Genomic DNA, 56,672 nt, shown 5'->3' with positions numbered 1-56,672 from the left:
CACCGATGGCGCCGCCGTCGAGCGCTGCATCCAGAGCGAACGGCGCCGAGTACGACTTGACGTCGTTCATGCGGCCGCGCATGTAGGGGTCCACGGAGACGTAGAGGTTGCGGACCAGGATCTGGCCATCCTGAAGCTCCGGCAGCGATGACTCTGCCAGCCGGAAGTTTTCGGGAACGGGACGCCCTACCGGACGTGAGGCCAGGCGGATTTCCCGGGTGGATGTTGGAAGTGCCGTTGTCTGGCTCATGCTGCGAACTCCAGGATCTTGATGTCCACCGTCATGTTTCCGCGGGTGGCGTTGGAATACGGGCAGATCTGATGCGCTTTGGCCACCAGTGACTCGGCCGTGGCGAGATCCAGGGCCGGAACCGCGATCTCCAGTTCAGCAGCGAGGCCGTAGCCCACGCCATCATTCAGCGCGCCAAAGTGGATCTTGGCCGCCACGGCTGAATCGGTCAGGTCTGCACGCTCCTTGCGCCCCACGAGGCGGAGCGCCGAGTGGAAGCAGGCCGCGTAACCGGCGGCAAAAAGCTGCTCCGGGTTGGTGCCCTGGCCGTCACCGCCCAGCTCCACGGGGCTGGCAAGGCTGACATCCAGCTTGCCGTCATTGGTGCGCGCGTTGCCATCGCGGCCTTCGCCGGAAGCCAGGGCCTCGGCAGTGTAGAGAGTCTTCATATGTGGTCCGTCCTGTTGGATGTGGATAACGGAAAATCTTGGGCGCTCAGTGCGCGCTGTGAAGGGCTGCGGTGAGCCGTTCCAGGGTGGTGCGAAGCTGTTCCAGCTCGTCGGCTGACAACCCGGCGGCGTCCGCAAGGTGCCGTGGAATCCCGCTGGCCTTGCTGCTGAGCGAGCGCCCGACCGGCGTCAGATGGACTGCAACACGGCGCTCATCCTCCCCCGACCGGCGGCGCTCCACGAGCCCCATGGCCTCCAGGCGCTTGAGCAGCGGCGACAGCGTGCCGGAATCAAGGCCCAGCTCCTCGCCGAGCTCCTTGACTCCCTTCGGCTCCGATTCCCAGAGGACCAGCATCACCAGGTACTGCGGGTACGTCAGGCCGAGGTCTTCCAACACGGGGCGGTAGACCGCTGTGGCTGCGCGGGAGGCGGAGTACAGGGCAAAACACACCTGGCGGTCGAGGCGGGGAGCTTCAGTCATACCTAAGACGGTAGCCCACAATTCAATTGTGCACAACTTACTCGCCAAAGAGATGCGCGAACGCGGGAAGGCGGAGGCTTAAGTGTCTGTGAGGCGCCGGCGAGGTCAGGGGCGCGTGGGCACGGGGCGGGGCTAGAGGTCGCGGATGGTCCGGAGGGCTGCTGCCGTGAGGACCTGGATGCCCAGGCCCAGGGCGCGTTCGTCCAGGATGTAGTCACCGCGGTGCAGGTCGTATTCTTCGCCACCCGGGGTCTTGGTTCCCAGGCGCATCATCGCGCCGGGACGCTCGGCCAGGAACCAGGCGAAGTCCTCGCCGCCCATGGACTGCGGCGTCAGCACAACGGCGCCCTCACCGATTTCGGCGCGGGCTGCGGCTTCGATGAGCGCAGTCTCGTGCTCCGAGTTGACCACCGGCGGCACTCCCCTGGTGTGTTCGAGATGGACGTCCACACCATAAGGCGCGGCCACCTGCTGCACCACTTCGTCCAGGAGCTCGCCGGCGTCATGCCAGGCATCGCGGTCCAGGCAGCGCATGGTGCCGGCCATGTAGCCCGTGCCGGGAATGGCGTTGGGCGCCGATCCGGCATTGATCTGTCCCCACACCACGGACACTCCGCTGCGGACATCCACCCGGCGGGACAGTACGGCAGGGACGTTGACGGCGATCTGCGCCAAGGCGAACACCAGGTCCTCGGTGAGGTGCGGCCGGGAGGTGTGGCCGCCGCGGCCGCTCAGTTCGATCTTGATGGTGTCCGAAGCGGACGTAATTGCGCCGATTCGCGTACCAATGCGTCCGACGTCGATCCTCGGGTCGCAGTGCAGCGCAAAGATGCGCGGCACACCTTCCAGGACGCCCTGCTCGATGCAGGAAAGCGCGCCGCCCGGCATGGTTTCCTCGGCCGGCTGGAAGATGATCCGGACGGACCCGCCCAGCGGTGACTCCTGGTGCATGCTCTGCAGGACCAGGGCGACGCCGAGCATGGTGGCGGTGTGGACGTCGTGTCCGCACGCATGCGTGACGCCATGGTTCTTCGAGGCAAACGGCAAGCCGGTTTCTTCGATGATGGGCAAGGCGTCAATATCGCCGCGGAGCGCAGCGGCGATCGGACCCTCGCCGATGTCGACGGTGAGGCCGGTGCCTTCAAGCCGCCGCGGTGCCAGTCCGGCGGCTTCGAGCCGCTCCACCAGCTTGTCCGTGGTGCGGTATTCCTTGAAGGAAAGCTCGGGGTGCGCGTGCAAATCCCGGCGGAAGTCGATCAGCTCCGGCAGGAGGGGTTCCAACCATGGCCGCACTAATGCGGTGGGCTCGGCTTCAGTAGTGTAATTACGCACTCATTTACTCTAGCGAGCGTCCACGGAATAGCGTCATCACGGCGGGCGCGTTACAGATTGTGCCGCGCCTGGACACTCCCGACCGGGTTACAGAACGTCGGTGTCGCCGCTGGCCTTGAGCGCGTCAACGGCTCCCTTGACCCGCTGCGCATGCTCCTTGGTGGTCACCAGGAGGGCATCGCCCGTGTCAACGATGACTACGTCCTTGATGCCGATCAGGGCGATAACGCGCTTTGTGTCGGAAACCACCACACCGCTGGCGTTTTCGGTGAAAACCCGGGCGCCTTCACCGATAACGGTGACGTCATCGACTTCCCGCGCGCTGTTGAGCCGGCCCACCGAAGCGAAGTCCCCGACGTCGTCCCATCCGAAGGTGCCTGGCACAACGGCCACATCGCCGGCGGCGGCGGCAGGCTCGGCTACCGCATAGTCAATGGCGATCTTGGGCAGTGTGGGCCAGACGCGGGCCGTGACGGCATCACGTTCGGGAGTGTCCCAGGCCTGGGCGATCTCCTGCAGGCCCTTGAACAGCTCCGGCTGGTTGGCCTCAAGGTGCCTCAGCATCAGGGCAACGGGAGCCACGAACATTCCTGCATTCCAGACGTACTCGCCGCTGTCCACATACTGCTGGGCAACTTCCTCGTCCGGCTTCTCCACGAACTCCACCACGGCCTGGGCGCTGGGTGCACCGTCGATGTGGAGTTGCTCGCCGGCGCGGATGTAACCGAAGCCGGTGGACGGGTGGGTCGGCTTGATGCCGATGGTCACGATCTTGCCGGCGGCGGCCGTGTGGATGGCCTCGCGGACGGCCTGCTGGAACAGGTGGTCGGGACTGATGACCTGGTCAGCGGCGAAGGAACCCATGATGGTGTCCGGGTCGCGCTCGTAGAGGATGGCGGCAGCCAGGCCGATGGCGGCGCCGGAATCCTTGGGCTCGCTCTCCAGGACCAGGTCAGACTCCTGGACCTCGGGCAGCTGCCGGCAGACGGCGGCCCGGTGTGCAGTGCCGGTCACCACGAGCACGCGCCGGCCGGCCAGCGGCTGGAGGCGGTCGTAGGTGGCGCGCAACAAAGTGCTGCCGGACCCGGTGAGGTCATGAAGAAATTTGGGAGCTGCTGCGCGTGACAGGGGCCAGAGGCGGGTCCCTACTCCGCCTGCCGGAATCACCGCAATAAAGCGGTTCAGGGGTGAATCCGGGCTTGTCGCTTTGTCTGTACTCATCACGGCTACTTTAGCTGACGAGCCTTGAACTGCCCTTTCAGAACCCTCCACCAGCTCGCGCGGGCGCGCCGTGGTGTGGTGTTCGTCTCATCTGCAGGCAAAACGCAGGCATTGCGGGGTCACCAAGGAGTTCCTAAATTGAATAAGCTATGAGCGAAGCCTAGATTTAGGGCTGAGCTACGAGTTGCTCTCGCAGCAGGCGTTCCCCCCGCGTGGATCTCATGCCAGCGCCGCTGTGTTGCAGGGAGGTTTATCAGTGCCGACAAAACCAGCTGGCACCTTGTACCGCGGCCGTGAAGGCATGTGGTCCTGGGTAGGACACCGGATTACCGGTGTAGTGATCTTTTTCTTCTTGTTGGTCCATGTGCTGGACACCTCATTGGTGCGTGTGTCCCCCGAGGCCTACACGGCTGTCATCGGAACCTACAAGAACCCCCTCATGGCCCTGGGTGAAACGGGCCTGGTTGCCGCGATCGTATTCCACGCCTTTAACGGCCTGCGGATCATCGCCGTCGACTTCTGGAAGAAGGGCGCCAAATACCAGCGCCAGATGCTGTGGACCGTCCTGGCCCTGTGGGTAGTTGTTATGGTCGGCTTCTCCATCCGCCACCTTTCCCTCGCCCTCGGAGGTCACTAAGCCATGACTGCAACGATCGAAAACCCACGCAGTGGGAAAAACAGCAGCGGCAAGATCTCACCCCAGTACCGCCGGACCGGCAGCAGCAGGGGCAACTTCGAAATGCTGGCATGGCTGTTCATGCGCTTGTCCGGCATTGTGCTGGTAGTCCTCATCTTCGGGCACCTCTTCGTGAACCTCCTGGTGGGCGAAGGCATCCACGCCATCGACTTCGGCTTCGTCGCCGGCAAGTGGGCTGACCCGTTCTGGCAGGTCTGGGACCTCGCCATGCTGTGGCTGGCCATGCTGCACGGCACCAACGGCGTGCGCACCATCATCAACGACTACGCCGAGAAGGATTCCACCCGTCTCTGGCTCAAGATCGTCCTCTACGCGGCCACCACCGTGATCATCGTCCTTGGCACCCTGGTGATCTTCACTTTCAACCCGTGCCCCGTGGTTGACGGCGTTCCGCTGCCCGGCGGCTTCTGCCCCGCGTAGCCATTTCATCCGCTGCCCGCGGTGAGCCGCAGGCCGTATTTTGCGGTGCAGGCAACGCCCGCCCGTTGTTTTTATAGCGAATTTTGAGAGAAAGAGCGCACAAGTATGCAGGTCCATAAGTACGACGTCGTCATCGTCGGTGCCGGTGGCGCTGGCATGCGCGCCGCGATCGAGTCCGGTCAGCGCGCCCGCACAGCAGTACTGACCAAGCTCTACCCCACGCGCTCGCACACCGGCGCGGCGCAGGGTGGCATGTGTGCGGCCCTTGCCAATGTCGAAGAAGACAACTGGGAATGGCACACCTTTGACACCATCAAGGGCGGGGACTACCTGGTTGACCAGGACGCCGCCGAGGTCATGGCGAAGGAAGCCATCGACGCCGTGCTTGACCTGGAGAAGATGGGCCTGCCATTCAACCGCACGCCCGAAGGTCGGATCGACCAGCGCCGCTTCGGTGGCCACACCCGCGACCACGGCAAGGCACCTGTCCGCCGCGCCTGCTACGCAGCAGACCGCACCGGCCACATGATCCTGCAGACGCTCTACCAAAACTGCGTCAAGCACAACGTGGAGTTCTACAACGAGTACTACGTCCTTGACCTCCTGACGGTCGAGGAAGACGCCGTCCGCGAGGACGGCACGCCGTACAAGCAGAAGCGTGTTGCCGGCGTCGTGTCCTATGACCTCGCCTCCGGTGAGCTGCACGTGTTCCAGGCCAAGTCCGTGATCTTCGCGTCCGGCGGCGCCGGGAAGGTCTTCAAGACCACCTCCAACGCCCACACCCTGACCGGCGACGGCATGGGCATCGCGTTCCGCCGTGGCATCCCGCTGGAGGACATGGAGTTCTTCCAGTTCCACCCGACAGGCCTCGCGGGCCTGGGCATCCTGCTTTCCGAGGCAGCCCGCGGCGAAGGCGCCATCCTGCGTAACTCGGAGGGTGAGCGCTTCATGGAGCGCTACGCCCCCACTATCAAGGACCTCGCACCGCGTGACATCGTGGCCCGCTCCATGGCCAACGAAGTCCGTGAAGGCCGCGGCTGCGGCCCGAACAAGGACTACGTCCTCCTGGACCTGACCCACCTGGAGCCGGCGCACATCGATGCCAAGCTCCCGGACATCACCGAGTTCGCCCGCACCTACCTGGGTGTGGAACCGTACACCGAGCCGGTTCCGGTGTTCCCCACGGCGCACTACGCCATGGGCGGCATCCCCACCAACATCACCACCGAAGTCCTGCAGGACAACGACACCGTCATTCCGGGCCTCTACGCCGCCGGCGAGGTTGCCTGCGTTTCCGTTCACGGCTCCAACCGCCTGGGCACCAACTCACTGCTGGACATCAACGTGTTCGGCAAGCGCGCCGGCATCGCCGCCGCGGAGTACGCCAAGACTGCTGACTTCGTGGACCTTCCGGAGGACCCGGAGGCGTACACCATCGAACTGCTGGACATTGCCCGCAACGGCAACGGCGATGAGAAGGTGGCGGTAATCCGCAAGGAACTCCAGGACACCATGGACGCCAACATGCAGGTGTTCCGTACGGCTGACACGCTGAACCAGGTCCTGAGGGACATCGAGTCCTTCGAGGCGCGGTACAAGAAGATCAGCGTCCAGGACAAGGGCAAACGCTTCAACCTGGACCTGCTTGAGGCCGTTGAGCTGGGCTTCCTGCTGGAACTGGCCAAGGTCATGACCGTGGCGGCCCTGCACCGTGAGGAATCCCGCGGCGGGCACTTCCGCGAGGACTTCCCGGAACGCGACGACGAAAAATTCATGAAGCACTCCATGGCGTACAAGGATGACCACGCCCCGGCCGACGGCACCGCGGGGACCGCGGAAACAACAGCCGGCATCCGTCTGGGCACCAAACCGGTTGTCTTTACCCGCTACGAGCCGATGGTGAGGAAGTACTAAGATGACCGCTGAACTTGCTGAGCCAGCCTCCAAGATCGAACTGCCCGCACACATCGGAGGCGGCGGAGAGATCCCCACGTTCGAGGTCACCCTGCGCGTACGCCGTTACAACCCTGAGGTGTCCGAGGACGCCACGTGGGAAGACTTCAAGGTGACCATGTACGGCACCGACCGCGTGCTGGATGCCCTGCACAAGGTCAAGTGGGAAATTGACGGCAGCGTTTCGTTCCGCCGTTCCTGCGCCCACGGTGTCTGCGGTTCCGATGCCATGCGCATCAACGGCCGCAACCGCCTTGCCTGCAAGACCCTCCTGAAGGACCTGGACACCACCAAGCCCATCACGGTCGAGCCGATCAAGGGCCTGCCGGTGGAGAAGGACCTGATCGTGGACATGGAGCCGTTCTTCCAGTCCTTCCGCGAAGTCATGCCGTTCCTGATCAACAAGGGCCATGAGCCCACCAAGGAACGCCTGCAGTCCGCCGAGGACCGTGAACGCTTCGACGACACCACCAAGTGCATCCTCTGCGCTGCGTGCACATCCTCCTGCCCGGTGTTCTGGACCGATGGCCAGTACTTCGGCCCGGCGGCGATCGTCAACGCCCACCGCTTCATCTTCGATTCCCGTGATGATGCCGGCGACATGCGCCTGGAAATCCTGAACGACAAGGAAGGCGTGTGGCGTTGCCGCACCACCTTCAACTGCTCCGAAGCGTGCCCCCGCGGCATCCAGGTGACCCAGGCAATTGCCGAGGTCAAGCAGGCAATTCTCTCCCGTAAGATCTAATTCAGGTTCTTGCTTACGACGGCGTCTCCCACCTTAGGTGGGATGGGCGCCGTCGTTGTTTAACACATGACGGCACCAACGAAAGCAGCACGCGATGTCCCGCTCCGAAAAAGTCAGCTTCGAAGGATCCACTGGCGAGCTCCTGTCCGGCATCATCGACGTACCCGAGGGGCCGGTGCGGGGCTGGGGTGTGTTCTCCCACGGCTTCACCCTGGGCAAGGACAGCCCCGCGGCGTCCCGGATGTGCAAGGCCCTGGCTGACACCGGCATCGGGATGCTCCGCTTCGACAACCTGGGCCTTGGCGAGTCTGCCGGCTATTGGTCGGAGGGCTCCTTCAGCCACAAGGTGGCGGACACGGTCAAGGCCGCCGAATTTATGCGCGAGCAGGGCAAGGCGATCTCCCTGCTGGTGGGCCACTCCTTCGGCGGCGCGGCGGTGCTTTCAGCCGCCCGCCAGATCCCGGAGCTCGACGCCATCGCAACGGTGGCTGCCCCGTTCTCACCCAAGCACGTGGCCCACGTCTTTGACGCCGCACTGGACAAGATCCTCAGCGAGGGCAGCGCGGAAGTGGACCTTGGCGGGAAACGCGTCGAGATCCGGAGACACTTTGTGGAGGACCTGGAGAACGCGGACCTTACGGACTGCATCCGGCAGTTGCACAAGCCGCTGATGGTGCTCCACTCCCCCACGGACAACACTGTGGGCATCGAGAACGCCAGCACCATCTTCCAGACGGCCCGCCATCCGCGGAACTTCGTCTCTCTCGAAGGCAGCGACCACCTGCTGACCGGCAAGGGCCAGGCAGCCCGGGCCGCCAGGATTATTTCTGCCTGGGCCGACCAATACCTCGACGCCGGGAAGTAACGACCGGGCTGCCCTCGTGCCCGGCGCCGGGGCGCTTTCCGTCGCTGTGGCCCTCCACGGGTATCTTGCCGGGCTGGACCTGCCGGGAGCCCCACAGGGCTTTGTCCTGGCCGGCCGGTGCGCTCCTGAGGTCCTCTTCGCGGATGGTGGACCAGCCGGCGGACACCAGGTAGACCTGGCTGACCAGGTTGAACCAGATCAGCAGGCCGATGATGATTGCAAATGGTGCCAGGATGGGGTTCCGTCCCGCGCCGGCGAGCAGTTCGGTGCTGAAAACCTGCAGGACGGTGGTGCCCACCGCGGCGAGGATGGTCCCCTCCAGGAGTGCCCGCCGGGAGAGCTTGAGCCCACCGGCCAGCCGGAACATAATGACCGCGGTGACCCAGTTGAGGGCCAGCGGCACACCGATCTTGATCACGGTGGTCAGCGGACCTGCCACTACCGGATCCAGCCGCAGGAAGTCCGTGACCCAGCCGGCCGCCGTGCCGAACACCAGGGACGCTCCGGCGCTGATCACCAGGGCGACTCCCAGGAGCAGGAGGGTGCCGGCGTCACGGAGTTTGAGGACAATCGGGTTGATTTTCAGGGGCGGCAGCTGCACCACGCCGCGCAGGCCATCGCGGAGTCCGGCGATCCAGCCCAGGGACGTTATGACCGTAACCACGGCTGCAATCACGGCCGTCCAGCCGAGGCCGTCGGGATTCAGGAGGTTGTTCGGATCAACCAGCCCTTCTCCCCCGCCCACCTTCAGCAGTCCGGGCGCACTTTGGGCCACGCTGCCGATGATGGTGTCCAGCAGCGCAGGCTGGCCCCGCAGCACCAGGCCGGCAACGGAGAAACCCGTGGCCAACAGACCCGTGATGGAGAAGAACATGTTGAAGCCGATGCCGGCGCTCATCAACGGGCCGTGCTGGAGGATGTAGTGCCGCCACGCGCGCATCGGGCGGAAGGTATTAAGCCGGGCAAGCAACCACTGGAGCATCGCCAGCGAGCTGGCCACCAGGCCGCCGTCGGATCTTCTGGCTTTGCCCCACTCCATCCGTTTCTGGATGACTGCGAGCAACAGGGCCGCCTGTTCAGTGGGGAGCGGTGGCTCCGTTTGCGTCGGCGTCCGCGGCTGTGTCGGCGTCCGCGGCGAAGGACCCGCCGTCGTCGTCTGTTTCGGTCCCAAAGTCCAACTCTTCCCGTAGCTGCCAAATGCCATCGGCGTCGTGCTCGTAGAGTCCCATGCTAACCACCGGGAAGGTTGCCCGGTAACTTTCAAGCACCGTTTCGGCTTCGTCCAGGCTTTCGGGAGCAACGTCGTGGGCGATGGTGACATGCGGGTGGTACGAGAAAGGCAGTTCGCGTTGCAGCGGGCCCGTCTGGAGTTTTTCGTGCAGCTCCACGCAGGACTCGAACCCGTCCTCCACGTTGATGTAGACCACCGGGGATACCGGCCGGAAGGTTCCGGTCCCGGCAATGGTTACCATAAACGGGACCTGCCGCCGCGCCACCTCGCGGACGTGCACCTCAGTGGCTGCCCAGTCCTGGGTGGGTGTGGTGGTGACCAGCGTGATGTGCGCGGGTACCACCCCCGCCATGGGGTCCCCGAAAGAAGCGCGCCACCGTTGAAGTTCCTCGGCGATGGCAAGGGGAAATCCCAGAATGACGCCTACGCTCATTCCTTCACTGACAATGCTGGCGGCGGACATCGAGCTAGCGGACTCCTGCGAGGCTGAGGGACGGCAGGAAGCCCATGCGCTCATAGACCTGGCCAAGGGTCACTGCGGCGATCTCCCTGGCCCGTTCAGCGCCCTGGGCCAGGAGCCGGTCCAGCTCGGCCGGGTCAGCCATCAGTTCATTGGTGCGGTTCCGCAGCGGAGTGATGAAGTCCACCATGACCTCCGCAAGGTCCACTTTCAGGTGGCCGTACATTTTGCCCTCGTACTCCGCCTCCAGCTCAGCGATGGACTTCCCGGTCAGCGTGGAGTAGATGGTGAGGAGGTTGGAGATCCCGGGCTTGGCTTCGGCATCGAACCGGACCTCGGATCCGGTGTCAGTGACAGCGGACTTGATGCGCTTCGCAGCGAGCTTGGGGTCCTCCAGCAGCTGGATGGAACCGTTGGGCGACTCCCCGGTCTTGGACATCTTGGCGCTGGGGTTCTGCAGGTCGTAGATCTTAGCGCTGGCCTTGAGGATGGTAGCTTCCGGCACTGTGAACGTGTGGCCGTAGCGGGTGTTGAAGCGCTGGGCCAGGTTCCGGGTGAGCTCCAGGTGCTGCCGCTGGTCCTCGCCCACCGGCACGAGGTCCGTCTGGTACAGCAGGATGTCAGCTGCCATGAGCGTTGGGTAGGCGAACAGGCCAAGTGTTGCGGCGTCTGCGCCGGACTTCTGCGTCTTGTCCTTGAACTGCGTCATCCGGGACGCTTCGCCGAAGCCGGTGATGCAGTTCAGGGCCCAGGCCAGCTGGGCGTGCTCGGGGACATGGGACTGCACAAAGAAGATGCTTTTGTCCGGGTCGATGCCCGCGGCAATGTACTGCGCGGCAACCACCCGTGTGCGCTTGGCAAGTTCGGCGGGATCGAAGTCCACGGTGATGGCGTGCAGGTCCGGGATGAAGAAGACGGCATCATATTCGGCCTGCATGTCCACCCAGTTGCGGACAGCGCCAATGTAGTTGCCCAGGTGCAGGGAGTCCGCTGTGGGCTTGGCGCCTGAGAGGATGCGTTTTTTGGTCACCGGGGAAGTCTGGCTAGTCATGGGGAAAAACCTTCGGGGCTTAGAGCCGGTAGTCCACTACCAGCGGGGCATGGTCAGAGAAGCGGGTGTCCCACGAGGGCGCCCGATCAACCACTGCCGAGAATGCGGCGGAGGCGAGGGCCGGGGTGGCCATGTGGTAATCAATGCGCCAGCCGGTGTCGTTATCGAACGCCTGGCCACGCTGCGACCACCACGTGTAGGGACCGTCGACGTCGCCCGCAAGGCCCCGGTGAACATCCTTCCAACCGATGTCCTCGCCGAAGAAGCGGTCAAAATAGGCACGCTCGTCAGGCAGGAAGCCGGCCTTCTTGACGTTGCCTTTCCAGTTCCTGATGTCCCGCTCGGCGTGGCCCACGTTCAGGTCGCCCACCACGAGTGCGTGGTCGCTGTGCTTGGTGAGTTCCGGCAGCCTGGTGGTCATGACGTCCAGGAACCGGTATTTGTCCACCTGCTTCGGGGTTCCCACTTCGCCGGAGTGCACGTAGGCGCTGGCGACGGTCAGCTGCGCGGGGTTCCCCGCGGCGTCGGTCACCCTGAAATCAGCCTCAACCCAGCGGCCGGCGGTGGCGAAATAGTCGTCGCCGATGCCGTTGCGGGTGTCCAGCGGTTCGTCACGGGAGGCAATGGCGACGCCGGCGCGGCCTTTGGCCTCGGCTTCGGCGTGCAGGATGTGCCAGCCATCACCGAGCAGCTGGCGCACAATCGCGTCAGGCGCCCGGACTTCCTGGAGGCAGAGAATGTCCACCTCGCGGGGCTCCAGCCATGCCGCCATACCGTTCTTGTAGGCAGCCCGGAGGCCGTTGACGTTGACTGATGCGATGCGAAGGTGGTCCTTCTTCAATGCCGAGATCACCCGCACTACTCTAGTCGATGATGGTTCCGCTGACCGGGTCCCCGGTGCCGCCGCCGGCGCGGATCATGTCGCGGGCGTTCGTGGCGGTGATCTCGATGGTCTCCAGTGCGCGGCGGATCGTGTCCTGGTCGGCTGCCTCACCCTTGGCGCGTTCCTTCTCCACCACCTGGATCTGCACCTGGACGATCTTGAAGGAGTGGTCCAGCTTGAGGTCGCGGACCTCGTCCGCCTCGGTGCGTTCGTACACCACCCGGGTGCCGCCATGGCCGGCCGAGGACGACGACGGCGCGCGGCCGGCTGCACTGTTGAAGGCGTTGTGGGCCTCGGTCAGCTTGGCGCCGGCTTTTTTGGCGGCCTTCTGGATGCTGAACACCACAAAGGCTGCGAGCGCCAGCCAGAACGCGGCGATGATGGCGACAACCCAGCCCACGACGTCGTTCTGGTTGGCGGCAAAGATCACGGCAACGAGGAAGGCAATGACAAAAACCATCATTCCCGGGCCGCTGATCCGGAGCATGGAGAAGCCGCTCTTGGACCGGCCGGACGGAGATTGAGGGTTACCCAGAGATCGCATGGGTTCATTGTCTCAAACGCCGCGGCGCACCAAGGCACCTTCTTCCCCCGGCGAACACCATAATCCCCCATGTAGGTAGCGCTATCTGTCGTTTTGAGCGCTCATAACGACAGTTACTGCTACCTAGTTGGGCTGGGCACGGTTAACGCCTGACGGCGGCCCGCGCCTTCCGTGAGAAGGTGCGGACCGCCGTCGGGCGTTGCTGTCTTGCCTTGGTGCTAAACGATGCCGGCCTTGCGTTCCGCGGTTTCCACCACGTTGGCCAGCAGCATGGCCCGGGTCATGGGACCCACACCGCCGGGGTTGGGGGAGATCCACGCGGCGACGTCTGCAGCAGCGGGGTCCACGTCTCCGGTGACCACCGCCTTGCCGTTACCGTCGTCCACGCGGCTCACGCCGACGTCGAGCACTATTGCGCCCGGCTTGAGGTCCGCCGCCTTGATCATGTGCGGCTGCCCGGCAGCGGCGATCACGACGTCGGCCTGGCGGAGTTCGGCGGCCAGGTCCACAGTGCCGGTGTGCGCCAGAATGACCGTGGCGTTGACGTCCTTGCGGGTCAGCAGCAGCCCCACGGGACGGCCGATGGTCACCCCTCGGCCCACCACCAAGACGCGCTTGCCTTTGAGGCTGATTCCGTGCCGGGTGAGCAGCTCCACACAGCCCTTGGGCGTGCATGGCAGCGGCGAGGTCATGGGTCCGCTGACGTTGGCCACCAGGCGGCCCAGGTTCATCGGGTGCAGGCCGTCGGCGTCCTTGTCCGGATCCATGGCCTCCAGGATGACGTCCTGGTTGATGTGCTTGGGCAAAGGAAGCTGCACGATGTAGCCGGTGCATTCCGGGTTCCCGTTCAGCTCACGGACCACGGCGAGGAGTTCGTCCTGCGTGGTTTCCTCGGGCAGGTCGCGGCGGATGGACGTGATGCCCACCTCCGCGCAGTCCTTGTGCTTGCCGCCCACATACCAGGTGCTCCCGGGGTCGGAACCCACCAAAACGGTGCCCAGCCCGGGGATGACGCCCTTGGCCTTGAGTGCGGCCACGCGTACGGTCAGCTCGGCCTTGATGGCAGCGGCGGTAGCCTTGCCGTCAAGAATCTGTGCAGTTCCAGTCTCAGTGGTCATGGACTACCACTGCTCGTGCTGCGGGTACAGCGGGAAATCGGCGGCGAGCTTGTCCACACGGGACTGCAGGGCGTCAACGTCCGTGGCGGAGCCGGCCTTCAGGGCGGTAGCGATGATCTCCGCGACCTCGGTGAACTCCTCGGCGCCGAAGCCGCGGGTGGCCAGCGCCGGGGTGCCGATGCGCAGGCCGGAGGTGACCATCGGCGGGCGGGGGTCGAACGGAACAGCATTGCGGTTCACAGTGATGCCCACGGAGTGCAGGAGGTCCTCGGCCTGCTGGCCGTCCAGCTGGGAGTTGCGCAGGTCCACCAGGACCAGGTGCACGTCGGTGCCGCCGGTCAGGACGGAGACACCGGCTTCGGCGACGTCGGCCTGGTTGAGGCGGTCCGCAATGATCTTGGCGCCTTCGAGGACGCGCTCCTGGCGCTCCTTGAATTCCTCGGTGCCGGCGATCTTGAAGGCCACGGCCTTGGCCGCGATAACGTGCATGAGCGGTCCGCCCTGCTGGCCCGGGAAGACGTTGGAGTTGATCTTCTTGGCCCACTCCTGCTTGGCCAGGATCACACCGGAGCGCGGCCCGGCGAGGGTCTTGTGCACGGTGGAGGTGACGACATCGGAGTACGGCACCGGGCTCGGGTGCAGGCCCGCAGCAACCAGTCCGGCGAAGTGCGCCATGTCGGTCCAGAGCAGCGCGCCCACTTCATCGGCGATGGAGCGGAAGGCTGCGAAGTCCAGGTGGCGCGGGTAGGCGGACCAGCCGGCGATGATGACCTGGGGCTTCTCGGCGATGGCCTGCTCGCGCAGCTTGTCCATGTCCACGCGGAAGTTGTCCGGCTCCACCTGGTAGGCAGCCACGTTGTAGAGCTTGCCGGAGAAGTTGAGCTTCATGCCGTGGGTCAGGTGGCCGCCGTGGGACAGGGACAGGCCCAGGATCTTGTCACCAGGGGTGATCATGGCGGACAGTGCTGCGGCGTTGGCCTGGGCACCGGAGTGCGGCTGGACGTTGGCGTATTCGGCACCGAACAGTGCCTTGACGCGGTCGATGGCCAACTGCTCCGCGATATCAACGTATTCGCAGCCACCGTAGTAGCGGCGGCCCGGGTAACCCTCGGCGTACTTGTTGGTCAGGACAGAGCCCTGGGCTTCCATCACGGCGCGCGGGGCGAAGTTTTCGGAGGCGATCATTTCCAGGGTGCCGCGCTGGCGGCCAAGTTCCTGGTCGAGGACTGCTGCGATTTCGGGGTCAAGCTCGGCCAGCGACTGGTTGCTGACGGCGGCTGTTGTGGTGGCGGTAGTAGTCACGAAAAACTCCTGGTTAGGGATACGGGCACTGCTAAGGTCAGGCTACCGGCTGGAGCACATCACCGCCCCTTGATGACAGGGCGTGAAAGTGAGCCGCATCCTAAAAGGGTGCAGCTCCGGTAAGACATGACCCTCGGCCCAGGCGTACGATCCGTGGTCTTCGTGATTGCCGCTCCCTGGTGGTTAGCCACCCAACGCCAGTTGCGACCCCACCAGACTACCAAACGCGGGCGTACCGCGCGGGTAGGCTTGTAGTCGTGACTGAAGAGCAGCTGAACCGAGCTTACGTATTGACACTGTCCTGCCCGGACCGCCCCGGAATTGTCCACGCCGTGGCCGGAGCACTGCTGGTGGCCGGCTGTAATATTTTGGACTCGCAGCAGTACGGCAGCCCCGCAACCGGCAACTTCTTTATGCGGGTGGAAGCGACGACGACGGCCTCCCGGGCAGAGCTCCAGGCCTCCCTTGAGCCGGTGGTGCATTCCTTCGGCATGCAGTGGAGCCTCAACCCCGTGGGCCAAAAGGTGCGTACTCTGCTGATGGCCAGCACGTCCGCGCACTGCCTCAACGACATCCTGTTCCAGCAGCGCTCAGGCACCCTGCCCATCGAGATCCCCGCCATCGTCTCCAACCACCGTGACCTTGCCGGCCTGGCCGAGTTCTACGGCATCCCGTTCCACCACATCCCCGTCACCCAGGACACCAAGGCCCGGGCCGAGGACAAGCTGCGCGCCCTCATGGCCGAGCACGATATCGAGCTGACCGTCCTGGCCCGCTACATGCAGATCATTTCGGATGACCTTTGTGCGGAGCTCACCGGCAAGGCCATCAACATCCACCACTCGTTCCTCCCGTCCTTCAAGGGCGCCAAGCCCTACCACCAGGCCCACGCCCGCGGCGTCAAGCTGATCGGCGCCACTGCCCACTACGTCACCGCCGCCCTGGACGAAGGGCCCATCATCGAGCAGGAAGTCATCCGCGTGGACCACGCCCGCACTCCGGAACAGTTCGTGCAGATGGGCCGGGACGTGGAAGGCCGCACTTTGACTCAGGCCGTCCAATGGCATGCCGAACACCGTGTGCTGCTGGACGGCAACCGGACAGTGGTCTTTAACTAATTGGCCTTTAACTAACCGACTAGCAGCGACGGAAAGCGACCACCATGGACGCGGCACCTGAGGATGTAGTGGAGGAACCCGGCAACGAGCAGCGTCTCGCCGAGTTCTACAACCGCCGCGCCGCGTCCGGCTGGGACCATCCGCTGGCGCCCCGGCGAGTGGAACAGTGTCAGCGGTTCATTTCGCTGCTTAAGTCCGAGCGCCGCCACAACGTCCTGGAGATCGGCTCGGGCACGGGGCTCGATGGCCTGCAGTTCCTCCGGGCCGGCATTCACTACACAGGCGTTGACCTCTCTGAAGAGCACGTCCACGCGTCCCTGGCGAAGGGCCTCGACGTTTCCGTGGCCAGCGCCCGGCAACTGCCCTTCGCGGACGGAACCTTTCCGGCCGTCTGGACCATGAGCACGCTGCTGCACGTCCCCGCCACTGATATCGACGGCGTCCTGCGCGAACTGGTGCGCGTCACGGCACCCAACGCGCCCATCGCCGTCGGCCTCTGGTCCGGTGAGGATGTCGAGGTCCTGAACCCCGAGGACGACGTCGAGCCCCGCCGGTTCTTCAGCCGGCGAAGCGACGCGACGGTGCGGCAGGTCTTTGGCCGGCGCGGTGCCATCGAGGACTTTGTCACTTGGCCGGAAGGCACCGGCGAGGAATCCGGGCCGGGCGCCGGGAACTGGATGCAGCACTACCAGTTCCTGATCCTCCGCACCCCCGCCTCCCCCAAGTAAGTAGCGCTAACTGTCGTTCTGAAGGCTCATAACGCCAGTTAGCGCTACTCAGTTGGGCGGGCGGATGTCCTAGGCTTGGCCCATGGCTCCTCTTCACACTTTCGCCGGCAACACTCCGGCTGTCCACGAATCCGCCTTCGTCGCCCCCACGGCGTCAATCATCGGCAAGGCTACGCTCGCGGAGGATTCGAGCGCCTTTTATGGTGTTTCGGTCCGGGCAGACACGGCGGCCATCAGCGTCGGCGCCGGCAGCAACCTGCAGGACAACGTGGTCCTGCACGCCGATCCGGGCTTCCCCTGCACTGTCGGGGCAGGAGTCAGCGTGGGGCACGCCGCCGTCGTCCATGGCTGCACCGTGGAGGACGACTGCCTGATCGGCATGGGGGCCACCGTGCTGAACGGCGCCGTGATAGGTACCGGCTCGCTCGTGGCCGCCGGTGCCGTGGTCCTGGAAGGCATGGTAGTGCCGCCCCGGTCACTCGTGGCCGGGGTCCCCGCCAAGGTACGGCGGGAACTCACCGACGAGGAGTTCGACGGCGTCAAGCAGAACGCCGCCCGCTACGTCGAACTGGCCCGGGCGCACCGGGAGCTGCACGGCTAGTCCAGTGGGATAGGCCCGATGGCGTCCAGGAGTTCGCCCGGACCGGGGTTGTCCGGCGCCGACTTCCCGCCCAGGTGGTTCACCACGCCCCACACGGCGTTCAGGCCCGTGGTCACGGCGCCTTCGGCCCAGCCCGCTGTGAAGGACACGTCGTCACCGGCGAGGAAGATCCCGCGCTGGGATTCGGGCAGCTTGTCCTGCTTGAAGTGCGTAAAGAGCCGCTGCTGGTAGCGGTAATGCCCCGGCAGGTTCGCCTTGAAGGCCCCCATGAAGTTGGGGTCCGCTTCCCAGGACACCGTGATGGGCTGGCCCACGATGTGGCTGGCGATGTCCACGCTCGGGTAAATCTGCTCGAGCGAGTGCAGCATCAGCTCAACGCGTTCGTCGGCGTCCAGCGACAGCCATTTGAGCGCGTCATCGTTCCACGTGTAGGACAGCAGGATCACGGCGGGTTTGTCCGGGCCGTCATCCAGGAGGTACGTGGCCCTGTTCAGCCGGTCCGTCAGGGTCATAGACAGGACCTCACGGCCGGTGTCCGGATCGATGTCCTTCCAGAACGGCCGGTCCACCATCACAAACGTCTTGGACGACTGCATATAGTGTGAGCGCTCGATCGCAGTCCACAGTTCTGCCGGGAACAGTGCTTCCTCAGTGTGGATTCGCGTGGACAGCAGCCACGACTGGCACGTGGTAACCACGGCAGGGTAGCTGGCCTCGCGGCCCCAGCGCTCCCGGATCCGGAGGTCGCCGTCGGGATCGCGGCTGATCTTGCCCACAGCCCCGCGGGGCGAGCCGGAGTGGAGCGACGCCAGGGACGTTCCGTCTGGCCAGTGCGCCATGCCCGACGGCGCGTGCTGCCACAGTGCCTCGGGCAGCCGCTGCGCTCCCCCGCTGATGAGCCGGTGCTGGTCATCGGCGTCGGTGTAGACCACACGGAGGATTTCCAGGATGGAGTTGGGGAAGTCGGTGTCCCAGCCGCCGGTGCCGAAGCCCACCTGGCCAAAGGCCTCGCGGTGCGCAAAGCCGGCTTCCTTGAATGACTCGCTCCCGGCAATGAACCCATAGAAGGTCTGCTCGTCCATGAGCGGCAGCAACTCGTTCCAGAGGTCCTTGATCCGGCCGGTGTCCCGGGCCCGGATGGCCTCCTGCATTTCGACGAACTTCGCGCCGTCGTTCACGGCGGCCTTCCAGGCGTCCGCCACCTCGCGGAAGAACGGCGGCAGGTCCTGGGCGGTCTCGGCGTAGTGCTTCTGGCCGGCCAGTTCGATCACGGTGCTCGAGGTGACGGGTGCCAACGGGTTGGGGAATTCCTGGGTGTCCAGCCCCAGCAGGTCCACGTAGTGGTAGAAAGCCCTGCCGGACACGGGGAACCGCATGCCGCCCAGGTCGGCCACAACGCCGGGAGCGGACGGGAAGCTGGCGGTGCGCAGGCGGCCGCCGATCTGGTCTGCTTCATAGATGACGGGGCGCAGGCCCAGCTTCATCAGTTCGTAGGCCGTGACAAGGCCCGAAAGGCCCGCCCCTACAACTGCCACCTCGGTGCCGTAGAGCTCCGGCGGAACTGCACCGAGCCCTGCCGGGTGGGCGAGGTAGTGGTCGTAGCTGAACGGAAAATCGGGGTTCAGCATGGTGATGGGGCCAGCCTGGGTGCTGGATGGGTCAGAAGCCGGGAGTTCGGTGGCGACGGTCATGAAAGCTCTGCCTTCGTTGGTTCGGGGGTGGACAGCGTTGAAGATTCCGGCCTGCTCAGTTCACGGTATTCCTCATGGCTCAGCGCCGCTACCCTGGAGTTCCGGCGCCCGTAGCCGAAGTAGGCGGCCACGCCCACCAGCATCCAGATTCCGAAGGTCACCCAAGTGTCGGCACCGAGGTTGGCCATGAGGTAGGCGCACATCAGGGCGCCGAGGATCGGGGTCAGGGGGAAGAACGGAACACGGAACGTGCGCTCCAGTTCGGGCCGGGTGCGGCGCAGGTAGATCACGGCCACGTTGACCAGCGCGAAGGCGAACAGGGTTCCGATGCTGGTGGCGTCGGCCAGGGCACCGAGCGGGACCAGCCCGGCGGTGAGGGCGACGGCGGTGCCCACCAGGAGGGTGCCGGCCGCGGGGGTGCCGGTCCGGCGGGAGACGCGGCCGAAGATCTTCGGGATGAGGCCGTCGCGGGACATGGAGAGCAGGATGCGGGTCTGACCGTAGAGGACAGTCAGCACAATGCTGGCGATGGCCAGGACTGCGCCGATGGCGAAGACGAGGGCGATCCACGGCTGGCCGGTGGTTTCCTCAAGGATCTTCACCAGGGCGGCTTCGGTACCGTCGAACCACCCCCACGGGCGGGCGCCGATGGCAGCGACGGCAACCAGGACGTAGATGGTGGTGACGATGACCATGGAGAGCATGATGGCGCGGGGCAGGTCGCGCTTGGGGTTGCGGGCCTCCTCGCCGGCGGTGGAGGCGGCGTCGAAGCCAATGTAGGAGAAGAACACCCGGGACGCGGCAGCGGAAACCCCGGCGGCGCCCATGGGCAGGAGCGGTTCAAAGTTGCCTGCGTTGAAGGCGGTGAAGGCCACGGCGCAGAAGAAGAGCAGGATACCCACCTTGATCACGACGATGGACGTGTTGATCCAGGCGCTTTCCTTGGCGCCGCGGACCAGCAGGATGGTTGCCAGCACCACGATGAGCATGGCCGGGATGTTGACCAGTCCGCCGTCGCCCGGGGGCTGGGAGACCGAATCGGGCAGGACCTGCCCGAACACGGCCAGGGCCTCGTTCACGTACTGGCCCGCCCCGACGGCAACGGCCGCGACCGAGACGGCGTACTCAAGGACCAGGCACCAGCCGCAGATCCAGGCCATGCCTTCGCCCATGGTGGCGTAGGTGTAGGAATAACTGGAACCGGCGACGGGGACCATGCCGGCCATTTCCGCATAGGACACTGCGGACAGGAGCGCGGCGAACCCGGCGATGGCGAAGGAGATCCAGATGGCGGGCCCGGCCAGCGGAACGGATTCGCCGAGGATCACCAGGATGCCTGTTCCCAGGGTGGCGCCGACGCTGATCATGGTCAGCTGCATTACCCCGAAGCTGCGGACCATTTTCGGTCCGCCGTGGCCGCTTTCCGCTTCGCTGACCATCTGTCCGATCGGCTTCCGGCGCAGTAGTTGCGCGCCCAGCCCGGGACGGCCGGCAGTCCGGTCCGTGGCAGGTCCGGAGAGTGTTGGCACAGTCATCGTTGACGTCCGTTCGTGAGTAGTTGTCGGTTTCCCCCACCCAGCGTAGGCGTGTGAGCCGCATCTCAGGGATGTGCAAAGTGACCTATAGTTTTCAATCATGAGACGTAATGCACCAAGCACGGCAGTGCTGAACACCCCGGCCGGGGGTCCCTCCGTGCAACCTGACACCGCGGAGCACCTCGACGCCGTAACCCTGGGCCGGTTTCTGGCAGCACTCCCCCTGGACCTCACCGTCCTGCACGACGCCGGCAACGCCGGCGCACCACTGCGCTGGGTGGAGCCCAGCGAACTGGAGGATCCCACGCCCTACCTGCTGGACGGGGAGTTCGTCCTCACGGCGGGACTGCCGTTCCTGGACGACGGCGGAACGAAGGAGCGGGCGGAAGGTTACGTCCGGCGGCTGGTCGGCGCCGGCGTCGCGGCCTTGGGATTTGGCCTGGAGCCCTACTTCGATGCTGTCCCGGACCACGTACTGTCGGCGTGCCGAACGCATCAGCTCACCCTGGTGCAGATCCCCAGCAGCGTGCCTTTCGCCGCCATTGGCCTGGAGTTCTCCCAGCTCTTGGAATCCGGCAACGCCCGGGTCTTCCGTCAACTAGCGGACACCAACCGGCAACTGATGCGCGCCGTACTGTCGGCCAGGCCCGAGCACGAACTCCTGTCCGCGCTGGCACAGCGGGTCCCGGCATGGGCCCAGCTTTTCGGGGCCGACGGCCGGGTGCGAGCCCGCGCGGCAGCAGCCGGGACCGGGGGCACCACACCTGCCGCCGCCGTCGAGCTTTCTGCCCTGCAACCCATGCTGAAGCGGCTGCTGGCCGGCAATGGCCCGCGGATCGAGACGGATTCATTTCCGACGGACGGTTCGGCGCTGGTGTTCGGCCATCCCCTCCGGAGCACCAAGGACGCCACCCTCGGAGCCCTCATCCTGGGCACGGACAAGCCCCTTACCCCGGCGCAGAACAGCGTGGTGTCCGCGGTAGTGGGGCTGCTGGAACTGCTGGTGCGCCAGCGCACCAGCGGCTCGCTCGCCCCCAGCCAGCTGGCAACGGCCCTCCTGCTCCACCCGGACACCCTGGCCGTCGGCTCAACCCGGCAGCTGAACGTCCTCAGGGACCTCCTGGCGCAGAGCGTTTCAGGTACCCGCTCCGGCCCCCTCCGGGTGGTTCAGGGCGTCCGGGCGGACGCGTCGGCGCCCGCATCGGCCGATGGCCCGGTCAGGGAGCTGCTGCAGTGGCGCAGGCTGTTTGATACGAAGATGGTGGAACTGACGGACTACGGGTTTGCGGCCGTCACCCGATTCAAGGTGGACGACGCACTGCTGCATGAGGTGGAGGAACTGGGCTGGCGCCTGGTGGTGGGCGATCCCACGGAAATGGCCGGGCTTCCTGCCGCGTACCAGCGCGCGGCGTCGCTGCGATCCCGCGTCCTGGCGGGCGGCGAAAGCATGCGCGTGGATGACGTCACATGGTCAGTCGCGGGGCTGTTGGGCCGCAGCGCCGGCACCATGCTAGCCGCCCGGCTGCTGGAACCGGTCCTGGCGCAGGACCCTGACCGCCGCACCTCCCAGCTCAGTGTCCTGAAGTCATGGCTGGGCGAAAACGGCAACTGGGATGCCACGGCAAAAGTGCTGGGGATGCACCGGAACAGCGTGCGGCGCCAGATCAACGCCCTGGCCGAGCTACTGGCCATGGACCTTGGTTCCGCCCAGGTGCGGGCTGAACTGTGGATTGCACTGCAGTACGTGGACGGCCCGGAGGACGGGGTGCCTCAGATGCCCCAGGACCGGTAGAGATCCGGGCGGCGTTCGCGGAGATAGGGCACCACATCACGGGCTGTTCCGGCGGCGTCCGAATCCACCTCGGCGTACAGGATTTCGGCTACCGGTCCCGCCGCGGCCAGCAGCGAACCATCCGGTCCGGCGATGACGCTGCCGCCGAGGAATTCGCAGCCGTCCTCGGTTCCGGAGTGGTTGGCATAGGCGATGGTCAGCTGGCTCTCCAGCGCGCGGGCCCGGAGCAGCACCTGGGGGACGGTTTCGAAGCCGTGCGCCAGCGCGGTGGGCACCAGGAGCAGCTCTGCCCCAGCCAGCGCGGCCGCCCTGACCGTTTCCGGAAATTCCACGTCGTAGCAGATCACCATGGACGTCCGGAAGCCGTTGAAGTCGACGACGGCGGGACCCGCCTCTGCGGGGCTGAACGCCGCGCGTTCGTCATCACCAAAGAGGTGCACCTTGGCGTAGTTGAGAAGCTCGGCCCCGGTGGCGTCCACCAGCGTGGACGTGATGTGCCAACTGTCCCCGTCCGCGACTGACGGCAGGCTGTAGACCAGGGCGATCCCGTGGCGGCGCGCGATGCCCGACAGCGCCTCCCGGATGGCGGGAAGCCCGGCAGGGTCCAGCTCCGCGCGGAGCCGCAGCGGCGCGTAGCCCACGGGAAACAGTTCAGGGGTCACCAGGACTGCTGCGCCCTCCCCGGCGGCCGCCCGGGCAGCCGCATCCAGGGCGGTGCAGTTTGCATCCACGTCGAGTACGCGGGCGTTTGCCTGCATCAGGGCCAGCAGCACCGTTACCACCTCACATGATCGGGACGGCCACAGGAAGAATGTGTCCGCTTTTCCAGCCTAGCCACCGGCCCTCAGTGGCGTCCCGGGCCAATTGCACCGGCCAAAGCCTTAAGACGGACGGATCGTCCCGTCATTTTGATCCACCCGGCAGACTCCTTGCGTTAACTTCTTGACTACAACCGTCAAAGTAGGGCAATCTTCTTTTCATGTCCGCCACACCGCGCTCGACGAGGAGCAAGCCCAAGAATCCAGGGTCCCAGTCCGCCCTCCGGCAGCTGAATCAGCAACGGATCATCGAGAACCTGATGAGCGGCCCGTCCACGCAGGCCGAGCTTGCGCGCCAGACCGGGCTCTCCACCGCTACGGTGTCCAACATCGTCAAGATCATGCAGGACGCGGGCCTGGCGTCGACCGAACCGATCACCAGTTCCGGCCGCCGGGCGCTCAACGTGAGACTCAACAGCAACGGCGCGGTGGCGGTGGGAATCGACTTCGGCCGGCGGCATCTCCGCGTGGTCCTGGCATCCCTGAGCTACCACGTGATCGCCGAGGAATCCGTCCTGCTGCCACTCGGCCACCAAGCCGAGGAAGGCATCCAGGCGGCGGTTGCACTGCTGGACAAACTGCTGCAGGAAAGTGGGGTGGACCGGAGCCTCGTGGTGGGTGCCGGCGTCGGAATTCCGGGCCCCATCGACCGCCGGACCGGCACCGTAGCGCAGGGCGCCATCCTCCCGGAATGGGTGGGCATCAACATCCTCCAGCACCTGGAGGACACCCTCAGAATCCCCATCTTTGTTGACAACGACGCCAATCTGGGCGCTTGGTCCGAGGTCACGTGGGGGCCGCATACGGGCGTGAGTAACCTGATGTTCCTCAAGATCGGCTCAGGCATCGGCGCGGGCCTGATCCTCAACGGCGCCCCTTACTACGGCAACGTGGGCATTACCGGCGAAATCGGCCACGCCACCATCCATGAGCACGGGCTCGTCTGCCGCTGCGGCAACCGTGGCTGCCTGGAAACCATTGCCTCCACCACCACCATGATCGAACTGCTCGGCCGCGGGGAAGACCCGCCCCTGACACCTGCGGACATCGTGCGGAAAGCCCACGCACGCGACTCCGCAACGCTAAGGGTGGTGGACGATGCCGGCCTGGCGGTCGGACGCGCCCTGGGCAATGTGGCCAATCTGATCAACCCTGAAGTGATCGTGGTGGGCGGTCCCCTCGCGGGCCTGGGTGACCTGCTGCTCGATCCCATTCGGCGGGGGCTTATCCGGCATGCAGTGCCGGTGATCGGCGAGACCACCACGCTGACGATGTCGTCCCTCGGAGACCGCGCCGAGGCTCTGGGGGCGGCCGCGTTGGTGTTCCAACACGCCGGAATCCGGCGTACGTAGCCGTTTTGTTATCCGGAAATTGCGTTAAAGACTTGACGACAACCGGTGTGATCCAGTTTACTTTTTCATCAGACGACCCTGCGCTTTGCTGGGCGGACAACTAAGTCATGCATTGGAGGCGTAAGGGCAAATGACGTCCCACACCACGCACACTGACCCGGTCATCCTGGAGATGCGCTCCATCACCAAGGAATTTCCCGGCGTCAAGGCATTGTCGGAAGTAAGCCTCCGGGTCAAGGCCGGCGAGATCCACGCCATCTGCGGCGAGAACGGCGCCGGCAAGTCCACGCTGATGAAGGTGCTCTCGGGCGTTTACCCGTATGGCAGCTACGACGGCGACATCGTGTACCAGAACGAAGTCCAGCAGTTCAGGGACATCCGGGCCAGTGAGGCGGCCGGCATCGTGATCATCCACCAGGAGCTGGCCCTGATCCCGGAGCTCTCCATCATGGAGAACATCTTCCTGGGCAACGAACCCACCAAGCGCGGCGTGATCAATTGGGCCGAGGCGCGCCTCCGGTCCACCGAACTGCTGGCCCGGGTGGGACTCAACGAAAACCCGGACACCCCCATCAAGGAGATCGGCGTCGGCAAGCAGCAGCTCGTGGAGATCGCCAAGGCGCTGAACAAGTCGGTTAAGATCCTGATTCTGGACGAGCCAACCGCAGCGTTGAACGAATCCGATTCCCAGCACCTCCTGGACCTGATGCTCGGCCTCAAGGGCAAAGGCATCACCTCCATCATCATTTCCCACAAGCTCAACGAGATCGAGCAGATCGCCGATTCCATCACCATCATCCGGGATGGCAAGTCGATCGAAACTCTCGATGTCAAGGCCGACGGCGTTGACGAGGACCGCATCATCAAGGGCATGGTGGGCCGTGCACTGGAGTCCCGCTTCCCCGACCACACCCCCAAGATCGGCGACGTGTTCTTCGAGGTCAAGAACTGGAACGTGGCCCACCCGCAGATCCAGGACCGGATGGTCTGCAAGAACTCGAACTTCTTTGTGCGCCGCGGGGAGATTGTGGGATTCGCCGGACTGATGGGTGCCGGCCGCACCGAACTGGCCCGTTCCATCTTCGGCCGGTCCTACGGCCATTTCGTCTCAGGCCAGGTCTACGTGGACGGCAAGGAAGTGACACTCAAGAGTGTCCACCAGGCCATCGACGCCGGTCTTGGCTACGTGACGGAGGACCGGAAGTCGTTGGGACTGAACCTCCTCGACGACATCAAGACCACCACGGTCTCGGCCAACCTCGAGAAGATCAGCAAGCGCAGCGTGGTGGACACCAACAAGGAGTTCGAGGTCGCGGAGCAGTACCGGAAGTCCCTGCGGACCAAGGCCCCGTCGGTTGAGGAGGGGGTTGCCAAGCTCTCCGGCGGCAACCAGCAGAAGGTGGTCCTGGCCAAATGGATGTTCACTGACCCGGAACTGCTGATCCTTGACGAACCCACCCGCGGTATCGACGTCGGCGCCAAGTACGAGATCTACGGCATCATCCAGCAACTCGCCAACCAAGGAAAGGGAGTCATTGTGATTTCCTCCGAGCTGCCTGAACTGCTGGGACTCTCGGACCGCATCTACACCATCTTCGAAGGCGCTATCACTGGCGTCCTCGACAAAGAGGAAGCCAGTCAGGAAAGCCTGATGAAGCTCATGACCTCTGCCCGAAAAGCCGCCTAATCCACTGGAGTCTTCCAGAACCTTCCAGATACAAGGACTGAAAAACAATGAACGCGCTCAAGAAACTCTTCGGTGGCGACACCCGCCAGTTCGGCATGATCTTTGCCTTGGTGGCTCTGATAGTTCTCTTCCAGTGGCTCACAGGCGGCATCACGCTCACCCCGGGCAATGTCATCAACCTCTTCAACGGCAACTCCTACATCCTCATCCTCGCCATCGGCATGGTGCTGGTCATCATCGCCGGACACATTGACCTGTCGGTGGGTTCCGTGGCGGCCTTCGTGGGCATGGTGGTGGCCATCTGCATGCGGGACTGGCACCTCCCCTGGTTCGTTGCGATCCTGCTTGGGCTGGGCCTGGGTGCCCTGATCGGGGCCTGGCAAGGAATGTGGACGGCATACGTCGGCATTCCGGCGTTCATCGTGACCCTCGCCGGCATGCTGATCTTCCGCGGGGCCCAGCAGTTTGTTGGCCAGTCCAACTCGATTCCTGTTCCGCGGGAGTTCCAGTACATCGGTGCCGGGTACCTCCCCGAAGTCGGGCCTGCCACCGGGTACAACAACCTCACGTTGCTCCTGGGTCTTGCCGGCGTTGCGTTCGTGATCTACAGCGAAGTCCGACGGCGGCGCACCGCCAGGGCGCTCGGCGCTGAGGTCTCGGAAACGTGGGTCAGTGTCCTTAGGCTTGTCCTGATCTGCGCGGCCATTCTCTACGCCACCTACCTCTTTGCCACCGGCCGCCCTGGCACGTCCTTCCCGGTCCCCGGCCTGATCCTCGCCGTGATGGTTCTGATCTACGGCTTCGTCTCTTCCAAGACGGTGGTCGGGCGCCACGTCTACGCCGTGGGCGGCAACCGCCACGCCGCCGAGCTGTCCGGTGTGAAGTCAAAAAAGATCAACTTCCTGGTCATGATGAACATGTCCATCATCGCCGGACTCGCTGGAATGATTTTCGTGGCCCGCTCAACCTCTGCCGGACCATCGGACGGTACGGGCTGGGAACTGGACGCCATCGCCGCTGTGTTCATCGGCGGCGCGGCCGTGACGGGCGGCGTGGGCACCGTCATCGGATCCATCGTCGGAGGCCTGGTTATGGCTGTCCTGAACAACGGCCTGCAGCTCCTCAGCGTCGGTGCCGACTGGCAGTCCATGATCAAGGGCCTGGTGCTGCTGGTGGCCGTGGCCATCGACGTCTACAACAAGTCGCAGGGCAGGGCCTCGATCATCGGGCTGATGATGAAGAACTTCAACCGTCCGTCCAGCGGCCCGGGCACACCGCAGCAGGCGGATGAGATCACATCCACCAGAGAAACCATTTCCAGGGAAGCCTGAGCGATTCAGGTGCCGGAATTAAACCCCAAAAAGAAAGTGGACTAAAAAATGCGAATGTTTGGTAAAGCAGGAAAGGCAGCAGCGATAGCTGCGATCGCGGCACTGGCGCTGACGGCCTGCGGACGGGCCGAACCCGGCACCTCCAGCGGCACCACCGGTGGAACCGGAGGCTTCGCACAGGACTCCGCCATCGGCGTCGCGCTTCCCAAGAAGACCAGCGAAAACTGGGTACTGGCAGAGAAGCTGTTCAACGACGGACTCTCCAGCGCCGGCTTCAAGCCGACTGTCCAGTTCGCCAACAACGGCGTGGCTGAGCAGCAGAACCAGATCAGCGCCATGATCGCCAAGGGCGCCAAGGTGATCATCGTGGGTGCCCTCGACGGCTCCCAGCTGGGGACCCAGCTCCAGCAGGCCAAGGACGCAGGCGCCACCATCATCGCCTACGACCGCCTCCTGCTGAACACCGCAAACGTGGACTACTACGTGGCCTACGACAACTTCAAGGTGGGCGAGCTCCAGGGCCAGGCCCTCTTGGATGGCATGAAGGCCAAGAAGCCTTCCGGCCCGTACAACATCGAACTGCTGGCAGGTTCACCGGATGATGCCAACGCGAAGGTATTCTTCGACGGCGCCATGAAGGTCCTCAAACCGAAGATCGACGACGGCACGCTGAAGGTACTCTCCGGCCAGACGACGTTTGAAAAGGCCGTCACGCAGGACTGGAAGGCAGAGAACGCCCAGCGCCGGATGGATACCCTCCTGACCGGTTCCTACGGCACGGCGTCGCTGGACGGTGTCCTGTCACCGAACGACACGCTTGCCCGGGCAGTCATCACCTCCGTCAAGGCGGCCGGCAAGCCGCTTCCGGTCATCACCGGCCAGGACTCCGAGGAGGAATCGGTCAAGTCCATCCTTGCCGGCGAGCAGTACTCCACCATCAACAAGGACACCCGCAAGCTCGTTGAGCACGCGATCGTCATGGTCAAGGATCTCCAGGCAGGCAAGACACCTGAGGTCAACGACGACAAGTCCTACAACAACACGGTGAAGACCGTACCCGCCTTCCTGCTGCCGCCGGTCATCGTGACCGCCGCCAACGTGAAGACGGCCTACGTGGACGATCCGGTACTGGGCCCGCTGACCAAGTAACGCGGTCCAAGTAGCGCGGTCCAAGTAGCGCGGTCCACCGGTCGCCACCGGTTCACCCGGAATGCCCCGGCTCCCCACAGGGAGCCGGGGCATTCCGCGTCTCACACGCTCTCTCACATTCTGCACTCTTTCACCAACGCTCTCTCGCTTCCTGCCCGGTTTCACAGCCCAAACACAGCTTCGGCCGTCGTCCTGCACAGGCCCGGACGCGAGGCTAGGAGCAGATGCCGGCCTTCCGCCGGCCCCAGATCCTAGGAGTACAGTGAGCGTCCTTGCCCGGAGTGTTGGCAATGCCTTCAGAAACAAGGTCCGAACGGCTGCGGTGGTGGCAGTCCTGGCCGTCGCGATCGGACTTGCACTGGCCATGCTGGTGGCCAACCAGGCCGTCGGAGCCAAAGTCCAGGAGCTGAACGCGTCCGTCGGAACCGTCCTGACGGTCAACCCTGCTGGCGGCCAGGGCTTCGAAGGCGGCGGCGAACCGCTGACCGCCGAGCAGGCCGCAACCGCAACTGCCGTCCCCAACGTAAGCTCCGTCGTCGGAACCAGTTCCCTCCGGCTGCGGAACGCCGCCGAAACGGCAGCGCAGACGGCGGTCGGCACACAGGCTGGCCCCGGCGGCGGCCAAGGCGCTCAGGGCGCCCCCGGCGGACAGAACACCACCACCCTGACCACCAGCCTCACCGCATCCATCGATGCCGGCACACTCGGTGGCCGGAACCAGGCCGCGAACGGCACCACGGGAACCACCACCGCGCAGCCGGTGCGCTCCCTCCCGATCACCGCGACAGGAATCGGCGGCGAAGTGGACAGCACCGGCAAAGCCCTGACCATCACTGAAGGCGCCGGGCTGGGCGACTACACGGCTGAGTCCGCCAACGCCCTCCTGGGAACCACTCTGGCCGAGAAGAACAACCTGGCCATCGGTTCCACCTTCACCATCAATGACCAGACGTTCACAGTCTCAGGCCTCTTCGATTCAGGCACCACGTTCGGCAACAACGCCCTGTACCTGACCCTGCCCACGGCGCAGACCGTCGCGGCACTGCCGGGCGAGCTGTCATCGATGATCGTCACCGTGAACTCCATGGAAAACCTCGAGGCGGCCAAGACAGCGCTTGAGTCCGCACTCGGCACGGACAAGGCCGACGTCACCCAGGGCCAGAACCTGGAGTCGGCCGTCAGCTCGCTCGGCAGCGTCAAGAACATCTCGTTCATCGCCTTCGTGGCAGCCTTGGCTACGGCCGGGCTGATCATCCTGCTGATCATGGTCATGCTGGTCCGCGAGCGCCGCCGGGAAATCGGTGTCCTGAAGGCGATCGGAACCCCCAACCGCACCATCGGCCTGCAGTTCGTCCTGGAGGCGCTCGTGCTGGTGGCCATGGGCAGCGCGGTGGGCGCCGCCGTCGCGTCCTTTGCCAGCGGCGGCATCGCTTCCGCGCTGATCAGCACCAACACGAGTACGACGGCGGCAACCACCACCGGGCGCGGGGCCGCCATAGCCGGAGGTGCTGGATTCCCAGGCGGCGCAGGCTTCCCCGGCGGCGCTGGCCTTCCCTCCGGGAACCCCCTCGGCGGCGCTTCCCAGCTGCTGACATCAGTCACCGCCAGCGCCTCCCCCGGTGTCATCGCCGCCGGCATCGCAGCGGTGTTCGGCGTGGCCATTATCGGCGCGCTGGTCCCTGCGCTGCTCACGGCGCGCATCCGTCCCATCGAAGTCCTGCGAGGAGAATAGCCATGATTGAAGTCAAGAACCTGGTCCGCACTTTCAACTCCGGTGACCGCACCATCAAGCCGGTCAACGACGTCAGTTTTGTTCTCGAGCAGGGCACCCTGGCATCCATCGTCGGCAAAAGCGGCAGCGGCAAGAGCACACTGTTGTCCCTCCTCGGTGCGCTGGACAAGCCCACCAGCGGAGACGTCGTCGTCAACGGCGTGAGCTTGGCGGGGATGCCGGACGGCAAGCTGACCGAGTACCGGCGGCGGGATATCGGGTTCGTTTTCCAGCAGTTCAACCTGATACCTAACCTTTCCGCGTTGGACAACGTCATGCTGCCCATGGAGTTCGCAGGGGTGCGCAGGGCGGAGCGCAGGCAGCGGGCGATGGACCTTCTGGAGCAGGTGCAGCTGGATCCGGAGAAACAGGTGCGGCGCATCAACCGGCTGTCCGGCGGCGAGCAGCAGCGTGTGGCGATTGCCCGGGCGCTGGCCAACGAACCCAAGCTGATCCTCGCGGACGAGCCCGCCGGCAACCTTGATGAACAGACGGGCGATCACATCATCGAACTGCTCAGCTCGCTCAGCCGTGACCACAACACCACCATCCTCGTGGTCACGCACGACAAGGCGCTGGCCAACAAGACGGACCGCCGCTTCAGACTCCAGCACGGCAGACTGACGGAAGAACCGGCGCGGGCCTTGGTCTGACGCCCGCACCGGTCTGAGTGAGAGGATGGGCACCATGAGCGCGCCCATCGCCACCCCGTGGCTGTCCAATCAGTCCGACCAGGATCCCCGGTCTGCCACCGGAAAACGTCTGCGGTGGGGCGTCATAGCCACCGGCGGGATCGCGCGATCGGTGTCGCAGGACCTGGCGCTGCTTCCCGACGCCGAGCTCCATGCCGTCAGTTCCCGCTCACAGGGCACCGCGGAGAGTTTCGCGACGGACTACGGTTTCGCCAAGGCGTACGGGGACGGGGACGACGACGGCGTGCCAGGCTACCAGCGGCTGCTCGCCGATGAGTCGGTGGACGTTGTCTACGTCGCCACGCCGCACGCACAGCACCACCGGATTGTGCTCGCTGCGCTCAATGCGGGCAAGCACGTCCTGTGCGAAAAGGCGTTCACCATCAATGCCAGGGAAGCGAACGAACTCGTCGCGCTTGCCCGGGAACGGAAGCTCTTCCTCATGGAGGCAGTGTGGAGCCGCTTCCTCCCGGGCATGCAGCGGGCGTTCGAGATTGCCGCGTCCGGGGAGCTCGGGGATGTGCACTGGGTGACCGCTGACCTGGGTTTTCCCGCGCCGTATTCCCCGACGTCCAGGCTGTGGGACAGGCAGGACGGCGGCGGCGCACTCCTGGACATCTCGGTCTACCCGCTGCTGTGGGCGGTGGGTACGCTGGGGTTCCCGCAGACTGTCAGTGCCACAGGCTTTATCAATGACGACGGCGTGGACGCCCAGAACGCCCTGACGCTCGGCTACAACCATGGCGCCCAGGCCCAGCTGACGTCCTCGCTCCTGGCATACGGTCCAAGGACCGCAACGGTGGCGGGCGGCCTGGGCTATCTCCAGAGTGTGGGGTCCATCAACAACCCGCGGGAGCTCGTGATCCGCATCGGACGGGAAGGGCTCCGCACGGAGACGTTCGACGTCGTCGGCATTGGCTACACGTACGAACTGCGCGAGGTGACCCGCTGCATCCAGCAGGGTCTCACCGAGAGTCCCGTTATGCCGCTGGAGGATTCCATCAAGACCATGCGGCTCTTTGACGGAGTGCGCGGACAGCTGGGCGTCAGCTACCCGAACGATGCCCACTGAATGACCGGATCCCCTCCCTCACGGCTGTGACTTTTTTGTAAACACGTTTGACAGTTTTATCATCGTTATCGATGATCGGGTGACAAATTAGTAATTTTGCTGGATTTATTTTCCATTTCCCTAGACTTGCTACACGCGGGAGTCTTACGCTGATGAAACCGTAGGTCTCAACGGTACTTGGGGGTGGTACGCATGGCTACAGTTCGTTCGCCGTGGCGTGCGCTCCGGCCGCTTCTCCTCGCAGGTGCGGTGACCGCTACCTGGCTGACGCTTTCCGCTTCCGCCGCAACGGCAGACTCTTCAAGAGATTCCGGATCCCTGCTGGGCGGCCTCACGTCATCCGCTTCATCCCAGACAGCACCGTCGACCGGTGCCGTCTCTCCCATTCTTGATGCGGCGTGGCCGGCTACTTCACCTACCGGGCTCCTGCAGCCCATAGTGGGCAGTGTGACAGGCACCGTCACGGCCTTGGCTGTCCCGGTTGCCGCAGCGGTGGATACGGCCGCAGATGAGCTGGTTGAGACCATTGCCCCTCCACTCACCGATGCCGCACCCGTTCTTGCGCCTGTGTTGCGGCCCGTACTGGATCTTGTAGATACGACTGTTCCGTCCTCACCGGTCACGCTGCCCGGGCTGCTGCCGCTTGAAGAGATTGCCGTTGCCGGCGATCTCTCGACCGTCACGGGCGCGCCAGGTGCAGCAACCGCTGCTGCAGGCCACATCACGGCTGATGCCACCGCAGACTCCCCCTGCGCTTCCGAGAACTTGCTTAATGTCAATGGAATGTCGCCGCTGCCGGTCCCGGCCGGCACGGAAATGCACGCAGCTGCGGCAGAAGGCCCCTTGACAGCCGATCCTTCCACGCCTCCGGCTCCGGCCCCGGCAGGACCTGCCTCGGGAGCAGGGAGCGGCGCTTCGCCCTCCGGCCCATCAGGCTCGGCTGCGTGGCTGGAAGAGTTCGATTTCAACCTGCCGCACACGGGATCCTTCCCGATCAGCGGATCATCTGAGCACGCCCCTTCACCGGTGTCATTCGACCCCGGTTCCTCTCCTGACTAGTTGAGCCCTCCTGCCCTTCTTCATGGGCAGAACACGGCCTCAAGGCGCTGACCAGCGCCCCACATCAACTTCTCAGGAGACATCATCATGAATTGCAACCTTCGCAGGGGGCTGCTCAGCACCCTCTTTGCCGGCGGGCTACTGGCCTTCGGCGCCACCGCAGCCAGCGCCGCGGACACAACGAACGGACCGGACCTTTCCGCATCCGCCCTGGTCTCAGCCGCGGCATCCGTTGACACGACGTCGTTGGGCCTGCTGGGTGGCCCAACGCAGTCGGACACTTCGGATGTCGCTGCTGTAGTCGACGTCAGCCTTGGTCTCGGCAACGGCCTCCTCGGCAGCACCAACGGCAGCGGGGCTGGCACCACCGCTGACGTCGCCGCAGTGGTCGACGTCAACCTCGGNGACGTCGCCGCAGTGGTCGACGTCAACCTCGGGGACAACCTCCTCAGCAGCACAAGTGGTACCGGCACGGACAGCACCACTGCCGACGTCGCCGCAGTGGTCGACGTCAACCTCGGGGACAACCTCCTCGGCAGCACAAGTGGTACCGGCACGGACAGCACCACCGCTGACGTCGCCGCAGTGGTCGACATCAACCTCGGCGGCACGAACGGCAACGGCACCACCGCCGACGTCGTAGCCGACATTGACCTGGGTCTCGGCCTGGGTGATGGCGTCCTCGGCGGCACCGACGGCGGCCTCGATGCCGCGGTTGACGTCGACTTGGGCCTGGACACTTCCGGCATCCTTGATGACGTGAATGTTGATGTTGATGCATGCGTCGTCGTCGGCGGCGGCACCGATGGCTGTGGAACCCCGGGTACAGAAACGCCGGGCACGGACACCACGGACCCGGGAACAGGCACGACAGGCGGTACGGACACCACGGACCCGGGTACCGGGGCTACCGGGGCTACCGGGGCTACCGGGGCTACCGGCACCACGGGATCAGACACGACCGGTATCACCGTTGTTCCCGCCGGCACCACCACCGGTTCGGTATCTGCGGCCGTAAACACCATGGGCAGCACTACAGGCCAGGGCGGCACCACCACTCTGGCCAAGACGGGCATGGATGCTTCACTGATCCCCGTGGCACTCGTCCTGCTGCTTGCCGGGCTGCTGATGCTCAAGCGGCGCCGGAAGGCATAAGCGGACCCCGCACACAGCAGACCGCCACGCCTAGAACCGACAACGCACCGGCTCCGCCGTTCGCGGCCTAGCCAGCCTTTCCCAGAGGAGGTGGCCACCGGAGAGCTCAACTACCAGCACTTGTCCTTGTGACCGAAGGTCCGGCTGAGAAGGTCCCCATGACTTCTCTGCCGGGCCGTCGGCATGCCGGCAGACTGCTTCATGGATCCTTTATTGGCCGGTATTATTGAGGAAGAATAGTGCCGCAGCGCACCGGGAGGAACTGGTCATGGTGGCGGATTCGCCTAGCTCTATCAGGAATGACGTGCTCGGCGGGCGCTATCGGCTAGCAGAGGTGATCGGCCGCGGCGGCATGTCATCCGTCTACCGCGCACGGGACGAAAACCTGGGCAGGGACGTCGCCCTGAAACTCTTTGCTCCACAGGAGCCGGATGCCAATGAGCTCAAGCGCCAGGAAGCCGAAGTCCAGCTGCTGGCAACGCTCAACCATCCCAGCCTGGTCACGCTGTTCGACGCAGGGATCGATACGCGCGTCCTGGACGAACCTCGCCCGTTCCTGACTATGGAACTTGTGGAGGGGCAGGACCTCCGCAGCCGGATCAGGCATAGTGCAGTTCCCTTGGACGAGCTTGCAGTCATCGGGGCAGGCGTTGCTGACGCACTGGCCTACGTGCACAGCCTGGGCATCATCCACCGTGATATCAAGCCCGGGAACATCCTGCTGGTGCAGATCCGTCCGGGCGAACCTTTGCGGCCCAAACTCACGGATTTTGGCATCGCCAGGATCGCGGATTCAGCCCGGCTGACCGCCACGGGAACCATGGTGGGCACGGCCGCGTATCTCAGTCCGGAGCAGGCCATGGGTTCCCCCTTGTCGCCCGCCACTGATATCTACTCGCTGGGTCTGGTACTCTTGGAATGCGTCAAGCAGACCGTTGAGTTCCCGGGCAGCGCGGTTGAATCCGCAGTGGCGAGGTTGCACCGCCCACCGGAGATCCCGGCTGACCTGCCTGCGGAGTGGGCTGACTTGATCCGCTCCATGACTGCCGTCGAACCGCTGGAACGTCCTGCCGCGGCCGACGTTGAATCCGTCCTGCGTCAGGCCCTGGTGTCACCGGTGTCCGCGCCGGGTGAGTTCGCGCCGGAGACCACCCGAGTGCTACCGGCCATGCCGTTCAGGCCGCCGTCCATCGCCATCACCGCTGAATCAGATTTGCCTGTGGACCGGGCCGGCACGAGCCAACCGGACGTCACCCGCGGTTCCGACGCACGCGGCGGGGTCCCCGACTTGTCCCGTCTCCGCCACGCCGGAAAGCGGTTCTGGACGGTCACCGTGTTGGGCTTGCTGGCCGCTGGAGCAGCCGCAACGGCGCTGACCTTCAGCCTGGCACCTCAGCCAACGCCCGACGTCGTTCCTTACCCTGCCGTCACCGGCACCTTGGGTGACCATCTCAAGGAACTCCAGGAGAGCGTGGAACCATGAGTCGTCCACAAAATGACCGCTGGCGTGCCGCAGCTGCCAAAGGCCTGACGGCTGCAGCAGCACTTCTGCTCGCCGGTTCCGTGGCCGGGTGTGGTCCCGCCGGGACCGGCCTGCAACGTGATACCGCCAGCCAACTCCAGGAAAGGGTCCTCGGCGTCAGCCAGGCTGCGGCCGTCATTGACCTGACCGGCGGACTGGCAGCCCTGGATGGCCTCGAGGCCGATCTTGCGTCCGCCGTGGGGAACGGACAGGTTTCGGAGGAACGCCGGCGCAGCATCACGGCGGCCGCCACTGCTGTCCGCGCAGACCTGACGGCGGCCAGGGCCGTAGCCGACGCCGCAGCAGCGAAGGCCGCAGAGGACGCGGCCGCGGCACAAAAGCAGGCAGAGGCGGACGCCGCTGCAGCTCAGGCCGCGAAGGTGGCGCCCGCACCGGCATCTCCGTCGTCTGATCAAGGCAAAGGAAATAAAGGCAAAGGCAACGACGACGGCTGACGGGCAGCCGCACGGCAAGGCCAGGTTTTAACCCACCCGCGCTTTATCCCATGGGTCGACTGGATGAAAGAGGCGGCGTCCCGGTTTCCCGGGGCGCCGCCTCTTTGCGTTCTGAGCCGCTTAGTTCAGGGTCGCAATGACCTTGTTCAGTGTGGCGGACGGACGCATCACGGCCGAGGCCTTGGCCTCGTCCGGCCGGTAGTAACCGCCGACGTCCACCGCTGAGCCCTGCACCGCGGCCAGTTCGCCGACGATGGTGTCCTCGTTGGAGGACAATTCCTTGGCCACAGCCGCGAACGAGGCCGCCAGCTCCGCGTCCTCTGTCTGCTTGGCCAGTTCCTCAGCCCAGTAGCGGGCGAGGAAGTAGTGGCTGCCACGGTTGTCCAGCTCGCCGGTGCGGCGGCTCGGGGACTTGTTTTCCAGCAGGAACGTCCCCGTGGCCTTGTCCAGGGTGTCTGCCAGGACCTGCGCGCGGGCGTTGTCCGTGGTGGTGGCCAGGTGCTCGAAGCTGACCGCGAGAGCCAGGAACTCGCCCAGGCTGTCCCAGCGCAGGTGGTTTTCCTTGAGCAGCTGCTGGACGTGCTTGGGGGCAGATCCGCCGGCGCCGGTCTCGAAGAGTCCGCCACCGTTCATCAGCGGAACAACCGAAAGCATCTTGGCGCTGGTGCCAAGTTCCAGGATGGGGAACAGGTCCGTGAGGTAGTCGCGGAGCACGTTGCCGGAGACGGAGATGGTGTCCTCGCCCTTGCGGATGCGCTCCAGGGTGAAGGCCGTGGCCTTCACCGGGGACATGATTTCGATCTGCAGGCCCTCGGTGTCGTGGTCCTTAAGGTATTCGTTGACCTTGGCGATGAGGTTGCGGTCGTGCGCGCGGGTCTCGTCCAGCCAGAACACTGCGGGCGTATTGGAGGCGCGGGCGCGGGTGACGGCCAGCTTGACCCAGTCGCGGATGGGGGCGTCCTTGGCCTGGCAGGCGCGCCAGATGTCACCGGCAGCAACTTCGTGTTCAATCAGTACGGCGCCGGAACCGTCTACAATCTGCACCGCGCCAGCTTCCTGGATCTCGAACGTCTTGTCGTGGCTGCCGTATTCCTCGGCGGCCTGGGCCATCAGGCCTACGTTCGGGACGGTGCCCATGGTGGTGGGGTCGAAGGCGCCGTGGGCGCGGCAGTCGTCCAAAACAACCTGGTAGATCCCGGCGTAGGAGCTGTCCGGGAGGACCGCCAGGGTGTCGGCTTCCTTGCCGTCCGGGCCCCACATGTGTCCTGAGGAGCGGATCATGGCGGGCATCGAGGCGTCCACGATGATATCGGAGGGGACGTTGAGGCTGGTGATGCCCTTGTCCGAGTCCACCATTGCCAGGGCGGGGCCGTCGTCGAGGCCCTTCTGGATGAGCGCCTTCACGCCTTCACGGACGTCCTCCGGCAGCTCCTCGAGGCCGCTCAGGATGGCGGCCAGGCCGTTGTTGGGGCTCAGGCCGGCGGCGGTGAGCTGCTTGCCGTAGGTCTCGAACAGTTCGGAGAAGTAGGCCTTCACCACGTGGCCGAAGATGATGGGGTCCGAGACCTTCATCATGGTGGCCTTCAGGTGGGCGGAGAACAGGACGCCCTCTTCCTTGGCGCGGACTACCTGGGCTGCCAGGAACTCGTCCAGCGCAGCGGCGCGCATAACAGTGCCGTCGATGACTTCACCGGCCAGCACGGGGAAGGCCTTCTTCAGGACCTTGACCGAACCGTCTTCGCGGACCAGCTGGATGGCGATGGTGCCGTCGGACCCGATCACCACGGACTTCTCGTTCGCGCGGAAGTCGTCAGCCGTCATGTAGGCCACGTTGGTTTTGGAATCCGCGGACCAGGCACCCATGGAGTGCGGGTTCTGGCGGGCGTAATTCTTGACGGACAGCGGCGCACGGCGGTCCGAGTTTCCCTCGCGCAGGACCGGATTCACGGCCGAACCCTTGATCTTGTCGTAGCGGGAGCGGACGGCCGTTTCCTCGTCCGAGGAGGGGTTGTCCGGGTAATCGGGCAGGTTGTAGCCCTGGCCCTGGAGCTCGGCGACTGCGGCCTTCAGCTGCGGGATGGAAGCGCTGATGTTGGGCAGTTTGATGATGTTGGCATCCGGGGCCTTTGCCAGTTCACCGAGTTCAGCAAGGGCGTCACCGATCTGCTGCTCCGGGGTGAGGTAGTCACCGAACACGGAGATGATGCGGCCTGCGAGCGAAATGTCACGGGTCTCCACCTCCACACCTGCGGTCGAAGCAAACGCCTCGATGATCGGCAAGAACGAATAAGTAGCCAGCATCGGCGCTTCGTCGGTGTGGGTATAGATAATCTTGGACATGCGCGGGCGTCTCCCTGGAGGTCGGCTGATTTTTTGGAAATTTTGTTCTATTTCACCACCCCCTAACTTACCTGAGGACAAGGCTTTGGACCGTACCGGGGCGGCCGGGCGGCCCTGCATTACAGCGGATTGGGGCATGGGAGAACGCCCGACGGCGGTGCGCGCCCCGGGCGGCCAGCCGCCGTCGCGCTTTACCTCCGGGAGCCAACGGCGCAGGTGAGGATCCGGTCAGCGCCGCTTGTGGGGTATGTCACTGGGCCAGAGCTGGACGTATTTGGGGTCCTGACGGCGCAGCTCTTCGGTGGCTGTGAACGAATGGACAGGGTCGACGTCACGTAGTTGCAGGGCTGCGGCGTAGGCCTCGATGTCCGGGGAAGCACTTTGGCCGCCACCGTCGGCTGTAACATGCCTGCCGTTGACGGCGGACCTTTTGGCGGACTTCCAGAAAGCAATCACGAGGGGACCCCAATTCGCTGAGAGTCCGGAGCCCAGATCGGACAAGTCACTGTATAGAGAAAAATACCCTTCGGCAACGGTTTTGACCATAGCGGCACACCGATTCCAGCCGATCCCCTTCGTGTTGCGGACCATACTCGAGGCGTCACTACTATTTACAAATTTGTCATGTCTCGATAGGTTACATGGGTCACGCGGCGGCATACTGGAGCCCCGCCTCCACCTCGTTCAGACAGGACAAAAATGACGCGTACCAGGTCTCTGGCTGCCAGCCTCATGAGCCTTTCCGCAGCAGCCGTATTGGCGCTGGTTGGCGCCGCTGGTGCAACAGCTGCCCCATCGGCGTCGGGCGACAAGTCGGCACCATCCATTACCAGCGCAACGCTGGACAGCACCGGCACGGCCGACTACTGGACCGCTGACCGCATGCTCGCCGCGATTCCGGGCGACGTCCTGGCCGACAAGGCAGTGGAACGAGGCAACACCTCCAGCGCCAGTTCAGTGGAAAAGGGATCCTCCACCAAGGTGACGGCCACCAAGGGCAAACCCACCATTGCCAAGCTTGAGACGGCGGTGGACCACATCGGCAAGGTCTTCTTCAGCATCGGGACCACTAACTACGTCTGCTCCGGCAACGCCGTCTCCTCTGCCAACAAGAGCACGGTGGCCACCGCTGGACACTGCGTCAACGAAGGGCCCGGCGCGTTCGTCACCAACTTCGCGTTCATCCCGGCGTACGACAACGGCAACGCTCCATACGGCACGTGGACCGCCACGAAGCTCTTTGCCCCCACCCAGTGGACCGCCAACGGTGACATGACCTACGACACCGGCTTCGCCGTCGTGAACCCGCGCCAAGATGGGGTGAAATTGGAGGATGTCGTCGGCGCCTCGGGTGTGGCCTTCAACCAGCCGCGGGGCCTGACCTACAAGTCCTACGGATACCCCCAGGCATCTCCGTTCAACGGCACCTCCCTCTGGAGCTGCACCGGCACGGCCACCAATGACACCAACAACCCGCAGTTCAATACCCAGGGCATCCCCTGCGACATGACCGGCGGTTCCTCCGGCGGCCCGTGGTTCATCGGCAGCGGCTCGGACGGCGTCCAGAACTCGATCAACAGCTACGGCTACAACAGGTCGGCCGTAATGTACGGGCCGTACTGGGGCACGGTCATCCAGGATGCGTACAACTATGCAGCGGTCGCCTAGGAACTCCTCGCCTGACGAGGAATCCGCGAACGGATCCGTCAGCCACAGCGAATCGGACCAGACCCACGAGGAGATCCTCGAGTACTGGACGAAGCAGCGGATGGCGGATGCCAAGCCCCGGGAGCTTCGGCTTCCGGAAGGGGGTCCGCGCCTCATGCAGCGGGGCGCGGACCCGGCACCACGTCCTTCCTAGGTGCCCCTTAAGGCCCGACGGCGCCTGTCCCCTCAGCGGAGACAGGCGCCGTCGACGTTTCCAACACCATCGACTGCTCCAACAGCGCCGTTTTCAGAGGTCAAAAGGGCTCTGGGCCCACGCCGGCAGGGTTCCCTGGCCGAGCTTGCGAGGTGAGGGTGCCGGTGGGGAGCAACCGATGGAAGGGTCGCCTAGTGGAAGAAGTGGCGCGCACCCGTGAAGTACATCGTGATGCCGGCCGCGTTGGCGGCGGCGATGACTTCTTCGTCCCGGACTGAACCGCCGGGCTGAACCACGGCGCGGACGCCGGCGTCGATCAGGATCTGCAGGCCGTCAGCGAACGGGAAGAACGCATCGGAGGCCGCCACGGCGCCGCGTGCACGCTCAGGGGCAACGCTCGCCTCCGTTGTCGACGGACCAGCTGCACCGCCGGCACCTTCGACGTCGGACTCCACCGAAACGCCCAGCGTGTTGGCGCGCTCGACCGCAAGCTTGCAGGAGTCGAGTCGGTTGACCTGGCCCATGCCGATGCCCACTGCGGCACCGTGGTTGGCGAGCAGGATGGCGTTGGACTTTGCCGCGCGGCAGGCGGTCCAGGCGAAGGCGAGGTCCGCGAGGGTCTTTTCGTCAGCGGCTTCGCCGGCGGCGAGGGTCCAGTTGGCGGGGTTGTCGCCGTCGGCGTCCACCTTGTCGCTCATCTGCACCAGGACACCGCCGGAAACCTGGCGCATTTCGGCCGGGTAGCGGTCGTAGCCCTCGGGCAGGGCCAGCAGGCGGATGTTCTTCTTCTTGGAGAGGATCTCCACGGCTGCCGGCTCGAAGTCCGGGGCGATGACCACCTCGGTGAAGATGCCGGCAACGGTCTGGGCCATGGCCGCGGTGACCGTCCGGTTGGCAGCGATGACGCCGCCGAAGGCCGAGACGGGGTCGCACGCGTGGGCCATGGCGTGGGCATCGGCGATCGGGTCCGCAGCGTCCGCTGCACCGACGGCCACACCGCACGGGTTGGCGTGCTTGATGATGGCGACGGCGGGCTCAGCGAAGTCGAACGCGGCGCGGAGGGCGGCGTCGGCGTCGACGAAGTTGTTGTAGCTCATGGCCTTGCCGTGCAGCTGGTCCGCCTGCGCGATGCCGGCCGGGGCTGCCTTGTCCACGTAGAGCGCGGCCTGCTGGTGCGGGTTTTCGCCGTAGCGGAGGACCTCGGAGCGCTCCAGCGACAGGCCGGCGTAGGCAGGCCAGTCGATGATGCCGTCGCCGTCTTCATCCAGGAACTGGCTGGCAGTCCAGGTGGCCACGGCGTTGTCGTAGGACGCGGTGTGCGCGAACGCCTTGGCGGCCAGCCGGCGTCGGGTCTTCAGGTCAAAGCCGCCCTCAGCGGCGGCGGTGACCACGGAGCCGTAGAACGTGGGGTCCACAACAATGGCGACGGCGGCATGGTTCTTCGCTGCCGAGCGCACCATGGCGGGGCCGCCGATGTCGATCTGTTCAACGACGTCGTCCTGCGCGGCGCCGGACTTCACGGTCTCAACGAACGGGTAGAGGTTCACCACCACCAGGTCGAAGGTTTCGATCTCCATGCCGGCGAGGGTTTCCATGTGCGCGGGGACGCGGCGGTCCGCCAGGATGCCGCCGTGCACGCGCGGATGCAGCGTCTTGACGCGGCCGTCCAGCATTTCCGGGGAACCGGTGACTTCTTCGACTTCCTGGACCGGGATGCCGGCCGCGGCGATCTTCTTGGCCGTGGAACCGGTGGAGACGATCTTCACGCCGGCTGCGTGCAGGCCCTTGGCGAGCTCCTCCAGACCGGTCTTGTCGTAAACCGAGATCAGCGCCCGGCGGATGGGAACACGGTCGATGGATACACGGTCAGGCTGCGTGACGCTCACAAAAAGTCTCCGTCTGATCTCGCGGAACAGTGCCGCGGTTGGTGGGGATAGGCCCAGTTTATCGTGTTGTGCGCGTTGCCCCGCTTGCCGGCAGCAGTGTGAACGTCAGTGGGCACGGTTAGAGTTTTCCCAGGAGGCTGCGATGAATACTTACACCACTGTGCCCAGCGGCGAACAGGTGGTCCAGGAACTGCCCTGGCGTTGGAAAGTCCAGGGCAGGATCTTCGTGATCGGCGGCCTCGGCTTTATGTTCGATGCCTGGGACGTGACGCTTAACGGCATCCTCATCCCGCTGCTCTCGACGCATTGGGCGCTGGCTCCGGGCGAAGTGGCCTGGGTAGGTACGGCCAACCTGATGGGCATGGCCCTGGGTGCGTTTGTATGGGGCACCATCGCGGACACGATCGGGCGGAAGAAGGCGTTCACGGCCACGCTGCTGATCTTCTCCCTCTTCACCGTCCTGGGCGCCTTCTCCCCCGACTTCATCTGGTTCTGTGTGTTCCGCTTTATGGCCGGTTTCGGCCTGGGCGGCTGCATTCCGGTGGACTACGCGCTGGTGGGTGAGTTCACACCACGTAAGCAGCGCGGGAAAGTCCTCACCGCAATGGACGGTTGGTGGCCGGTGGGTGCAGCCCTTGCCGGTTTTGTGTCAGCCGGCCTCGTGGCAGTATTCGGCGACTGGCGGCTGACCATGCTGGTGATGGTGCTGCCTGCCCTCCTCGTGTTCTGGGTCCGGCGCAGCGTTCCGGAGTCTCCGCTGTTCCTCATCCGCAAGGGCCGCCGCGAGGAAGCGGCCAAGGTCATCGACGCCCTCGTGGCTGCAACCGGCGCCGAACGACGCGCCTACAGCCTGCCCGATGCGCAGGAGGTCCCGCGGCTCTCCGCCGGCAGTGCCTGGCATCAGCTGCGGCTGGTGTGGCAGTTCAACTGGAAGATCACGGCCACGGCCTGGGCCCTCTTCTTCAGTATCCTGCTGGTTTACTACCTGTCCCTGACGTGGATGCCGCGGATCCTGATCGGCGCGGGCTTCGCCGAGTACAAGGCGTTTGTCACCACGGCGTCCATGGCGGCTGTTGGGCTCTTGGGTGTCGTTGTGGCAGCGCTGCTGGTGGAGCGGGTGGGCCGCAAATGGATCCTTGCCATCACGGGCCCGCTGTCCGCGCTGACCCTGGTGATCGTGGCGATGGTGGTGGACATCCCCACCGCCGCGGTGTTCTGGCTGCTGGTGTTCGGCTTTGTGGTGCAGATAGCGATTCCCGTGCTCTACGCGTATGTGTCTGAGCTGTACCCGACCGAGCTCCGCGGCACCGGCTTCGGCTGGGCGTCAACGTTCTCGCGGTTGGGGGCTGGTTTTGGGCCGCTCATATTTGCGAACTACTTCTGGCCCGAGCTGGGCCTGGCCACGTCCTTCGCCCTGGCCGGCGGGCTGGTGCTGGTGGCTGTCCTGTGGATGGCGTTCTTCTCCCCCGAGACCAAGCTGCGCCGCCTCGAGTAGCCCCCGCCGTCGCCCTTTCCTCCTCCGAATGCTCTATCACTTACGGTCGTTCTGAGCCCTCAGAACGACCGTAAGTGATAGAGCATCGAGAAAATTAGACGGGCTTTGAGGTCGCGGCGAGGGCCAGTTCTGCCAGGGTGTTGACCAGGAGGCGGCGCTCCACCACCTTGATGCGTTCGTGCAGGCTTTCCTCGGTATCGCCCGGTTCAATCGCCACGGCTTCCTGGGCGATGATGGGCCCGGTGTCCACCCCGGCGTCGGCCCAGTGCACCGTGCAGCCGGTGACCTTCACACCGTAGGCCATGGCATCGCGGACACCGTGCGCGCCGGGGAAAGCAGGCAGCAGGGCCGGGTGGGTGTTGAGGTATTTGCCGTTGAAAGCAGCAATGAAGTCGGCGCTGACGATGCGCATAAAACCTGAGGAGACCACCACGTCCGGGGCATAGGAAGCGACGCGGGCCGTCAGCGCGGCATCCCATTCATCACGTGTGGGGAAGGAGTTGAAGTTGACCACAAACGTCTCCAGCCCGGCTTCTGAGGAGCGTTCGACGCCGTAGGTCCCCTCCCGGTCGGCACCCACCGCGACGATTTCGACGTCCAGCTCCCCTGACGTAACGGCGTCGATGACTGCCTGGAGATTGGACCCGGTACCGGAAACGAGGACTACGATGCGCATGGGTCTAGCTTATGGGCACGCTCGCGTAGGCTGGAAAACATGAACAACATCCCGGACCCGGCTGGCCAACAGCGGACCAAAGAGCCGCTCAGCGAGGCCGCCAAAGGCTCGCTCACCAAAACCCGCAACCTGTTCCGGATCTTCATTCTCACCGTGCTGGGCGCCTTCTTCGTCTACCAGCTCGACGTCAGCTACCTCTGGCTCACCGGCATCCTGACGGCCGCGAGCTTTGTGCTGGGCATCCTCCTGCTGGTCCGGTCGGCCAGGCTCAAAGAGTCAAAGCTGGTCCTGTTCGGCACCATCTCGGGACTCGTTGTCTCGCTGATCCTGCTGCTGGTCATCCTGGCGACGGCCCTCTTTTTCCGCCAGGTCCAGGACTTCCAGACCTGCTCGCGGCAAGCCATCACGGACCAGGCGATCTCCAACTGCCGGGTCCACCTGGAAAACTCGCTCCCGGGGCTCCCGTAGCAACCCCTCCGTAGCAACCCCAACAGGAACAGCCCCACCGGCAGCAGCAACAGCCACGAAAAACTAGCGGGTCAGTTCCGCTTCCTGCTCCACGTGCTGCTGGCGTTCCAGCCACGGTCCGGCAGCGTAACCGATCACGACGCCGATGCCCACCTCCGCGGCAATCCACAGTCCCAGCCACAAGGGGTCGGGTCCTATGGACGTCAGGCGTCCGAGGCCGGCGGAGCCGCGGGCCAGCCAGCCCAGTCCGGCGGCCAGCAGCCCGGCTACAACCCCGACCAGCGCGCCGAGGGCAAGTGTGGACACCGTGGCCGTGAACCAGCGCACGTCCATCTTGATGGAGAGCCACTCATCGAAGTGGTTTTCGCCTTCGCGCAGGAACCACCAGCCGGCCAGGATCCCCGCCACGACCGGCACCGCCAGGGCCACGAACCCGTAGTCCAGCGGCCCTGACGGGATCGCGGCGAAGACCGGAATGGACGGCAGCGGCCCGGTGGCGGTGCCCAGCGGACCCACCTGCGAGCCCACCCCCATGGCGAAGCCTGACCCCGAGACCCACGCCAGCGCAAAAACCTGGAGGTTGGGCAGATACCCAAGCTGCGCAATGGTGAGCGCCGCACCCCCTACCGCGCCGGCGTCGAGCGCTTCATAGACAGCAATCACCAGGTTCCAGTGGATAAAGAGGTCCACCGCCAGGAGCACACCTGCGAGCGCAAGCGCCGCCAACAGTGCCACGCAGCCCGCCTTCGCCGCAGAGCCCAAATACGAGCCGGCCCAGCGCGAATGCTGGCTGGTGCGAGAGATCCAGTGGACCGCGTCGACGCCGATCAGCCGGCTCCACGAACCTGCCTCGCGGCGGGCGCCGATCACCATGCCGAGGGCGAACGGGATCAGCGGGATCAGCATCGCGAACCAGATATTAATGACGACGTCGGCGGTGCGGCACACAAAGCCGGTGGCCGCGCCGAACGCCGAGTAGACCACCCAGGATCCGAGCAGCGCCTGCCACAGCTGGTCCGTATAGGAGGCCCGGGCCAGGCGCCGCCCCGCGCGCCAGGCGAGCAGGAACGGAATCAGGGTCAGGCCGAGGGGCACCAGAGTCAGCAGGCCGGAGCCTGAACTGGCGGCCGCACCAGCCTCACCGGACACGACGGCGAGCTGCAGCGGCACGCCGTGAATCAGCAGCCAGCCCTGGCCGGCGAGGCGTGCCAGGACATCAAAGGCGGTGTTCTGGAAACCCGCGGTGGCCCACACGGCCACGATGGGAACCACCACCAGGAGCGCGGAGATGATGGCAGCCTGCGCCGTTTCGAGGCCTCCCTGCAGCCACAAGGGCATGGGAAGGCCACGGTCTCCGGTCTGATCAGCGCGCAGTTTCATCGTGTCCCATGGTGTCACGGCCGGGCCTTCGGACCGGGCTTCGACAGGCTTATTATCCCCGCGAGAGCTGCCTCACCAGAGTTCGTAGGCCGCCACGCTGATCATAAATCCGTGACCGGTGCGGAGATGCGCGCAGACCATCCGGCCCGGCTCCCGCGAACACACCATGTTGCCGATCCGCACTGTCTGCCCGTCCTCAATCCAAGGTCCGGGGAACGTGGGGCCGGCCACCGTCTCCGCTTCCATCGGCGAGAGGCCGTCCCCGCACAGGCCGTATTGCGCACCGCCGTCCACCGTCACCACCGCATAGCCGCCGAAGTACTGGCTCAGGCCGGCGCACTGGCCCTTGATGTCGGCGGGCCGCGGCGCCACATCGCTGAGGAGGTGGCACGCCGCACCTTCGGCTCCGATGGAGCACTGCATGTCCTTGTTCACCGACTGCACCACCACCGGCAGTGTGGCCCGCCACGGCTTCACGTTGACCTTGGGCAGGAGCTCCTCCGCGCGGTTCAGGGGCCGGCCCGCGGGCGTTCCCGGCGACACGGTAGGCGACGTGCCCGGCGAAGGTTCAGGCGAGGCAGCGGACGACGGCGGCGGGACAGCCGCGGAAGGTGAGGGCGCCGTCGTCGGGCGTTCTGCCTGTCCGGGCACCTCCTGGGGGTCGCTCACCAGCAGTGCGCCGACGGCCGGTGCCCGGCCCTCCGGGACCGTGACGCTGCAGGCGGTGGCGAGAAGCACAAGGGCAGCCGCGCGAGGAGTGGCAAGGATCGCATAGTGGTCCCAGTCCAGCAGAAAGCCCTCATTCTGTCGTTGGGCAGAAGTCCCCATCCGGGCTGGATCCGGCGCTTTTTTCACACGTCCGCCGTAAACTTGGAATGTCCGCAATCAGTGGTTGGAGGCAGAAAAAATGACTACCGCATCCCCACATGCACACGGCGTTCATTTCGGACGTGCAGACGTCCAGAATGCCGGCATGGGAGCAGGTATTGTCTTGTTGTTGGTGGGCGTCCTGGGCTTTATCCCCGGCGTCACCACTCAGTACAGCGAATTGATGTTCCTGGGACCTGATTCCCATGCGATGTTCCTTGGCCTGTTCCAGGTGTCCATGCTGCTCAATATTGTGCAGTTGGCCATCGGCGCCACTGGCTGGGCAATGTCCCGGACCGACAACGGCGCGCGCAATTTCCTTTTGGGCGCCGGTGCGCTGTACATCGTCCTCAGCATTTTCGGGCTCAGTGTCGGAGTTGATTCGGCGGCCAATTTCCTGTCGTTCAACATGGCTGACAACTGGACCCACCTGGTGCTGGGCATAGTGATGATCGCTGGTGGCTGGCTGTTGTCCCGCAAAATGGCCAGCGACAGGAAATAACCCGGAAGTGACAAGCCGGGAAACAGGAGCCGCGAATGAGAAATGATCCATAAGTTCTGAATATTCGTCCTACTGGCCGGTGCAGTTGCCGCGTTCCGCGAGCAGCTGCACCGGCTTTTTTGCGCCCGCCGGCGGCGCGGGGCTCTGACGGTGCGCGGCTTGCGGGCGCGGACGTACGGTAATGATGGCCCACCCTCTGGCCTGAACTGGCAGCTAATACCCTCAAAACTCGGTTTTGAGGGTATTAGCTGCCAGTTCGCGCTTGGAAATCCGGGCCTCAAGTGTCCGTTCGCGCCAAAGGCGGCAGGGGCCATGGAGCCTGCAACAATGGGCCCATGAGCGCCATCATCCTCGGCTGGGACCCGGCCCGCTGGAACCGCTGGAACTACGCGGCTGTTGTTGAACAGGTCGCTGTGACCGGCCTGCGACTGGAGCCCTGGAACCTGGGCCGGAGCGTTGCCGCCGGCACGGACGTCTGGCTGGTCGTGCTGGGAGCGCAGGGTCCCGGCCTGATCGGCCATGGCGTGGTTCTTTCGGAACAGGCGGAGCAGCCCGAAGAACCAGCGCAGCCGGAACCCGCAGCTACTTCGGACCACGCGGGATTCATCGTGCAGGTGGCGTTTGACACCCTCCTCCCCCTGGGCGATCAGGTGCCTGCCGCGTTCCTCGACGAAGCAGTACCCGACGTCGCGTGGGACAGCGCCGAAACCGAGGGCATGGCGCTGGAGTCCCGCGACGAAGCCGCGGTCCGGGCGCTCTGGGCCGCTCACGGGCCGGGGCAAGGACCAGACCCAACCCAACCGGTGCCCGGCACGTACCCCGATACCGCCGTCGTGCGTGTCACCGCCAACCGCTACGAGCACGACCCCGTGGCGCGGCGGGCCTGCATTGCGCACCGCGGCACAAACTGCGCGGCCTGCGGGTTCTCCTTCGAGCTGGCGTACGGGGAGCTCGGCAAAGACTTCATCGACGTCCACCATGTGGTGCCGGCGGCCCAACTCGGCGGCGGCTACCAGCTGGATCCGCTCACGGACCTGGTTCCGCTCTGCGCCAACTGCCACGCCATGGCCCACCACGGGGTGACCCCGCCGCGCACGGAAGCCGAACTGCGGCAAATCATGGCCACCGCCGGCTTCCTCCGCGGAACCACCGTTGCCCCTGAGGAGATCGAGGCCCAGCGGGTTGCCCGCGAGATCCTCGGCAAATAATCAAACAGCCCTCGCTCTGGACTCTTGGGCAGGCGCCAACCAGACTGTCTACAACAGCTTCAGCTGGCCGGAATTGGCGACACGCAATATCGGCAGGGCCTGAGCAGCTGCCATTATTGGGGCTTTCCTGGGAGGCCTGTTCCGCACGCGCGAAAGGACCTCGTCATGCCGGATCTATCAGCATTCTTCCCGCTTCTTGCCGCGATTATCGGGACAATACTGGTGGTCGGCTTTGTTTGGGGGGCCATCAAACTGATGTGGAAAGTGGCGGAGCCCAATGAGGCCCTGATCATCTCCGGCCTGACCCGCGGAACTTTGGAAACCCGGGCCGGAATGGACTTCAAGATTGTCACCGGAAAGGGCGCCCTGGTATTTCCGGGCCTGCAGACCGTCCGCACCCTTTCCCTGACGCTGAATGAAACGGAGCTTAAAGTTTCCTGCGTGACCTCGCAGGGCATCCAGGTGATTGTGGAAGGCGTGGTAATTTACAAAATCGGTGACGCCCCGCCGTTTATCGCAAATGCGGCGAGGCGTTTCCTGGGCCAGCAGCCCAAAATGGAAAGCCAGGTCTACAACGTCTTTGAGGGCCACCTGCGGTCCATCATCGGAAGCATGACCATGGAAGAGATCATCCGCGAACGGGACAAGCTGGGGTCCCAGGTCCGCAGCGCCAGCGGAGTGGAAATGGAGAAGCTGGGGCTGGTGGTGGATTCGCTGCAGATCAAGGACCTGCAGGACCCCACGGGGTATATCCAGAACATCGCCAAGCCCCACATCGCCCAGGTCAAAATGGAGGCCCGGATCGCGGAGGCCACGCGGAACCGTGAGGCGGCCGAGAAGGAGGCCGAGGCGGCTGCAATGATCGCGGACGCGCAGAGCGTTTCGGCCATCCGGCAGTCGGTGGCGCAGGCGAACGCCGAGCGGGCCAAAGCCGAGGCCGCCCAGGCGGGACCGCTGGCGGATGCGACGGCGCGGCAGCATGTCGTCGTCCAGGAAACGGAAGTGGCCAAGCTTGAGGCGGACCGGGAGGAGCAGAAGCTCCAGACCACGGTCCGGAAGCCCGCCGACGCCAAGGCGTACGCCAAGCGCACCGACGCGGAGGGCCAGAAGGCGGCGGACATCAGCGCCGCCGAAGCGCTGGCCCGCCGCACGGAACTTGAGGCCCAGGCCAACGCCCGCCGGACGGAACTGCAGGCCCAGGCCAACGCCACTGCCGCGGCGGCCGCGGCCGGAGCCACGAAGGTCACCGGCGAAGCCGAAGCCGCTGCCACCAGGGCCCGCGGTGACGCCGCGGCCTCCGCCATCAAGGCCAAGGCGCTGGCCGAGGCAGACGGCATCAAGGCGCGGGCCGAAGCACTCGGGACCAACCAGGACGCCGTCATTTCGCAGCAGCTGGCCGAAAACATGCCGGCCATCATCGCCGCTGCGGCCGAGCCTTTCTCCCACGTGGGCCAGATGACCGTGCTCAACGGCGCCGAGGGCGTCAACAAGATGCTGGGCGGCATCCTGGCTCAGGTGGGCGACTACCTTCCTGCTTTGTCCTCGGCTCTGAAGAACAGCCGGGAAGGTAAGCGCCCCGCGAAAGCCCCCGATGCATAAGAACGTTGACCGGAGCCTTACCGGCAAGATCGGCCGCGTGACCGGGCGCATTGGGCCAGGAACCCTCGGCGAGGTCATGCTGCCGTACCTGGGCGGCACCAACGCGTTCCACGCCCACCCCTTCGATAAGACGAGCGTCTTCGCAGTCGGTGACGAAGTGCTGGTCATCTATTTCGAGCCGCCGCAAACGGTCTATGTGGACGAACTCCCGGACGTGCTGCGGCACGGCGAAGACGGGTGACCCCCGGGCCCTGATCTGTTCACCCAACCTTTCCCTCTGCTCAACCCGGGCGGCCCCGCCCCGACAGGCGCCGCGCCCACCGTGGAGGGGTGAGGATCGCAATTGTTGCCGAGTCATTCCTGCCGCTGATGAACGGGGTGACCCACTCCATCCTGAGGGTGCTTGAACACCTGGAGGACCAGGGCCACGACGTCCTGGTCATCGCCCCGTCCACCCATGCGGTCGCCGAGTTCGCGGGACCCGCCGAGGTGGTTCACGGCGCGACGGTGCACCGGCTTCCTGCCGTTCCGCTGGCCGGCTACACCAACGTGCGAGTGGCGATGGGCGGTGTGTACCGGGTCAAGCGAATCCTTGCCGATTACGCACCCGACGTTGTCCACCTGGCGTCGCCGTTTGTCCTGGGCTGGCGGGCCGCGCAGGCCGCGCATCAGTTGCGGATCCCCACCATAGCCATCTACCAGACCGAGGTTCCCAGCTACGCCGCCCGCTATGGCGTGCCGTTCCTGGAGAACTGGGCGTGGAACCGGGTGGAGAACATCCACCTGCTGGCCACCCGGACCCTGGTACCGTCCACCTTCGCGCTGAACCAGTTGCGCGGCCGCGGGATTCCGCGGGTGGGCATGTGGCGGCGCGGTGTGGATACCGCGCGGTTTTCACCGGAAAAACGCGACGCCGGGTGGCGGGCAACCGTTGCCCCCGGCGGTGAGCGGATCATCGGCTATGTGGGCCGGCTGGCCATCGAAAAGCAGGTGGAGGACCTGGCTGCCCTCGCCAACGTCCCGAACACCAGGCTAGTGATCGTGGGCGACGGCCCCCAAAAGTCCGCCCTGCAGGAAGCCCTGCCGGACGCCGTTTTCACCGGGTTCCTCGGCGGTGAGGAGCTGGCGAAGGCGGTGGCTTCCTTCGACCTTTTTGTCCATCCCGGTGAGTTCGAGACGTTCTGCCAGACCATCCAGGAGGCCATGGCATCGGGCGTTCCGGTGGTGGCCACGGGCCGCGGCGGGCCCCTGGACCTGGTGGAAAACTCCCGCACGGGCTGGCTGTACCAGCCCGGCGACCTGGCCGGTTTCCGGGCCCGGGTGATGGACCTGATGGGCGACGACGCCAAGCGCCACGCGTTCGCCACGGCAGCGCACGCCTCGGTCCAGGACCGGACGTGGCCTGTGCTCAGCGCCGAACTGGTGCGTCACTACCGGTCAGTAATCACCGGCGAACCGGTGCTTGAACCTGGGCCCACGCCCGCCGGGTTCCCTGGCCGAGCTTGCGAGGTTAGGGCGCGGGTGGGGAGCGAAACCAAACGCCGCCGCCCGGTGGTTGAACCTGTCGAAACCAAACAAGGAGCGTCCCTGTGAAAATTTCGGTGATCGGCTGCGGCTATCTCGGCGCGGTGCACGCCGCCACGCTCGCGTCCATGGGCCACACTGTGGTGGGCATCGATGTGGACGCCGCGAAGGTGGACCAGCTGGGCCGCGGACTGGCCCCCTTCTTCGAACCCGGCCTGGACGAACTGCTCCGCGACGGACGCAGCACCGGCCGGCTCAAGTTCTCCACCGACGTCGCCGCTGCCGCCGGTGCCCAGGTCCATTTCCTGTGTGTCGGGACGCCGCAGTCCAAGACGTCCGACGGCGCCGACCTCACCTTCCTCGTCGCCGCCACCGGGGCGCTGCTCCCGCACCTGGCGAGGGGCGCCGTCGTCGTCGGTAAATCAACGGTGCCCGTGGGCACGGTGGATATGCTCCAGGGCGTCCTCCAAGGGCGGCCGGACGTGCAGCTGGGATGGAACCCGGAGTTCCTGCGCCAGGGCACCGCGGTGAAGGACTCGCTGGTGCCGGACCGGCTGGTGTACGGTGTGGCGGGCGGTCGCGCCGCGGCCTTCAACCCCAAGTCCGGGGCGCCGCGTGCCGTGACGGCTGCGCTGGATGCCGTTTATGAGCCGCTGCTGAACGCCGGCATTCCGCGTCTGGTGTGCAACTTTGCCACGGCGGAGCTGATCAAGTCGGCCGCGAACGCGTTCCTGGCCACCAAGGTCAGCTTCATCAACGCCATCTCCGAACTGTGCGACGCGTCCGGCGCGGACGTGGCCGAACTCAGCGAGGCCATGGGCATGGACCCGAGGATCGGCAACCGCTACATGCATGCCGGGCTGGGCTTCGGCGGCGGGTGCCTGCCCAAGGACATCCGCAGCCTCCGCAGCCAGGCAGCCGCGCTGGGCGTGGACCCGGTCAACGACTGGATGGGCGTGGTGGATGCCATCAACGTCCGCCAGCGGACCCGGACAGTGACCCTGGCCGCGGAACTGTGCGGCGGCGGGCTCTCCGGACGTGCGATCACCATCCTCGGAGCCTCCTTCAAGCCCGAGACCGATGACATCCGAGACTCCCCCGCCCTGGACGTCGCGGCCCGGCTGGCAGCCGCCGGCGCCCACGTGACCGTGACTGATCCGAAAGCCGTGAACCACGCGTGGCTGCGGTATCCGCAACTGCGGTTCGAGGCCGCCACGTCGCGGGCTTTAGAGGGTGCGGAGCTGGTGCTCCTCCTCACTGAGTGGGACGAATACCGGCGCCTGAGCCCTGCCGCTGCGGGCGCTTTGGCGCGGCGGCGGGTGATCCTGGACGCCAGGAACGTGCTGGACGCTGCTGCCTGGCAGGCGGAGGGCTGGGTGGTCCGCGGGCTGGGCACCAATGCCGCTGCCGCTGTCACAGTCGTTGCCGCGGCCGGGCGGCTTGCGGGTCAGGTTTCCGGGGCCGGCCTGACGGGAATGCGTAACTCTTAGACCGTTTACTCCGCCGAGGATCGGAAGCAGGGCCCGGCAGGGCAAGGATTTGGGCGCGTCGAATTTCGGCGCGCTTCTTGACGCGAGCCCGGATGCGCTTCTGGCAGTCACCGTGGACGGCACCATCAAAATCGCCAACGCGGCGGCCAGCAGGGGCGTCTCCACGTTGACGCGCCTGGTTTCAGAGGTCCGTGCCGGCGCGAATGACCGACTTTATGCCGCGCTGGTTGACGCGGCCGGGCCCTCCCTGATCCAGGAGTTGGAGGGCCTGCTTCGCGTCGAGGACGGCTCGAGGCTGACCGCGTGGGAACGGCTGCGGACGGGCCCTGTGCCTGCTGACTTTGAAGTCTCTGGCCACCCGCTGCCAGTCGCTCGCGGCAGAGATAGCCGCCGCGGACGCGGCGCTCCAGGAAATCCTCGATACCTACGCGCCGATGCTCTGCGACCTGCCAGGTGTCGGAACGGAAGTAGCAAGCCAACTCCCGGTCACCGTCGGAGACAACCCCGACCGCATAGGAAATGAGGCCCAGTTCGCCGCCCTGGTCGGGGTCGCGCCGATACCAGCATCCTCGGGCAAAACCACCCGTCACCGGCTCAGCAGAGGAGGTGACCGCAACGCCAACCATGCCCTGTATCAGGTCGTCCTGGTCCGCATGGCGTCGTGTCAACGGACCAAGGACTACGTGGCCAAACGCACTGCGGAGGGCAAGAGCAAACGGGAAATCATGCGCTGCCGCAAACGCTACGCTGCCCGGGAAATCTACCGCCAGATCACCAACCCCCAAGCAGCCCCAGACAACACCGACCTGCGACAAAAGCGCACCACACTCGGTCTCACCATCACGGTCGCAGCCAGCGAACTTGCCCAGTGGCCCTCCAAGATTTCCCTCCTGGAACGGGGCCTGCTCCGCAACGACACCCTCGCCGCGGACTACCGCCAATGGCTGACCGAGCAGACAGCTGCAAGGATGCGCCAACAAGACTGCTAAGGCCGGCCTGCTCCAAGATCCATCTCAGTCTTTCCCCTCCCCGGGGTCGGCCCGGCCGATGCCTGACGTTGGCGCCCGCCGCGCAGCTCGGCGGCGGTGTGTTGGTGGGTTGGGGCGTGGCCGTTTCCCTTCAGGTTGGGCTGCCCTTCCCCGGTGTTGATCAGATTGCGCAGGCTGCCGCCCAGGTAGCCGCCCCACGCGTTGGAGCACACCTCGTAGCACTCATACTGCGGAACCAGGCCGACGTGGGTGAAGTGGACCTCGGTCCCGCCCTCCATTTCAGAGATCTCGAAGACGACCCGGGTGTCCTTCCACTCGGCCTGGTCTTCGACGAAGTTGAAGTAATTGTCCAGGACGAGCCATGCAACTCTCCCACCGGGCACGAGTTCCGTGACCCGGATGCAGCAGCGGTGCACGTCCTGGTAGTGGTAAGTGAATTCACCACCGACCTGGTCGGTGACGCCCTCGACCTCTTGCGACCACCAACCGCGGACGTTTGTGATGGCCTCAAATGCTTCCTGCGGAGTCCGCTCCACGGCGAAAGTCGTGGTGAAGTCCAACATCTCGTTACCTCATTCTCGAGTGCGCGCCCACATTTGGGCATGGTTGGGCACGACCGCCACGGATGTGGCGACGTTCAGCCGTGAGGCGTCAGCCTTCGCGACTATGCTGGATTGCTTCGGCGATTCCCTTGATGCGCTGCAGCCTGGCGTCCCAAGTGGCCCCGACCGATGACAGTTGCGCGACAGCTCGGGCGAGCTGGGCTTGGCTCACCTCGTAGATTCGCTCCCTTCCCAAACTCGTGACGTGGACCATTCCGACGCGGTGGAGCACGGCAAGGTGTTTGGCGACCGCCTGCCGCGTGACCGGCAGCTGCCTACTTAGCGTGGTTGCTGTGCCGCCGCCGTCGTTCAACAGCAGGTCAAGCATCCGTCGCCGAGTCGAATCCCCCACCGCCGACCAGAGATCGTCGTCGACGGTCACGCTCATGGCGCCGACACCAGCCGGCCGACGTAGGAAACGAGTCGGGGCAGGAAGTAGTCCCAGCCGCGGACGTGATCCCGGTAATGCTCCTCGAGCACGGCCAACTCCCAACCCTTCTCCCTGAACCCCGTCTCGGTAAAACGCAGCCGCGTGCCCCTACCCGACGGGATCAGGTCAAAGCTCACCAGGAGCGAGTTGGAAGGCGTCGCGGTCTCACCGTCGTCGTACACCCACCGGAAGGAGAAGCGGCGAGACGGGCTGGCTTCCACCACCAGGAGAGTAACGATCTTTGCCTCCGGCGCAGACCTATCGCCAAACGAGATGACCCCCGTCGCCCCGGGCACCGGTTCGAGCTCGGCCTCATCCGGCCACCACTCCCGCAGGTGCTCAGGCGTGGTGATGACCTCGTACACCACCTCAGGCGTGGCTTCAATGTGGATCTCCCGCTCGATGCTGCCGTACTCCATCCTGCGCTCCTAACTATTAGCAACCTTTTGTTGCACAAACTATAGAGCACCGCTGAGGTATGTGCAACGATTGGTTGCTCTTTTTAGTCACCAGTGGAGAGCCAATCTTCTGAGGCAAACTCAAGCGCCCCCAGTGCGACTCCTTGGAGTCGGGCCCCAGAACTGTTACTTTACTTGACGGCTAATTAACTGAGCGGTAAAATACAACGGTGAAGAGATTCCGGATGATGTCATGACAGCGGCACGGAGTCAGCAGCTCGACGCGATGTTCAGCGCGCTCTCCGATCCAACGCGGCGGGCGATCGTAGCCCGGCTCGCCGTCGGCGACGCAACAGTCAATGAACTGGCGGAACCGTTCAAGCTGAGCCTGCCGGGCATATCCAAGCACCTGAAGGTGCTTGAGCGGTCGGGGCTGATCAGCCGGGGC

Annotated in this window: 55 protein-coding genes and 1 riboswitch (2 of these 56 cut by a window edge); of the genes, 31 read left to right on the top strand and 24 right to left on the bottom strand. The window is 65.1% G+C overall.

Annotation, left to right across the window (positions count from 1 at the left end):
• From AC50YA_RS11170 to AC50YA_RS11150, 5 genes are all read right to left on the bottom strand, one after another.
• Positions 1–250, bottom strand: the start of a protein-coding gene (locus AC50YA_RS11170; RefSeq protein ID WP_494982352.1) for an NADP-dependent oxidoreductase. The gene continues 773 nt to the left of window position 1, outside the view; the window shows 250 of its 1,023 coding nt (coding positions 1–250); its start codon is at positions 248–250; its stop codon lies off the left edge, out of view.
• Positions 247–678, bottom strand: a complete 432-nt coding sequence (locus AC50YA_RS11165; RefSeq protein WP_104060963.1) for an organic hydroperoxide resistance protein — start codon at positions 676–678, stop codon at positions 247–249. Before AC50YA_RS11165 ends, AC50YA_RS11170 begins: the two co-directional genes overlap by 4 nt.
• Before the next feature lie 46 nt (positions 679–724).
• Positions 725–1,159, bottom strand: coding sequence for a MarR family winged helix-turn-helix transcriptional regulator (locus tag AC50YA_RS11160; protein ID WP_494982351.1), 435 nt, complete (start codon positions 1,157–1,159; stop codon positions 725–727).
• 132 nt (positions 1,160–1,291) lie between these two features.
• Positions 1,292–2,491, bottom strand: coding sequence for an amidohydrolase (locus AC50YA_RS11155; RefSeq protein ID WP_494982350.1), 1,200 nt, complete (start codon positions 2,489–2,491; stop codon positions 1,292–1,294).
• Between the two features lie 87 nt (positions 2,492–2,578).
• Complete coding sequence (locus AC50YA_RS11150; protein ID WP_494982349.1) at positions 2,579–3,712, bottom strand: mannose-1-phosphate guanylyltransferase; 1,134 nt, start codon at positions 3,710–3,712, stop codon at positions 2,579–2,581.
• A gap of 256 nt (positions 3,713–3,968) precedes the next feature.
• On the opposite strand from AC50YA_RS11150, the gene sdhC reads away from it, so the two are divergent.
• The 5 genes from sdhC to AC50YA_RS11125 all read left to right on the top strand — a co-directional run bounded on the left by sdhC (position 3,969) and on the right by AC50YA_RS11125 (position 8,392).
• Complete coding sequence (gene sdhC, locus AC50YA_RS11145) at positions 3,969–4,349, top strand: succinate dehydrogenase, cytochrome b556 subunit (protein ID WP_476883779.1); 381 nt, start codon at positions 3,969–3,971, stop codon at positions 4,347–4,349.
• Positions 4,350–4,352: 3 nt separating this feature from the next.
• Positions 4,353–4,829, top strand: coding sequence for a succinate dehydrogenase hydrophobic membrane anchor subunit (locus tag AC50YA_RS11140; RefSeq protein WP_494982348.1), 477 nt, complete (start codon positions 4,353–4,355; stop codon positions 4,827–4,829).
• A 105-nt stretch (positions 4,830–4,934) separates the two neighbouring features.
• Entirely contained in the window at positions 4,935–6,743 is a 1,809-nt protein-coding gene (gene sdhA / locus AC50YA_RS11135) for a succinate dehydrogenase flavoprotein subunit (RefSeq protein WP_494982347.1), read from the top strand.
• A 1-nt stretch (position 6,744) separates the two neighbouring features.
• Positions 6,745–7,527: a succinate dehydrogenase iron-sulfur subunit gene (locus AC50YA_RS11130; protein ID WP_160678443.1), complete on the top strand. Its 783-nt coding sequence runs from the start codon at positions 6,745–6,747 to the stop codon at positions 7,525–7,527.
• Positions 7,528–7,621: 94 nt separating this feature from the next.
• On the top strand, positions 7,622–8,392 hold the full coding sequence (locus AC50YA_RS11125; RefSeq protein WP_494982346.1) for an alpha/beta hydrolase family protein: 771 nt from the start codon (positions 7,622–7,624) through the stop codon (positions 8,390–8,392).
• On the opposite strand, the gene AC50YA_RS11120 is transcribed toward AC50YA_RS11125, so the two are convergent.
• The 7 genes from AC50YA_RS11120 to glyA form a co-directional block, all read right to left on the bottom strand.
• Entirely contained in the window at positions 8,349–9,431 is a 1,083-nt protein-coding gene (locus tag AC50YA_RS11120; RefSeq protein ID WP_494982417.1) for a YihY/virulence factor BrkB family protein, read from the bottom strand. The genes AC50YA_RS11125 and AC50YA_RS11120 overlap by 44 nt on opposite strands.
• 37 nt (positions 9,432–9,468) lie before the next feature.
• Positions 9,469–10,086 (bottom strand): 2'-5' RNA ligase family protein, encoded by a 618-nt coding sequence (locus AC50YA_RS11115; protein ID WP_494982345.1) that lies wholly within the window; start codon positions 10,084–10,086, stop codon positions 9,469–9,471.
• A 4-nt stretch (positions 10,087–10,090) separates the two neighbouring features.
• Complete coding sequence (gene trpS / locus AC50YA_RS11110) at positions 10,091–11,134, bottom strand: tryptophan--tRNA ligase (protein ID WP_494982344.1); 1,044 nt, start codon at positions 11,132–11,134, stop codon at positions 10,091–10,093.
• A 19-nt stretch (positions 11,135–11,153) separates the two neighbouring features.
• Entirely contained in the window at positions 11,154–11,987 is an 834-nt protein-coding gene (locus AC50YA_RS11105; protein ID WP_494982343.1) for an exodeoxyribonuclease III, read from the bottom strand.
• Positions 11,988–11,997: 10 nt separating this feature from the next.
• Entirely contained in the window at positions 11,998–12,561 is a 564-nt protein-coding gene (locus AC50YA_RS11100) for a hypothetical protein (protein WP_494982342.1), read from the bottom strand.
• Positions 12,562–12,779: 218 nt separating this feature from the next.
• On the bottom strand, positions 12,780–13,679 hold the full coding sequence (locus AC50YA_RS11095) for a bifunctional methylenetetrahydrofolate dehydrogenase/methenyltetrahydrofolate cyclohydrolase (RefSeq protein ID WP_494982341.1): 900 nt from the start codon (positions 13,677–13,679) through the stop codon (positions 12,780–12,782).
• Between the two features lie 3 nt (positions 13,680–13,682).
• The gene (gene glyA / locus AC50YA_RS11090; RefSeq protein WP_494982340.1) at positions 13,683–14,981 is read right to left on the bottom strand and encodes a serine hydroxymethyltransferase; all 1,299 of its coding nucleotides are present in this window, start codon (positions 14,979–14,981) and stop codon (positions 13,683–13,685) included.
• Positions 14,982–15,110: 129 nt separating this feature from the next.
• Positions 15,111–15,196: riboswitch (ZMP/ZTP riboswitch) on the bottom strand.
• A 42-nt stretch (positions 15,197–15,238) separates the two neighbouring features.
• Here glyA and purU point away from each other — a divergent pair.
• The 3 genes from purU (at position 15,239) to AC50YA_RS11075 (ending at position 17,428) form a co-directional block, all read left to right on the top strand.
• On the top strand, positions 15,239–16,099 hold the full coding sequence (gene purU, locus AC50YA_RS11085; protein ID WP_494982339.1) for a formyltetrahydrofolate deformylase: 861 nt from the start codon (positions 15,239–15,241) through the stop codon (positions 16,097–16,099).
• A gap of 44 nt (positions 16,100–16,143) precedes the next feature.
• Entirely contained in the window at positions 16,144–16,827 is a 684-nt protein-coding gene (locus AC50YA_RS11080; RefSeq protein ID WP_494982338.1) for a class I SAM-dependent methyltransferase, read from the top strand.
• Positions 16,828–16,909: 82 nt separating this feature from the next.
• Positions 16,910–17,428 carry a gamma carbonic anhydrase family protein gene (locus tag AC50YA_RS11075; RefSeq protein WP_494982337.1) on the top strand — a complete coding sequence of 173 codons (519 nt, stop codon included), beginning with the start codon at positions 16,910–16,912 and terminating at the stop codon, positions 17,426–17,428.
• Here the strand turns inward: AC50YA_RS11075 and AC50YA_RS11070 are convergent.
• Both AC50YA_RS11070 and AC50YA_RS11065 read right to left on the bottom strand, forming a co-directional pair.
• Positions 17,425–19,119 (bottom strand): flavin monoamine oxidase family protein, encoded by a 1,695-nt coding sequence (locus AC50YA_RS11070; RefSeq protein ID WP_494982336.1) that lies wholly within the window; start codon positions 19,117–19,119, stop codon positions 17,425–17,427. The genes AC50YA_RS11075 and AC50YA_RS11070 overlap by 4 nt on opposite strands.
• Entirely contained in the window at positions 19,116–20,654 is a 1,539-nt protein-coding gene (locus AC50YA_RS11065) for an amino acid permease (protein ID WP_494982335.1), read from the bottom strand. Before AC50YA_RS11065 ends, AC50YA_RS11070 begins: the two co-directional genes overlap by 4 nt.
• Positions 20,655–20,754: 100 nt before the next feature.
• Here AC50YA_RS11065 and AC50YA_RS11060 point away from each other — a divergent pair, with 100 nt between their 5' ends.
• Complete coding sequence (locus AC50YA_RS11060) at positions 20,755–22,446, top strand: PucR family transcriptional regulator (RefSeq protein ID WP_494982334.1); 1,692 nt, start codon at positions 20,755–20,757, stop codon at positions 22,444–22,446.
• On the opposite strand, the gene AC50YA_RS11055 is transcribed toward AC50YA_RS11060, so the two are convergent.
• Positions 22,425–23,219 (bottom strand): nitrilase-related carbon-nitrogen hydrolase, encoded by a 795-nt coding sequence (locus AC50YA_RS11055; RefSeq protein ID WP_494982333.1) that lies wholly within the window; start codon positions 23,217–23,219, stop codon positions 22,425–22,427. The two genes, AC50YA_RS11060 and AC50YA_RS11055, sit on opposite strands and share 22 nt — an antisense overlap.
• Positions 23,220–23,425: 206 nt before the next feature.
• On the opposite strand from AC50YA_RS11055, the gene AC50YA_RS11050 reads away from it, so the two are divergent.
• The 10 genes from AC50YA_RS11050 (at position 23,426) to AC50YA_RS11005 (ending at position 36,509) form a co-directional block, all read left to right on the top strand.
• Positions 23,426–24,616, top strand: a complete 1,191-nt coding sequence (locus tag AC50YA_RS11050; protein ID WP_494982332.1) for an ROK family transcriptional regulator — start codon at positions 23,426–23,428, stop codon at positions 24,614–24,616.
• A gap of 130 nt (positions 24,617–24,746) precedes the next feature.
• On the top strand, positions 24,747–26,303 hold the full coding sequence (mmsA, locus tag AC50YA_RS11045; RefSeq protein WP_494982331.1) for a multiple monosaccharide ABC transporter ATP-binding protein: 1,557 nt from the start codon (positions 24,747–24,749) through the stop codon (positions 26,301–26,303).
• 47 nt (positions 26,304–26,350) lie between these two features.
• Positions 26,351–27,634: a multiple monosaccharide ABC transporter permease gene (gene mmsB / locus AC50YA_RS11040; protein WP_494982330.1), complete on the top strand. Its 1,284-nt coding sequence runs from the start codon at positions 26,351–26,353 to the stop codon at positions 27,632–27,634.
• Between the two features lie 48 nt (positions 27,635–27,682).
• Positions 27,683–28,783, top strand: coding sequence for a substrate-binding domain-containing protein (locus AC50YA_RS11035; RefSeq protein ID WP_494982329.1), 1,101 nt, complete (start codon positions 27,683–27,685; stop codon positions 28,781–28,783).
• Between the two features lie 262 nt (positions 28,784–29,045).
• Complete coding sequence (locus AC50YA_RS11030) at positions 29,046–30,515, top strand: ABC transporter permease (protein WP_494982328.1); 1,470 nt, start codon at positions 29,046–29,048, stop codon at positions 30,513–30,515.
• Between the two features lie 2 nt (positions 30,516–30,517).
• Positions 30,518–31,207 (top strand): ABC transporter ATP-binding protein, encoded by a 690-nt coding sequence (locus AC50YA_RS11025; RefSeq protein ID WP_494982327.1) that lies wholly within the window; start codon positions 30,518–30,520, stop codon positions 31,205–31,207.
• A gap of 34 nt (positions 31,208–31,241) precedes the next feature.
• Complete coding sequence (locus AC50YA_RS11020; protein ID WP_494982326.1) at positions 31,242–32,318, top strand: Gfo/Idh/MocA family protein; 1,077 nt, start codon at positions 31,242–31,244, stop codon at positions 32,316–32,318.
• Between the two features lie 192 nt (positions 32,319–32,510).
• Positions 32,511–33,377, top strand: a complete 867-nt coding sequence (locus AC50YA_RS11015) for a hypothetical protein (protein WP_494982325.1) — start codon at positions 32,511–32,513, stop codon at positions 33,375–33,377.
• A 1,423-nt stretch (positions 33,378–34,800) separates the two neighbouring features.
• Positions 34,801–36,015: a serine/threonine-protein kinase gene (locus AC50YA_RS11010; protein WP_494982324.1), complete on the top strand. Its 1,215-nt coding sequence runs from the start codon at positions 34,801–34,803 to the stop codon at positions 36,013–36,015.
• Positions 36,012–36,509: a hypothetical protein gene (locus AC50YA_RS11005; protein ID WP_494982323.1), complete on the top strand. Its 498-nt coding sequence runs from the start codon at positions 36,012–36,014 to the stop codon at positions 36,507–36,509. The genes AC50YA_RS11010 and AC50YA_RS11005 overlap by 4 nt, the downstream gene beginning before the upstream one ends.
• Before the next feature lie 120 nt (positions 36,510–36,629).
• Here the strand turns inward: AC50YA_RS11005 and AC50YA_RS11000 are convergent, their stop codons facing one another.
• Together AC50YA_RS11000 and AC50YA_RS10995 are read right to left on the bottom strand one after the other, a co-directional pair.
• Positions 36,630–38,849 (bottom strand): NADP-dependent isocitrate dehydrogenase, encoded by a 2,220-nt coding sequence (locus tag AC50YA_RS11000; RefSeq protein ID WP_494982322.1) that lies wholly within the window; start codon positions 38,847–38,849, stop codon positions 36,630–36,632.
• Positions 38,850–39,077: 228 nt separating this feature from the next.
• Entirely contained in the window at positions 39,078–39,305 is a 228-nt protein-coding gene (locus AC50YA_RS10995; protein WP_494982321.1) for a hypothetical protein, read from the bottom strand.
• A 243-nt stretch (positions 39,306–39,548) separates the two neighbouring features.
• Between AC50YA_RS10995 and AC50YA_RS10990 the strand changes: the two genes are divergently transcribed.
• Positions 39,549–40,517: a trypsin-like serine peptidase gene (locus AC50YA_RS10990; protein ID WP_494982320.1), complete on the top strand. Its 969-nt coding sequence runs from the start codon at positions 39,549–39,551 to the stop codon at positions 40,515–40,517.
• Positions 40,501–40,710, top strand: coding sequence for a hypothetical protein (locus tag AC50YA_RS10985; protein WP_494982319.1), 210 nt, complete (start codon positions 40,501–40,503; stop codon positions 40,708–40,710). Before AC50YA_RS10990 ends, AC50YA_RS10985 begins: the two co-directional genes overlap by 17 nt.
• 191 nt (positions 40,711–40,901) lie before the next feature.
• Here AC50YA_RS10985 and purH read toward each other — a convergent pair whose 3' ends face one another.
• Positions 40,902–42,596, bottom strand: a complete 1,695-nt coding sequence (gene purH / locus AC50YA_RS10980; RefSeq protein ID WP_494982318.1) for a bifunctional phosphoribosylaminoimidazolecarboxamide formyltransferase/IMP cyclohydrolase — start codon at positions 42,594–42,596, stop codon at positions 40,902–40,904.
• A gap of 142 nt (positions 42,597–42,738) precedes the next feature.
• Here purH and AC50YA_RS10975 point away from each other — a divergent pair, with 142 nt between their 5' ends.
• Positions 42,739–44,091, top strand: a complete 1,353-nt coding sequence (locus tag AC50YA_RS10975; RefSeq protein ID WP_494982317.1) for an MFS transporter — start codon at positions 42,739–42,741, stop codon at positions 44,089–44,091.
• A 94-nt stretch (positions 44,092–44,185) separates the two neighbouring features.
• On the opposite strand, the gene purN is transcribed toward AC50YA_RS10975, so the two are convergent.
• A complete protein-coding gene (gene purN, locus AC50YA_RS10970) occupies positions 44,186–44,767 on the bottom strand; it encodes a phosphoribosylglycinamide formyltransferase (RefSeq protein ID WP_494982316.1) in 582 nt (193 codons plus the stop codon).
• Between the two features lie 39 nt (positions 44,768–44,806).
• On the opposite strand from purN, the gene AC50YA_RS10965 reads away from it, so the two are divergent.
• The gene (locus tag AC50YA_RS10965) at positions 44,807–45,235 is read left to right on the top strand and encodes a hypothetical protein (protein WP_494982315.1); all 429 of its coding nucleotides are present in this window, start codon (positions 44,807–44,809) and stop codon (positions 45,233–45,235) included.
• 63 nt (positions 45,236–45,298) lie between these two features.
• Here AC50YA_RS10965 and AC50YA_RS10960 read toward each other — a convergent pair whose 3' ends face one another.
• Positions 45,299–46,615: a cell division protein PerM gene (locus AC50YA_RS10960; protein ID WP_494982416.1), complete on the bottom strand. Its 1,317-nt coding sequence runs from the start codon at positions 46,613–46,615 to the stop codon at positions 45,299–45,301.
• A 72-nt stretch (positions 46,616–46,687) separates the two neighbouring features.
• Positions 46,688–47,443, bottom strand: coding sequence for a hypothetical protein (locus AC50YA_RS10955; protein ID WP_494982314.1), 756 nt, complete (start codon positions 47,441–47,443; stop codon positions 46,688–46,690).
• Positions 47,444–47,522: 79 nt separating this feature from the next.
• Here AC50YA_RS10955 and AC50YA_RS10950 point away from each other — a divergent pair, with 79 nt between their 5' ends.
• From AC50YA_RS10950 to AC50YA_RS10920, 7 genes are all read left to right on the top strand, one after another.
• Positions 47,523–47,984 carry a DUF4383 domain-containing protein gene (locus AC50YA_RS10950; protein ID WP_494982313.1) on the top strand — a complete coding sequence of 154 codons (462 nt, stop codon included), beginning with the start codon at positions 47,523–47,525 and terminating at the stop codon, positions 47,982–47,984.
• Between the two features lie 335 nt (positions 47,985–48,319).
• Positions 48,320–49,192, top strand: coding sequence for an HNH endonuclease (locus tag AC50YA_RS10945; RefSeq protein WP_494982312.1), 873 nt, complete (start codon positions 48,320–48,322; stop codon positions 49,190–49,192).
• Positions 49,193–49,357: 165 nt separating this feature from the next.
• Positions 49,358–50,791: a flotillin family protein gene (locus AC50YA_RS10940; protein WP_494982311.1), complete on the top strand. Its 1,434-nt coding sequence runs from the start codon at positions 49,358–49,360 to the stop codon at positions 50,789–50,791.
• Positions 50,784–51,032 carry an NfeD C-terminal domain-containing protein gene (locus tag AC50YA_RS10935; RefSeq protein WP_494982310.1) on the top strand — a complete coding sequence of 83 codons (249 nt, stop codon included), beginning with the start codon at positions 50,784–50,786 and terminating at the stop codon, positions 51,030–51,032. The genes AC50YA_RS10940 and AC50YA_RS10935 overlap by 8 nt, the downstream gene beginning before the upstream one ends.
• Before the next feature lie 89 nt (positions 51,033–51,121).
• The gene (locus AC50YA_RS10930; RefSeq protein ID WP_494982309.1) at positions 51,122–52,384 is read left to right on the top strand and encodes a glycosyltransferase family 4 protein; all 1,263 of its coding nucleotides are present in this window, start codon (positions 51,122–51,124) and stop codon (positions 52,382–52,384) included.
• Positions 52,381–53,805, top strand: a complete 1,425-nt coding sequence (locus AC50YA_RS10925) for a UDP-glucose dehydrogenase family protein (protein ID WP_494982308.1) — start codon at positions 52,381–52,383, stop codon at positions 53,803–53,805. Before AC50YA_RS10930 ends, AC50YA_RS10925 begins: the two co-directional genes overlap by 4 nt.
• 341 nt (positions 53,806–54,146) lie before the next feature.
• Entirely contained in the window at positions 54,147–54,794 is a 648-nt protein-coding gene (locus AC50YA_RS10920) for a transposase (protein ID WP_494982307.1), read from the top strand.
• Here the strand turns inward: AC50YA_RS10920 and AC50YA_RS10915 are convergent.
• The 3 genes from AC50YA_RS10915 to AC50YA_RS10905 all read right to left on the bottom strand — a co-directional run bounded on the left by AC50YA_RS10915 (position 54,791) and on the right by AC50YA_RS10905 (position 56,245).
• Entirely contained in the window at positions 54,791–55,357 is a 567-nt protein-coding gene (locus tag AC50YA_RS10915; RefSeq protein ID WP_494982306.1) for an SRPBCC family protein, read from the bottom strand. The two genes, AC50YA_RS10920 and AC50YA_RS10915, sit on opposite strands and share 4 nt — an antisense overlap.
• Before the next feature lie 88 nt (positions 55,358–55,445).
• Entirely contained in the window at positions 55,446–55,784 is a 339-nt protein-coding gene (locus AC50YA_RS10910; protein ID WP_459319348.1) for an ArsR/SmtB family transcription factor, read from the bottom strand.
• Positions 55,781–56,245, bottom strand: coding sequence for an SRPBCC domain-containing protein (locus AC50YA_RS10905; protein ID WP_494982305.1), 465 nt, complete (start codon positions 56,243–56,245; stop codon positions 55,781–55,783). Before AC50YA_RS10905 ends, AC50YA_RS10910 begins: the two co-directional genes overlap by 4 nt.
• Before the next feature lie 232 nt (positions 56,246–56,477).
• Between AC50YA_RS10905 and AC50YA_RS10900 the strand changes: the two genes are divergently transcribed.
• On the top strand, positions 56,478–56,672 hold the 5' portion of the coding sequence (locus AC50YA_RS10900; RefSeq protein WP_494982304.1) for an ArsR/SmtB family transcription factor. Its footprint extends 162 nt past the window's final position; only the first 195 of its 357 coding nucleotides appear in the window; the start codon lies at positions 56,478–56,480; the stop codon falls past the right edge of the window.

Source organism: Pseudarthrobacter sp. RHLT3-21, assembly GCF_059383495.1.
The sequence above is the reverse complement of the archived record's forward strand: the minus strand, read 5'-3'. Positions and strand labels throughout refer to the sequence as shown.

Bases quoted from the DNA above. Each gene is read 5' to 3' on its own strand.
- AC50YA_RS11165 (WP_104060963.1), bottom strand. From the start codon at position 678: ATGAAGACTCTCTACACTGCCGAGGCCCTGGCTTCCGGCGAAGGCCGC.
- AC50YA_RS11160 (WP_494982351.1), bottom strand. From the start codon at position 1,159: ATGACTGAAGCTCCCCGCCTCGACCGCCAGGTGTGTTTTGCCCTGTAC.
- AC50YA_RS11150 (WP_494982349.1), bottom strand. From the start codon at position 3,712: ATGAGTACAGACAAAGCGACAAGCCCGGATTCACCCCTGAACCGCTTT.
- AC50YA_RS11140 (WP_494982348.1), top strand. From the start codon at position 4,353: ATGACTGCAACGATCGAAAACCCACGCAGTGGGAAAAACAGCAGCGGC.
- sdhA (WP_494982347.1), top strand. From the start codon at position 4,935: ATGCAGGTCCATAAGTACGACGTCGTCATCGTCGGTGCCGGTGGCGCT.
- AC50YA_RS11130 (WP_160678443.1), top strand. From the start codon at position 6,745: ATGACCGCTGAACTTGCTGAGCCAGCCTCCAAGATCGAACTGCCCGCA.
- AC50YA_RS11125 (WP_494982346.1), top strand. From the start codon at position 7,622: ATGTCCCGCTCCGAAAAAGTCAGCTTCGAAGGATCCACTGGCGAGCTC.
- AC50YA_RS11120 (WP_494982417.1), bottom strand. From the start codon at position 9,431: ATGGAGTGGGGCAAAGCCAGAAGATCCGACGGCGGCCTGGTGGCCAGC.
- AC50YA_RS11115 (WP_494982345.1), bottom strand. From the start codon at position 10,086: ATGTCCGCCGCCAGCATTGTCAGTGAAGGAATGAGCGTAGGCGTCATT.
- trpS (WP_494982344.1), bottom strand. From the start codon at position 11,134: ATGACTAGCCAGACTTCCCCGGTGACCAAAAAACGCATCCTCTCAGGC.
- AC50YA_RS11100 (WP_494982342.1), bottom strand. From the start codon at position 12,561: ATGCGATCTCTGGGTAACCCTCAATCTCCGTCCGGCCGGTCCAAGAGC.
- AC50YA_RS11095 (WP_494982341.1), bottom strand. From the start codon at position 13,679: ATGACCACTGAGACTGGAACTGCACAGATTCTTGACGGCAAGGCTACC.
- AC50YA_RS11080 (WP_494982338.1), top strand. From the start codon at position 16,144: ATGGACGCGGCACCTGAGGATGTAGTGGAGGAACCCGGCAACGAGCAG.
- AC50YA_RS11075 (WP_494982337.1), top strand. From the start codon at position 16,910: ATGGCTCCTCTTCACACTTTCGCCGGCAACACTCCGGCTGTCCACGAA.
- AC50YA_RS11070 (WP_494982336.1), bottom strand. From the start codon at position 19,119: ATGACCGTCGCCACCGAACTCCCGGCTTCTGACCCATCCAGCACCCAG.
- AC50YA_RS11065 (WP_494982335.1), bottom strand. From the start codon at position 20,654: ATGACTGTGCCAACACTCTCCGGACCTGCCACGGACCGGACTGCCGGC.
- AC50YA_RS11060 (WP_494982334.1), top strand. From the start codon at position 20,755: ATGAGACGTAATGCACCAAGCACGGCAGTGCTGAACACCCCGGCCGGG.
- AC50YA_RS11050 (WP_494982332.1), top strand. From the start codon at position 23,426: ATGTCCGCCACACCGCGCTCGACGAGGAGCAAGCCCAAGAATCCAGGG.
- mmsA (WP_494982331.1), top strand. From the start codon at position 24,747: ATGACGTCCCACACCACGCACACTGACCCGGTCATCCTGGAGATGCGC.
- mmsB (WP_494982330.1), top strand. From the start codon at position 26,351: ATGAACGCGCTCAAGAAACTCTTCGGTGGCGACACCCGCCAGTTCGGC.
- AC50YA_RS11035 (WP_494982329.1), top strand. From the start codon at position 27,683: ATGCGAATGTTTGGTAAAGCAGGAAAGGCAGCAGCGATAGCTGCGATC.
- AC50YA_RS11025 (WP_494982327.1), top strand. From the start codon at position 30,518: ATGATTGAAGTCAAGAACCTGGTCCGCACTTTCAACTCCGGTGACCGC.
- AC50YA_RS11020 (WP_494982326.1), top strand. From the start codon at position 31,242: ATGAGCGCGCCCATCGCCACCCCGTGGCTGTCCAATCAGTCCGACCAG.
- AC50YA_RS11015 (WP_494982325.1), top strand. From the start codon at position 32,511: ATGGCTACAGTTCGTTCGCCGTGGCGTGCGCTCCGGCCGCTTCTCCTC.
- AC50YA_RS11010 (WP_494982324.1), top strand. From the start codon at position 34,801: ATGGTGGCGGATTCGCCTAGCTCTATCAGGAATGACGTGCTCGGCGGG.
- AC50YA_RS11005 (WP_494982323.1), top strand. From the start codon at position 36,012: ATGAGTCGTCCACAAAATGACCGCTGGCGTGCCGCAGCTGCCAAAGGC.
- AC50YA_RS11000 (WP_494982322.1), bottom strand. From the start codon at position 38,849: ATGTCCAAGATTATCTATACCCACACCGACGAAGCGCCGATGCTGGCT.
- AC50YA_RS10990 (WP_494982320.1), top strand. From the start codon at position 39,549: ATGACGCGTACCAGGTCTCTGGCTGCCAGCCTCATGAGCCTTTCCGCA.
- AC50YA_RS10985 (WP_494982319.1), top strand. From the start codon at position 40,501: ATGCAGCGGTCGCCTAGGAACTCCTCGCCTGACGAGGAATCCGCGAAC.
- AC50YA_RS10975 (WP_494982317.1), top strand. From the start codon at position 42,739: ATGAATACTTACACCACTGTGCCCAGCGGCGAACAGGTGGTCCAGGAA.
- purN (WP_494982316.1), bottom strand. From the start codon at position 44,767: ATGCGCATCGTAGTCCTCGTTTCCGGTACCGGGTCCAATCTCCAGGCA.
- AC50YA_RS10965 (WP_494982315.1), top strand. From the start codon at position 44,807: ATGAACAACATCCCGGACCCGGCTGGCCAACAGCGGACCAAAGAGCCG.
- AC50YA_RS10960 (WP_494982416.1), bottom strand. From the start codon at position 46,615: ATGAAACTGCGCGCTGATCAGACCGGAGACCGTGGCCTTCCCATGCCC.
- AC50YA_RS10955 (WP_494982314.1), bottom strand. From the start codon at position 47,443: ATGGGGACTTCTGCCCAACGACAGAATGAGGGCTTTCTGCTGGACTGG.
- AC50YA_RS10950 (WP_494982313.1), top strand. From the start codon at position 47,523: ATGACTACCGCATCCCCACATGCACACGGCGTTCATTTCGGACGTGCA.
- AC50YA_RS10945 (WP_494982312.1), top strand. From the start codon at position 48,320: ATGAGCGCCATCATCCTCGGCTGGGACCCGGCCCGCTGGAACCGCTGG.
- AC50YA_RS10940 (WP_494982311.1), top strand. From the start codon at position 49,358: ATGCCGGATCTATCAGCATTCTTCCCGCTTCTTGCCGCGATTATCGGG.
- AC50YA_RS10935 (WP_494982310.1), top strand. From the start codon at position 50,784: ATGCATAAGAACGTTGACCGGAGCCTTACCGGCAAGATCGGCCGCGTG.
- AC50YA_RS10915 (WP_494982306.1), bottom strand. From the start codon at position 55,357: ATGTTGGACTTCACCACGACTTTCGCCGTGGAGCGGACTCCGCAGGAA.
- AC50YA_RS10910 (WP_459319348.1), bottom strand. From the start codon at position 55,784: ATGAGCGTGACCGTCGACGACGATCTCTGGTCGGCGGTGGGGGATTCG.
- AC50YA_RS10905 (WP_494982305.1), bottom strand. From the start codon at position 56,245: ATGGAGTACGGCAGCATCGAGCGGGAGATCCACATTGAAGCCACGCCT.